The following is a 57,671-nucleotide window of genomic DNA, read 5'->3' as shown; positions in this document are numbered from 1 at the left end:
GGCAAGCTCATTTATGGTGCTTCGCGATCCTATTATTTATCGTGTACGCTTTGCTCATCATCATCAAACTGCAGATAAGTGGTGCATTTACCCAATGTACGACTTTACTCACTGTATTTCTGATGCGCTAGAAGGTATTACTCATTCATTGTGTACACTGGAGTTTCAAGATAACCGTCGTTTATATGACTGGGTACTTGATAACATCAGTTTAGAGTGTCATCCACAACAAATTGAGTTTTCACGCTTAAACCTAGAGTACACTATTATGTCTAAGCGCAAGCTCAGCGACTTAGTAGTGAATAATCATGTAGAAGGGTGGGATGATCCACGTATGCCTACGATTGCAGGCTTACGTCGTCGTGGTTATACCCCAGCCTCCATTCGTGAGTTCTGCTTACGTATTGGTGTAACCAAACAAGAAAACATGGTTGAAATGGGCATGCTTGAAGCCTGTATCCGTGAAGATCTTAACGAAAATGCACCACGTGCAATGGCGGTACTTGATCCCGTTAAAATCGTTATTGAAAACTATGATGCTGATAAAGTTGAAACCTTATCTGTGGCTAATCACCCAAATAAAGAAGAAATGGGTCGCCGTGATGTGCCATTCACACGTGAAATTTATATTGAACGTGAAGACTTTAAAGAAGAAGCTAATAACAAGTTCAAACGTTTAGTACTTGATAAAGAAGTACGCTTACGCGGCGCTTATGTAATTAAAGCACAGCGTGTTGAAAAAGACGAAAATGGTGAAATTACCACTATTTATTGTACTTTTGACCCAGAAACGCTAGGTAAAAACCCAAGTGATGGTCGTAAAGTTAAAGGGGTTATTCATTGGGTATCGGCAAGTGAAGCGATTACAGCAGAAGTACGTTTGTATGACCGTTTATTTAGCGTACCAAACCCAGCAGCAGCCGATGAGTTTGAAAGCACCTTAAACCCTGACTCATTAGTTATTTTAACGAATGCTAAGTTAGAGCCATCGTTGGCTAATTCAGCAGCCGAGCAAGGTTTTCAGTTTGAACGTACTGGCTATTTTTCGCGAGATTCAAAAGCGAAAAACATAGTATTTAATCAAACAGTGGGTCTGCGTGACTCATGGTCAAAAACTCAGTAAAGGTTAACGCCTCAGTACTCATTATTACCTAGGAAGTGTTAGTAATGAGTACTGGGAATTTTACTGACAAAAAAACCTGCATTAAGCAGGTTTTTTTTGTTTATAATACAAGCTTAACTTATATTATTAGCAAAATTTTTGCACGCTTCTTTGTCTTCGCATTCACCATACAAATATAAAGAATGATTGGTTAATTTAATACCATTTCTTTCAGCAACTTCAAGTTGGCGACGTTCAATAACATCATCTTCAAACTCAACCACTTTACCACATTTTAGACATACTAAGTGGTCATGGTGAGTGCTGGTTGCAAGTTCAAATACTGATTTACCACCTTCAAAGTGATGGCGAGTAACAATACCAGCGTCATCAAATTGATTAAGTACGCGATATACAGTTGCAAGACCGATTTCTTCACCCAAATCTAGAAGAATTTTATAAACATCCTCAGCACTAATATGCTGGTTATCAGGTGATTGTAAAATCTCTAAAATCTTAATTCGCGGTAAAGTAACCTTTAAACCGGCTTTTTTTAATTCCAAATTATGATCAGTCATTAAATCTGTCTCAATTTTGTTTGGTTATACTAGACACCTTGCAAGGATGTACACGAATAGATGTACACGACACATCAACCGGTAAGGGTAACGTGCCTAGCTACTAAGTGCAAAGGTCAAAGCTAATAAATACCGATAAAAGCGCATTTACTAATATATTGCTACTAATTTAAGCAAAAACCAAGAAAAAATAAAGTTAATCAGCAAGTTCGCTTAAACACATTTCTTCATAAACTTGCGCAGACCAGGCTTTAACACGCTGCTCAGTGAGTTCTGGTTGACGGTCTTCATCGATACCTAAACCAACAAAATGTTTGTCATCAGCAATACCTTTAGATGCTTCAAAGTTATAACTTTCACTTGGCCAATGACCAACCACAATAGCACCACGTTCAGTAACTATATCGTTAATCATGCCCATTGCATCTAAAAAGTACTCTGCGTAGTCTTCTTGGTCACCACAACCAAAAATAGCAACCAGCTTACCTTCAAAGTCTACTTCTTCAAGCTCAGGAAAAAAATCATCCCAATCACATTGCGCTTCGCCATAATACCAAGTAGGAATACCAAATAAGATTAAATCAAATTCCGCAATCTCTTCTTTAGAGCTTTTTGCAATATCATGTACAGCTACGAGCTTTTTACCCAATTCTTTTTGGATCATTTTTGCTACGTGTTCTGTATTACCTGTGTCACTTCCGAAAAAAATGCCTACACTTGCCATGGATTAAACCTTTTATCTATCAATAGCCAATCTTTCTTGTAAAATTGTTTCAATCAACACACTGCGGCTAATATTTTGTGCATCTGCCATATCACTAAGTGCCTGATATAACTGTGAAGAAACTTTAAATTCAACACGCTTTAAACCACGTGCTTTATCTCTTTTTATTTGATTACGTTTATTAACCTTTAACTGCATATCCCGTGGAAGGGGATTGGTTTTAGGTCTGCCTGGGCGTTTTTCGTATTCAAATAAATCGAGCGTTGTTCTATCTGTTTCTGACTTGGCCATGCTTAACCTACACCTGCGCCTTGCCAAAATACTTGAATAAGTCCTTTAGCAATAAAGCCAGAACACCCTAAAAAGAGTACAGCCCAAACAATGTAACGACCAAACTTGGGTACATTGCCGCTTTTTAGTACGTCTTTAATTGCCATACCGATAAATATAAAAATACCGGCTAAGCCAAAATACAACCCTAAGGTATCAAATTCGTTAATTAACTGACTGACCATCAACGTGTAACCTTTAAATTAAACGGCGCATACTATAGCATATAAATATACGACTTTTTAGTACGCAAAATCAAAAACAGGCGATTAAAATGAGTTTAAATCGCAGTTAAAAAGTCATTTATTGCTTTATTCACTGCTAATGGCTTTTGCGCATGCAACCAGTGGCCAGCACCGTGAATTATTTTGGCACTGGCATTACTAAAGCGCGCATTAATAGCCGCTCTATGCTCAGCTAATATATAGTCAGAATCATTACCTTTAATAAATAGAGTGTCGCACAAACAAGAATTGTTTTCATTAACATTGTCGGTAATTATCGAATAATTTTTATCAAGACTCAATAAATTAAACCGCCATGCAAAATTGCCTTCATCGTTTTTAGCTAAACTTTTTAATAAAAACTGACGCACACCCATCTCGTCTATAAAAGGCTGCATAATTGCATCGGCATGCTTTCTATCTGTAATAGATTCGTTTGCAACCGCTTTAAGTGCTTGAATAATTTTAGTGTGGCGAGCAGGGTAACTAACAGGTGCTATATCAAGCACAATTAATTTATTAACGTGCTCTGGATGGGTTAATGCCAATTCCATTGCTACTTTTCCGCCCATAGAGTGGCCTATAATGTGCGCTTTATCTATGTTCAAATGCGTTAATAATTCAATAATATCTTGGGCCATTGCCGCATAAGTCATTGTATCGCTATGGGGCGATTTGCCATGGTTACGTAAATCGACATTAGTTACGGTATAAAATTCACTAAGGGGTTTTGCGATCACGTTTAAGTTCTCTAATGATCCAAAAAGCCCATGAATTAAAATAACATGTGGGCCTTGCCCTTGTTGCTTATAATTTAACTGCATATTAGCCTCAGTGTAAAATTCGCCATAGTGTGACGAGCATTTGCTTAAAAAGCAAAAAATACAGTCACAAAATATAATATTGGGCTGTAGCCTGTTTTATCAACAATATTTAGCTATTTAATCGTGCTAAATAGTAATTTAAATAGCGCACATAAGTAATTTAAAATATATGTTTACAGCGGGGTTTGTTGTAACTCGCATTTCTAACTGGTTTGGGTATAATCACACGGAAAGAAAAATGTGGCCGTAATGACAGGAAGAACATGAAACAAATCGACATAGACGACGAGTTATATCAGTATATTGCCAGCAATACGCAAAGTATTGGTGAGAGCGCATCCACTATTTTACGTCGTTTATTAAATCTGAGCGGCGAAAAAATTCAGACCGCAAACGTAGAGCTTAATCAAAATAATCAAACAACAACTACCTTGCCTAAAATTCCCCCTGTAGCAGAGCAAACACCTGCGCTTGCTGCTAAGCCAAGTGCAGTAGCTGAGAAGTCTGTGCAGCAAAAAAATGCGAATGTATTTAATGTATTAAATAAAGAAGAGTTGGCAATGCAGAAAGGCGTTGTGGGTCGGTTTTTATTTATTTTAAGTGCATTTTACCGTACCCATAAAACTGACTTTCGCGCCGTATTAGATATCAAAGGCCGTGATCGCGTTTACTTTGCTACTAGCAAAGAAGACTTAGTTAATAGTGGTAGCAGTATGAACCCTAAAAACATCACCGACAGTGAGTACTGGGTAATGACAAACTCTAACACTACACGTAAAAAAATGATGCTTCATGAAGTTGCTTTGTGTTTAGGTTATAGCACAGAACAAGCTGAAAAAATTCGCGACTACCTGTAAGGAAATACTATGGCTATTCATCCAGGTGCGGGCAAACCAGCTCCACAATCGGTATTAATAAATGTACCTAAATTAGTATCTGCGTATTATTTAAATGAGCCAGACCTTGAGCAGAATCCAGAGCATTGTGTTGCATTTGGTACATCAGGGCATCGTGGTTGCTCCTACGATGTTAAATTTAACGAATCGCACATACTCTCTATTACTCAAGCTATTTGTGACTACAGAAAACAAAACGATATTTTTGGCCCGTTATTTTTAGGAAAAGACACCCACGCTTTAAGTGAAGCGGCCTTTAATTCGGCAATAGAAGTATTAGTAGCCAACGAAGTGCAAGTGATCACCCAAGACGATGGTGACTTTACTCCAACACCTGTAATTAGCCACGCTATTGTAAGTTACAACAAGCTGCACCCAAATGAATTAGCCGACGGTATTGTAGTTACGCCTTCGCATAACCCACCAGAGGATGGCGGGTTTAAATACAACCCACCCGATGGCGGGCCTGCCGATACCGACGTGACTAAATGGATAGAAGACAGAGCTAATCAGTTATTACTAGAGGACTTAGTTGAAGTGGAATTATTTCCGTTTGCTAAAGCCTCGCGCTCAGGGTTTATTAAATACCAAGACTTAATGACCCCGTATATTAATGATCTAGAAAATATTGTTAATTTAAAAGCGATTAGCGAAGCGGGTATCAAAATTGGCGTTGATCCGCTGGGCGGCTCAGGCATTAATTTTTGGCCGGTTATCGCTAAAAAATATAATTTAGACATTAGCGTTGTAAATGATGTTGTTGATCCTCGTTTTGCATTTATGCCACTTGATAAAGATGGCAAAATTCGTATGGATTGCTCATCACCTTATTCAATGGCCAACCTTATTGCGCTTAAAGATGATTTTGATATTGCCATTGGTAACGATCCAGATTACGACCGCCATGGCATAGTAACGCCAGATGGTTTAATGAACCCTAATCACTTTTTAGCGGTTGCGATTGATTATTTGCTTAAAAATCGAGACTGGAACGCAAATGTGCAAATTGGCAAAACGTTAGTTTCCAGCTCCATGATCGACAAAGTTACTGAGCGTAATGGCCGTAAAGTAAAAGAAGTACCGGTTGGCTTTAAATGGTTTGTTGAAGGGTTAAATAAAGGCAAGTTAGCCTTTGGCGGCGAAGAAAGTGCTGGCGCCGCATTTTTACGTTTTGATGGCAGTGTTTGGTGTACCGACAAAGATGGCTTTATTATGGGCTTATTAGCGGCCGAAATACTTGCTGTTACCGGTAAAACACCGTCTGCTCTTTATAAAGAGTTAGAGCAAGAATTTGGCTCGCCGCTTTATAAACGTATAGACGCACCGGCTACAAGCACGCAAAAATCGCGTTTAAAAGCCCTCAGTGCCGACGACGTTAAAGCCGATACACTCGCAGGTGAACCTATTTTACAAAAGCTAACCCATGCGCCAGGTAATAATGCGCCAATTGGTGGTTTAAAAGTAGTTACCGAAAGTGGTTGGTTTGCAGCGCGTCCATCGGGTACTGAAGATATATACAAAATTTACCTTGAGTCGTTTAAAGGTGAAGCGCATTTAGCACTACTTGAAAAAGAAGCTAAAAAGCTAGTAGACTCAGTTATTAGCTAATATCGCTTATATTACTTAAAAACGGCTGATTTAATCAGCCGTTTTTGTTTTTAATTGCATAATAATAATTTCAATTTTACAAAGGGCTTTTATCCATATGTCAGCCACTACTCCAGATTACATCGAAGAATTAAAACAAACTGGCGACTTTTTAACGCTAAGCCGCAATAACGAATGGCACTTAGCCGCAGGGGAGTTCACCCTCAATAATGGCACCGTAGTTACTATTCATGATACCGGTGTTATAGAGTTTCAACCGGCCACTGTTTCAAGCAAAGACGTAGTGTACTCAAGTGCAGTGCACGGAAACGAAACCGCACCAATCGAAATATGCGACGAATTAATTAAACAAATAATCGCCGGTGAGCTGCTCTTAAAGCAACGCGCTTTATTTATTTTTGGTAATCCGCAATCAATTAATATTGGTTTGCGTTTTGTAGAAGAAAACCTTAACAGGTTGTTTAATGGCCACCATAGTGTAGACGGCGTACCAATGAATAACGAACGTACCCGTGCAGCCAAATTAGAGCAGTACGTAAGTGACTTTTTTAGCCGAGGCGAGCAAGGTAGCAGCCGCTGCCATTACGATTTACATACTGCAATTCGTGGCTCTAAAAACGAAAAGTTTGCAGTGTATCCCTATTTACATGGTAAACCGTGGAAAAAGTCGCAATTACAGTTTTTATTAAGTTGTGGGGTAAATACCGTATTAATGATGAAATCCCCAGCAACCACCTTTAGTTATTATTCATCATTTGTGCATGGTGCCGATTCGTTTACGGTCGAGCTTGGCCAAGTTAAGCCCTTTGGTGAGAATGACATGAGCCGCTTTGCAAAAACCAAACAAACACTCACTGCATTAATTAGCCAAGATAAGGTTGAATATCCAGAATTTAATGCAGATGAATTCGAGTTGTTTACTGTGCACCGCACCATAAATAGAACGCAGAATGAATTTAGTTTTCCATTTTCAGATCAGGCCGAAAACTTCACAGGTTTTGCCAAGGGTGAGTTGTTAGCTACTGATGGCGATACACCTTACTACGCCGATGTGCAAGGAGAAGCGATTATTTTCCCCAATGCAAACGTAGCTATTGGGCAGCGAGCGCTGTTAACCGTTGTGCCAATGGCGATAGACAGTAATTTTATTTAAAATAGCTGATCAGACCACTTGTTGTAATAAGTTAACTATATGATTAATAAATAGTAAAATATCTGTATAGTTAACTTGCCATTTTTATACTCACTATTTAGTTTTGTTTCGTCACAGATTTGTTGAATATCACTTTACGTTAACGTAAAGTGTCGGCAGCTTTAATTAAAGACAGTGCAGATGTTGCAAAGTTTATTCGCAGCAATCAACCCACAATAATAATTTAATGGGCACTGTTTTATCGACAACAAAAGAAGGTAGGTTATGAGTAATCCAAATAACGTATCGCTGAATATTAACCATAAGCTTGAGTTTATCGATGGCAATGCGTTAACTATTCCAACCCTTAGTATTTTAACTGAGGACGGCGAGATTCATCCAGGTGCAACCGCACCCGACATTTCAAAACATACCGCAATTAAATTATACGAAACCATGCGCTTTATACGTTTGTTAGATGAGCGCATGCAAGGTGCACAGCGTCAAGGCCGCATTAGCTTTTATATGCAATGTTTAGGTGAAGAAGCTGCAGTAACAGCCTCTGCAGCTGCGCTTGATCAAAATGATATGATTATGGCTCAGTACCGTGAACAAGCGGCGCTTCACTATCGTGGTTTTACGCTTGATCAGTTTATGAACCAAATGTTTTCTAATGAACTGGATTTAGGCAAAGGCCGCCAAATGCCGATTCATTATGGTTCTAAAGCATTAAACTATATGACCATATCATCGCCATTAGGAACACAAATTCCACAAGCGACTGGCTACGCTTATGGTCAAAAAATTAAACATATAGATGCTAAAACAGGTGAGCTTGCCAGCACTATAGATAACATCACTATTTGTTATTTTGGTGAAGGCGCAGCGTCTGAAGGGGACTTTCATGCCGGTGTAAATATGGCTGCAGTGCATCAAGCGCCGGTAATATTTTTTGCCCGTAATAATGGTTATGCTATTTCGACCCCTGCAGATGAGCAGTTTAAAGGTGACGGCATTGCTTCTCGTGGCGTTGGTTACGGTATTAAAACAATTCGTGTTGATGGCACAGATGCCCTTGCAGTGTATGCGGCAACTAAAAAAGCCCGTGAAATTGCAGTGAGCACAGGCGAGCCAATTTTAATTGAATCAATTGCTTATCGCTTAGGTGCGCATTCGACCTCAGACGATCCAAGTGGTTATCGCTCTAAAGATGAAGAAGCTAATAATCAAGTATGCCCAATCGACAAGTTTAGAAAATGGCTAATTAAGCAAGACTGGCTGAACGAAGCCGACGATGTAAAAGCTAAAGAATCAATTCGTGAAGAAATTTTAGCTGCGCTAAAACGTGCCGAAGTAGTGGCAAAGCCAGCTTTAGAAGAATTAATATCAGATGTTTACGATACCCCAATTCCATCATTGCAACGCCAATATGAGCAACTAAAAGCGCATATAAAACTGCATCCAGATGCCTACCCAGTTACAGCAGGGAGAATTAAGTAATGGCTAAAATGAACATGCTACACGCAATTAACTCTGCACTTGACATTACTATGGCAGAGCATCCACAAGCCTGTATTTTTGGCGAAGATGTGGGTTACTTTGGTGGTGTATTTAGAGCAACCTCAGGCTTACAAGAAAAGTACGGTAAACACCGTGTATTTAATACTCCGCTTACAGAGCAAGGTATTTTAGGTTTTGCGAATGGTTTAGCGGCTTTTGGCGCTCCAGCGCTGGCAGAAATACAGTTTGCAGATTATATATTTCCAGCCTTTGACCAAATAGTCAATGAATCAGCTAAATTTCGCTACCGCAGTGGTAATGAGTTTAATGTGGGTAATTTAACTATTCGTACACCTTACGGCGGCGGAATTGCAGGGGGCTTGTATCATTCACAATCACCCGAGGCTTACTTTGCACATACACCAGGCTTAAAAGTTATTGTGCCACGTAACCCGTACCAAGCAAAAGGCTTATTACGCGCGGCAATCAAAGATGACAACCCGGTATTGTTTTTTGAACCAAAACGCTTATACCGCGCATCAATCGGCGAAGTGCCAGAAGAAGATTACACCATTGAGCTTGGAAAAGCCGAGGTAGTACAGCAAGGTACAGACGTGACCTTACTTGCGTGGGGCGCGCAAATGGAAATAATAGAAGACGCCGCCAAACAAGCAAGTGAACAAGGCATTAGCTGTGAAGTAATTGATTTACGCAGTATTTTACCATGGGATGTAGAGGCAATTGCACAGTCGGTGACTAAAACTGGACGCTTGATTGTTAGCCACGAAGCGCCAATTACTAATGGCTTTGGTGCAGAAATAGCGGCAACCATTGGTCAAGAATGTTTCCTACATTTAGAATCGCCAATTATGCGCGTGTGTGGCTTAGATACGCCGTATCCGTTAGCGCTTGAAAAAGAATATGTACCGGATGCATTAAAAGTATTGGCCGCAATTAAACAATCAATGGATTTTTAGGGGATACCATGGCTAAAGATTTTATATTACCCGATATTGGTGAAGGCATAGTTGAATGCGAAGTTGTTGAATGGCTTGTGGCAGAAGGTGACACTGTGGCTGAAGATCAGCCTATTTGTGATGTAATGACAGACAAGGCATTAGTGCAAATACCCGCTGTACATGATGGGGTAATTACCAAGCTTTATTATCAAAAAGGTGAAATTGCCAAGGTTCATGGGCCATTATTTGCTATGAATGTAAGTGGTGAAGCAGTTAGCGAAGAAGCTGATGCAGCACCTGAAAAAGCAGCTCAAACGGTTGTCAGTAATAATAGCAGCGAGCACTTAGAAGATTTTATTTTGCCAGATATAGGCGAAGGTATTGTTGAGTGTGAAATTGTTGACTGGTTAGTTGCCGAAGGTGAAGAAATAGTTGAGGATCAAGCGGTTTGTGATGTAATGACAGACAAAGCCTTGGTACAAATACCGGCAAAATATACTGGTGTTGTAAATAAGCTGTATTATCAAAAAGGTGAAATAGCCAAAGTGCACAGCCCGTTATTTCAAATGACGGTAGCAGGGCGCACAGCTAAAGCCGATGCAGATATAAATCAAGCAGTGGTAAAAGCACAAACTAATGCAGCAGATAAACCAGCCGCTATTAAAGCTGAGCAAACAACTAAAATTGTGAATAAAAAAGCAGTTGCATCGCCAGCGGTTCGTCGTAAAGCACGCGAGCTTGATGTTGATTTAACTTGTGTACCGGGCAGTGGTAAAAATGGCCGTATTTATAAACAAGACATAGAAGAGTTTGTAAAAGGCGAAGTTCCTAACACTATCGATACCTCACCATTGCACAGTGGCAATGAGCAAAGAACATCAGCTACACACTCAGGTGGTACACGTGTAGAGCCAATTAAAGGCATAAAAGCGGCAATGGCTAAACAAATGGTGGCGTCGGTTTCGACCATTCCACACTTTACCTTTAGTGATGAAGTAGACTTAACTAAGCTAATTGCGCTTCGCTCTAGTTTAAAAGAGCAGTATAAAGCGCAAGGTATTAAACTAACCATGATGCCGTTTTTTGTTAAAGCATTATCGCTTGCAATGAAAGAGTACCCAGTACTTAACTCTAAAGTAAATGATGAGTGCAGCGAGCTTACCTATTATAACGATCATAATATTGGAATTGCAGTTGACTCAAAAATAGGTTTATTAGTGCCTAATATTAAATCGTGTCAGAGCAAAAGTATTGTAGAAGTTGCAAACGATTTAACCCGTTTAACCGACTCAGCGCGAGAAGGTCGTGTTGCGCCAGATGATTTGAAAGGCGGTACTATTAGTATTTCAAATATTGGTGCAATTGGCGGCACTATTGCGACGCCTATTATTAATAAACCAGAGGTGGCTATTGTTGCTTTGGGTAAATTACAGCACTTACCGCGTTTTGATGAAAACGGCCAAGTGGTAAGCAAAGCTATAATGCAGGTGAGCTGGTCTGGCGATCATCGCGTGATTGATGGTGGCACTATTGCCCGTTTTAATAACCTTTGGAAATCGTACTTAGAAAATCCATCGGTAATGATGATGGCGATGAGCTAAACATACGCGCTTATTGTTATTAAAAAAACCAGCTTCGGCTGGTTTTTTGTTTACTGTATTTAAAAGTATTATTTACTCACCAAAAATATAAACCATAACCCACGGCTAAAGCCGGTATTGCAGTATAAAAAGTTGCTATGAGCGCGGCTTTTGGTGCCATTGCTATGGCAGGAAACAGCGCATCGCCATCGTTAGAAATAGCATTTGCAGTTAAAGCACTAAATGGAATAATACCTTGAATGTACAAAGTGGTAACAATTATTTGTGGCCCGCAACCGGGTAAAAAACCGATTAATACCGCTATAAGTGGTGCTAAATACGCATAGTGTAAAAACCATGCTTTTAAATCAAGTCCTGCCACATTTACTAATATTTCAAATAACATAAATGACGCAACGACCCACGCAGTTACAAAGTGAGTGTCTTGTAATGCCTTGGTAATATTAGAGGGAGGATTACGCTTACATGCATCGTCTTCTGCGGTGACTTCTTTATAGCTCTCTCCTTTAGACGAATACGCCCAAATACTGACAATAAACAGTGCCATTGCAGCGCCAAAAAAGCTAATAATGTTAGGTATATTAGTACCCCACTTGTTAAAATCAACATTAAACGCAATTAACAAAGCAATAATTAAGCTTAGAACAATAGCAACCATCCATACCGGCTTAGATATTTTAATAATAGCTGTTGGTAGCTGTATAACCTGTTGTTTATGCTGTTGTGGGAGTGGTCGCAAAAAGTCTTTTTTATGAATAGCATTTACTATCAACCCGCTTAAAGTTCCTACAACCAAGCCAATACCCATAATAATTACTCCTTCGGTAGGGCGAGTAGCAAGTAGTAAAAATGCCGCATCACCCATTGTTGCAGCTAAAACCGCGACAATAGCGCCAAAACTGGCTTGGCCTTTTGTAAATTGGGTAACAACAATAATTGCACCACCACAGCCTGGTAATGCACCTAGTATAGATGAAAAAGCAACTTCTAAAATAGGCGACTTAGCGCTTAAATAACTAAGCTCTAATTGTGGTAAACGTGCTATGGCATAGTAGTAAATTAGTAAGGTAGCTGCTACAAAAACACTGACCTGAAAAAATGCGTCACTGAGTGCAGTAATAGTAATAGCGCGTAAATTAGGTAGGGCTAAACACACTAATATAAAGAGTGGTAATAATAAGCGTTTGTTTTGACCCATAAAGCGTTTTGAATTGGCTGTTATAAATCCACTATGTGAGAGTAATTGCATAAAGTGTGGCCTAGTAAGTAACTAAGCTACACTTTACATTGCACTCAAATGATAATCAATATCATTTGAGTGCAATTATATCGATTACTCTATTTGAGTTTTTCGATTAGATAAGATTAAATTACTTACGTTGGAACTCAGAGTTAGTGTTCCACGTTGGCCATTGCTCTTGCTCAGAAATATTAAAACCTACTTTATAAAATAATTGTAGGTCTTGCACCGCGCCCGATAAATCCCATTCATCACGGTAGCGATCGCATGGTTGATGATAACAACCACGCAGTACTAAGCTCATACGCTTACGGTAGTTTGCAGTTTCTTCGTCAAAGGCTTGCGTGCCACCACCTGCGTACATGGCTGGAATGCCCATGTTTGCAAAAGCAAAGTGATCAGAGCGATAGTAACCACCCGAAGAAGGATTAGGATCGCCAGATATTGTTCTGCCTTGCTCAAGCGCAACCGTTGTTAATAAATCATCCATTTGTGATTTACCAATACCTACCACGCTAATATCTTTCACTTTGCCTAATAAATTTAAGCTGTCCATATTAATGTTAGCAACGGTTTTATTGGCAGCAATAACAGGGTTAGCTGCATAATATTTTGACCCTAATAAGCCTTGCTCTTCAGCGGTTACCGCTAAAAAGGTCATTGAACGGCTAGGGTGCTTAGGTAATTTAGTAAAGGCTTCAGCCACTTCAATTAAACCAGCCGTACCGGTAGCATTATCGTGCGCGCCATTAAAAATTTGATCCCCTTTGCGGTTTTTATCAGTGCCTAAGTGATCCCAATGTGCAGAATAAATAACATGTTCATCTGGTTTTTCACTGCCCGGTAAAGTGGCAATAAAGTTATACGAGATAGACTTTTTAATGGTGTTTTTTATCTTTATAGAGGCAGTCAAATCGCCCATATCAACGTGGTAAGCGCCTTTTGCAGCATTGGCTTTTAGTGTATCAAAATCAAGCCCTGCTTTATTAAACAGCTCTTTGGCTACGTCTGTTGTTACCCAGCCTTCAACGGCTACACGGTCCATATTGTTGTTTTCTTTTTGAAAACCAAACTGCTCACCACTCCACGAGTTTTCTACTACAGACCAAGGGTATGAAGCTGGTGCTGTTTCGTGAATAATAATTGCGCCCGCTGCACCTTGACGACTCGCTTCTTCGTATTTATAAGTCCAACGGCCATAATATGTCATGGCATCGCCAGTGAATAAATCAGGGTTTTTAGTTGCAAAGCCTGGATCGTTTACCAGCATTACTACCGTTTTGCCTTTAACATCTAAGCCTTCGTAATCGTTCCAGTTATACTCTGGTGCATTAACGCCGTAACCAACAAATACGAGCTCAGAGTTTTCAATTGCTTGGTTTTCGCTAATGCGACTACTGCCCATTACCATGTCTGTTTTGTATTGGTAGTTTTTACCACCAATTTTTAATACCATGTCTGAGTCTGCTTCAAGCGAAACCAGCGGAACTTCTTGTAAAAAGCTATTGCCATTACCGGGCTTTAAACCCAAGGCTTTAAATTGCGCTGTTAGGTAATCAAGCGTTAGCTTTTCGCCTGGCGATGAAGGAGCACGGCCACCAAATTCATCCGATGCTAACACTTTTACATGCTTAGCAATTTCATCAGCTTGAATACTATTGTAGCCCTTAGTTACATCATCGGAGGTAATACTTGTTGTAGCGCAGCCCGCTAATACGGCAGCAGTGATAAGGGTAAGAGAGAAATAACGTTTCATATTGGCTCTATTTTTGTTTTAAGATAACCCAGTATATGAAGTTCTATTAATTAGAACCAGTTTTTGCGGTAAACTGTTACAAAATTTAAGGTATAAACTAGTAAGTACAAATAATAATGAAGCGTTTTACTCCCCCAGAAGAATTTCAGCCAAGCTGCTTACAAAGCGGCGCTTTTGAGCATTTGCGCACGTTGTTTAATATACATGAGCAAAAAAATTGGCCTCTGCCTAGCTGGTTTAGCCCACACTTAAACGCAATTAATGCCAATAACTTGGCTATTAGCTTTGTCGATGATGCAAAAATAGATTTTGCTGAGCGTTATTACGAGCAAGTTATTTTTGAAACAGGGCAGGTGCCTACGCGTACTGAAAATTGGCACGACTTATTTGGTGGCTTTATTTGGTGTTTATTTCCTAAAACCAAAGCGCTTATTAATCAACGCCATGTAGCAGATATTGCAGTACATGGCACAAAGCAGCGTACCAAACATCGCAATGCCCTAACCTTATTTGACGAATGCGGTGTTGTACTGGCTATTAGCAATACCCAATGGCAACAGTGGTTGCGCGATCATCAATGGAAAACAGCGTTTGTTGAGCATAGAGCGCAGTGGGGAAAAACCATCAAACCATTTATGTTTGGCCATGCAAATTACGAAATGCTAACTAAACCCTATATTGGTTTAACGGGTAAAGCGTTGTTTGTAACTGTACCCGATGAAATATTTTGTAAAGATTTAGTTACCCAATACCAGTACCTAGATCAAAGACTTTATGAGATGATAAAAACCGATCAGTGTTTAGCCGACAATAAACTCCTTTCACCTTTACCACTACTAGGTGTTCCGGGGTGGCATGAGGACAACACCGACGACACATTTTATAATAATACGGATTACTTTAGAGAAAAACGAAGGATACGAACATGATAGAAGTTATTGGCCTTAAAAAGAAATTTAAGCTAACTAAAGATCATAAAAAAAACAAAGTAGATGAAATAGACCCGCGCGAAGATAAAGATTATTTTCATTCAGTTAGAGATGTTAGCTTCCGTTGTGCAAAAGGCGAAGTACTTGGACTGCTAGGACCAAATGGCGCAGGTAAAACCACCACGTTAAGAATGATTTCTACTGCCTTAAAACCCGATGCCGGCAGTATTACCATTGCCGGTAACGACATAATAAAAAAGCCATTGCTGGGGCGTAAATCGATTGGGTTTCTATCGGGTTCAACCGGCTTATACGGGCGTTTAACCGTAAAAGAAAACATCGAATATTTTGCAAAACTCCATGGCATGAGTAAAAAAGATATTGCAACACGCTGCGAAGAGCTATTTACCTTGCTCGATATGCATAAATTTATAGATAAGCGTGCAGAAAACCTCTCAACCGGAATGAAACAAAAAGCCAATATTGCCCGCGCAGTAGTGCATTATCCTGCTGTAGTGGTTTTAGATGAGCCAACGACCGGGTTAGATATTATGACCACACAAACGGTAATTAACTTTATAAAAGGTTTAAAAGCGCAAGGCACGCCGGTTGTTTTTTCAACGCACCACCTAGATGAAGTTGCTTTACTGTGCGACCGCGTAGCAGTGATTAACGAAGGCGTAAGTTGTTTTGATGGCACTGTAGAAGAGTTTAAACAAACAGGTAACAGTGAAGAACTTAACCAAGCGTTTATGAACATATTAACGGAGAAACGTGATGTTTGAAGTATTTAAAAAGGAATTAAGAGAGTTACTACGCGATAAAAAAACGCTCATATTTGTAGTAGCTGTGCCAGTTGCAGTGTTCCCACTTATTTTTGCCGTTGTTGCCTTTATTAGCGCACAAGCAGCTATGGATGCAGAGCAAAAAGTAAATACCTACGCTATTGTAAACGGCGACTATGCGCCAGAGTTTACCGACAAAGTGTTTTACCATAAAAGTTTTGAGCAGTATAAAGGCACTAAAACCTTTAATAGTGTTGCACAGCTTAAAGCCGCAGTGATTGCTGGCGATATTGATATGGGCATTTATTTACCAAGCAATGCACAGCAAACGTTAAATAATGCACAGCAAAGCAAATGGCAGGTAGTGTTTAACGACGCTAAGTCTATTAACTTTTTGTTTCAGCGGGTGAAAGAGCTAGCGCAAGAATACAGCGATGCGTTACAAGTACAAAAGCTGCTTAGTTTTGGCATTGACGAAGCAACGCAAAAAGCAATACTTGAACCAATTGAAGTTGTAAAAGTAGATACCGCCGACAAACGTGAAAACCTAGGTGAAAAAATAGGTGGGTTTTTACCGTACTTATTAGTACCTTTAGTATTAATGGGAGCAACTTATCCTGCCATTGACTTAGGAGCAGGCGAAAAAGAACGTGGCACCCTAGAGACATTATTGTTAACACCTATCACTCGTACACAACTTGTTTTAGGTAAATTTATTACCCTTTTAACTACTTCGATTGCCTCTACAACCATTACTGTGCTGAGTATGGGAGTGTGGATAGCCTTGGCGATTACTTTTGCGGATCTTGAATTTATTAAAGTTGCATTTAGTAGCTTAGCCGTTTCTGATTTATTAATGATTTTTGTATTACTGTTACCACTGGCGGCTATATTTTCTGCGCTAGCGTTAGCTATTTCAATTTACGCACGTACCTTTAAAGAAGCGCAAAACTACATGACACCGTTATCTCTGGGCGTTATTTTTCCGGTAATAATTGCCTTAATGCCAAATGTGGAACTCACTGTTAAAACAGCGTTTATTCCTGTCACTAATGTAGCGTTAGCAATAAAAGAAATAGTTAAAGGCACAGTAGATTACACGCTAATAGGGCTAATATTTTTAGCTACAGCTATTATTGCCGGTATTTTATTAGCTTTTTGCGTTAAATGGTTTAACCGCGAAGATGTGTTATTTAGATAGTTAATAGACAAAGCTTTAAGTTTTGAAGGCAGCACTCGCTGCCTTTTTCATTTATAAACAAATATAAATAGCGTTTAGTTTATTTCATTAAGAGCAATGGTAGTGGTAGAATACACTTCATAATTTGGCACTCTTTATTGCAAATAAAAGAGGTAAGTAATTAATTTTGAGGTTTATTGTTTCTCAATCTAGACTACTTATGTAAGTACTATAGTGTAGGTAATAGTAAATGTTAAAACGAAATTTTTTATCTAGAGTTGCAAAAAGTAATAAGCTAATACTTTTTGCCGTAATGATTTTTATGATCATTGCGTTGCCTTCAATGTATATATTTGAGCAAAAAGTAAGAAGTGAAATTTATCACACGGCGCAAATAGAGCTAAAACGCGAACTCGAAACTAAAACATTATCGTTAAAAAAACACTTTACCGACAGCGTTAACGCCATTCGATTTTTAGATGCAACCCCACCTATAAAAGCAATATCACGCGCTAGTGAAAATCAATTGTCAGATCCAGCATCTGCAACGCCTATGGCTATTTGGAAAAATCGCTTAGCGAGTATATTTTCTGGCTTTATGCGCACCGACGAAAGCATATTACAAGCGCGTTATATAATGCTAGCAGAAGGCGGGCAAGAAGTCGTAAGGGTTGATCGGACCGAGCAAGGCAAAATTACCATACTCGAAGGCGAGCAATTACAACAAAAAGGCCAACGAGATTACGTTATTAAAACCAGTATGCTTGATGAGCACACTGTTTATATTTCACCAATAAATTACAACCGTGAAAATGGTAAAATTCAGCAGCCTTATATCAGTACCTTTCGGGTAGCAAAACCTGTATTTGACAAAAACAAACAGGTTTCTGCGGTTTTAGTTACGAATTATTATGCAGAGCAACTATTTAAAAGCCTCACTTTTGAGTCTCCGCAAGGCACTGCAATTTATTTAATGAATAACCAAGGTGAGTTTTTATATCATCCAAACCCAGAGCTGCGCTTTGGGTTTGAGTTTAATAAAAGCAGAACCTGGGAGCAAGAGTCTGTTGGCGCGCAAAATATGGCTGCAGACAAAACGCTGCCGTTAAATAACTACCCACAACAATACACACTGCAAAAGCGTATTTATTTTGGTAATGATATTGCCATGCTGCCACTCGAGCTTGCTGTGAGTGTAGATACGCAAACATTATTGGCAAAAGTGAGCGAGAGACGCCAAAGCTTTATTACTACATTAGCTGTATTTTTTGGTGTGTTTTTAGTTATGACCATGCTGTATCAGCGCTTTATAAACCGAAAGTTACTTATTCACTCGTTAAAAGAGCAAAATAACACAGTAATAGAAAACTCCTTAGATGCTATTTTTAGCATTTCAGAGTCGGGTAAAGTGGTGCAATTTAATAACACAGCTAAACAAGTGTTTGGCGATATACTAGAGAGTGATAACGTAAATTTTATTTCTTTATTTACTTTAAATAAAGAAGATGAGCAATGCATAAGAGAAACCATTAAAAATGGCTCTAAAATGCCCTTTGAAGCCATGCACACCGACAGTTCGGGCAATATATACTACTACTCAATAACCCTCAGCAGTATTTATGATGTGTTTAATGAGCGTTATCAAGTTGCGGCTATTTTAAGAGACATAAGTTCGCTTAAAAATATTCAAGCTGAACTAGAGGGAGTTAATACCACTTTAGAGCTTAAAGTTTCGCAAAGAACCCGAGAGCTTGAACGCGCAATAGATGAAGCATTAGCAGCAAGCCAAGCTAAAAGTGACTTTGTAGCTAATATTTCTCACGAAATACGCACCCCTATGAACGGGGTATTAGGCATGCTAGAAATGCTTAAAGAAGATGGCTTATCAGAGCAACAGCATCATTATTTAAAACTTGCAAATAGCAGTGCTAATTCTTTAATGAATTTAATTAATGATATTTTAGATTTTTCAAAAATAGAAGCGGGTAAGCTCGATATTGATAATCACAGCTTTGATGTTGTTACTGTGTGCAGCGATATGATTAACTCATTAGCGCTACAAGGGCAACGCAAAGGACTTGAAGTATTTTTACACACCCACAATATTGTTGATCGTATGGTAGTAGGTGACAGCCATCGCCTTAAGCAAATTTTAATTAATTTGGTTAATAATGCTTTTAAGTTTACTCACAAAGGTGAAGTTAGCTTAACCATAGGCTCTAAATACATTACCGATACTAAATTACAGATGAGTTTTGCGGTTAAAGACACTGGAATTGGCATAGCAGCTGAAAATATAGATAAACTATTTGAAGTGTTTACCCAAGAAGATTCAAGCACCACACGCCATTTTGGCGGTACCGGCTTGGGTTTATCAATTTGTAAAAAGCTAGCGCAATTAATGGGTGGTAATATATCGCTAACAAGCGAAAAAGGGGTAGGGAGCACTTTTACTGCAACCGTTGAGCTGCATGTAGCACCCCAGAAAAAGCTAAATACCGGCATTGAGCTTGCTACCAGTATTGATGTTGCTGCATTAATTGCTCGCGATAATGTGTATAACAATGTGTGTGATTTATTACTGCAAACATGCAAAGTAGATAAAAGTAATATTGTTAGGTTAGATTACTTTAGTGAGCATGATGAGTTTGAAGCGGACTTATTAATTATTGACGACGACCATCCACAAGTTAATGCCCTGATTAGCTTTTGCAAACAGTACGATAAAAAATATGTACTAATTTTGCGTGATATGGTGATGAACAAACAATCGAAAAAAGTATTTCCTGATCATCTACATATTTTAAATAAACCGCTTACCCAAGATGAGTTTAGTTACAAATTAGCGAGTTTATTTGGTGCCAGTAGCGAGTTTGTTATTACCCCACCAAAGAGCTTAATTGAAGAGCCTGTAGATGCAGACTTATCAGCTTATCATGTACTTTTAGTTGACGATAATATGATCAACATAGAAGTGGCTAAAGCGATTTTAAAGCACACTAAAGTTAAAATCACCTGTGCATCTGACGGTCTTGAAGCTTTAGAGGCGTTAAAGAGTAATAAACAGCAACCTTTTAACGTTATTTTAATGGATTGCCAAATGCCTAATTTAAACGGCTACGATACCACCAGCGAAATTAGAAACGCCAAAGCCGGAATAGAATATATTCATGTACCTATCATTGCGATGACAGCAAGTGCAATGGAAGGCGACAGAGAGCGTTGTTTAACGGCCGGTATGAACGACTACATTACTAAACCAATTAAGCCGCAAACGTTAAAAGACAAGCTTATTACGTGGTTGAGTTAACACTAAAGCGAGATAGGCGGCTTTTAATAAGTCACCTTTTTTTAGCTGAAGTGATTATATTTTAGATATAAAAAAACCGCTTTAAAGCGGTTTTTTTATTTATAGTTAAGTGTATTTTATGCTTAACCTTTAACAGCTGCTTTAATTGCATCGATTGCTGTATCAATATCAATCATTAGCTTTTCACCAGTGCGGCGGTTTTTAAGTTCAACTTTGTTTTCATCAAGGTTGCGCTCGCCAATAACTAATGTAAATGGTACGCCAATTAATTCCATGTCGTTAAACATAACGCCAGGGCGCTCTTTACGGTCATCAAATAACACATCAAGGCCAGCATCTTTTAAGCCTTGGTAAAGGTTGTTAGCAATATCTGGAATACGATGCGACTTATGCATATTCATAGGCACAATAGCTAAATCAAACGGTGCAATTGGTTGTGGCCAAATAATACCGTATTGGTCGTTGTTTTGCTCGATTGCTGCAGCAACAATACGCGACACACCAATACCATAACAACCCATAGTCATTATTTGGTTTTTACCTGATTCGTTTAATACGCCAGCCTTCATTGCTTGTGAGTATTTAGTGCCAAGTTGGAAAATATGGCCAACTTCAATACCACGTTTAATTTGTAAAGTGCCTTGGCCACATGGGCTTGCATCGCCTTCTACAATATTACGTATATCAGCAACTTCATAATCAGTTACATCACGATCCCAGTTAATGCCGCTGTAATGCTCGTCGTCTTTATTAGCGCCGGCAACAAAGTCAGCTAGTATGTTAGCGCTTCTATCAACAATAATTGGCATAGACAGGCCAACCGGGCCTAATGAGCCAGGTTTTGCACCAATAGCAGCAACAATGTCTGCCTCTGTTGCCATTTCAAGCGGAGAATCTACTAACGGGTGTTTTTCAGCTTTTAGTTCGTTAAGGTCGTGATCGCCGCGTAAAACTAGCGCAACTAAACCACGTACCCCGTTTTCATCAGGCGCAGCGTAAACGATTAATGTTTTAACACCGCGATGTGGTTTAACACCGTAGTGCTTTTTAAGCTCGTTAATTGTTTTAGCGTCAGGCGTTGGAAACGCTTTAAGCTCTTTTGTTGCAGCTGGGCGTGGCTCGCTTGGTGCAAGTGCTTCTGCTTTTTCAATATTTGCTGCGTAGTCGCTGCCATCACTAAATGCAATAGCGTCTTCACCAGATTCTGCAAGTACATGAAACTCATGCGATACGCTACCACCAATAGAACCCGTGTCGGCAATAACAGGGCGGTAGTCTAAGTTTAAACGCTCAAAAATATTACAATACGCTTTGTGCATTACTTGATACGTTGCATCTAAACACTCATCACTTAAGTGAAATGAATAGGCATCTTTCATTGTAAATTCGCGGGCGCGCATTACACCAAAACGCGGGCGACGTTCGTCGCGCACTTTAGTTTGTATTTGGTATAAAGAAATTGGTAGCTGTTTATAGCTGCTAATTTCTTTACGCACAAAATCAGTGATCACTTCTTCGTGAGTTGGGCCAAGCGCAAAGGTACGATTATGACGATCGGTAAAACGCATAAGTTCAGGACCAAACTCATCCCAACGACCTGATTCTTCCCATAAATCTGCTGGTTGAATTACTGGCATCAGCATTTCAATCGCATTGGCTTTATTCATTTCTTCACGTACGATATTTTCTACTTTTCTAAGTACCCGTAACCCAGTGGGTAACCAAGTGTATAAACCCGAAGCGACACGACGGATCATACCGGCTCTAAGCATTAATTGATGCGATACAATTTCAGCATCCGAAGGCGTTTCTTTAAGTGTGGCGAGTATATATTGACTGGTACGCATGTTGTTTCCGAAATTAGAGTAATTATGTACATATTGTAAGGGCTTCAGTCTACCAGCGGTTGCATTTACACTAAAGCGCTAAGTGATAAATTATTTAGGTATTTTCTATACTAGTAACTAAATTATGTGACTCATTAACTTGCCAGCAAATATTATAGTTATACAAAGTCATGCCGTAGCTTTGCTGTCCGTCTTTTTGCTTTTTATAAGCAGGGCGAGGATCTTGCTTTAGCACATTACTTATAAACGCCTGTAAATCTGGATATTGCGTTTGCTGCGCAATAAAATCTAGTACTTCAGGGGTAAATTCAACGCTCATGTGGGTTTCTGGGCGGGTGTCGGCAAACCCCGCACTGGCCTCTGGCATAGAGTCAGAATAGGGTAAGTAAGGCTTTATATCGATTATTGGTGTGCCATCGAGTAAATCTATTCCGGCGAGTAATAAGCTCAGTTGGCCATTTTTATACTCTATACCTTCTAGTTTTACCGCGCTCATACCAATGGCGTTAGGCCTAAAAGTGGCTCGCGTGGCAAACACGCCTTTGCGGGCATTACCACCTAAACGAGGCGGGCGCACCATAGCCGAATAGCCTTTGTCGGCTGTTTCATGAAAACGAAATAGCAGCCAAATATGGCTAAACTCATCGAGCCCGCGTACAAATTCTTCACGATTAAAGTCAGGCGCAAAAATAAGCTTTGCTTTAGCTTCTGGCACTAAACGAGGTTGCCTAGGTATAGCAAACTTTTGTTTATAAGGAGATTGAATGTGGCCAATAGCCGAAATGGTATAATCGCTCATAGTACTCGGGTGCAAATGAAATAGAGCGCTATTCTACCCATATTTAGCGTTTATGGCATTACTTGTAAGTGAGTTTATTACTTATAGAAGCCTAGTCTAAAAGGTATTGATTAGACTAGGTGGTTTATATGCATGTGCGTTTAAACCACTCAAAACAAAAAAGGTAAGCCTAAGCTTACCTTTTATACACGTTTTAGGGCTTAATTAAAACATGTACTGCACTGATACAGACGCTACATCCATATCTGGGTCAATATCGTCATCAAGTTTATAGCGTTCATACTCTAAACGAAATTGAACGTTTGTTGTAAGTGCATATTCAATACCTGCACCGTAAAACGCATCACCACCATCTGTAGAAGCTGAAACAGAACCTACTGGTAAATCTTGTGTGTATTCTGCATCCCACTCAAGCCAACCGCCTTTTGCATACACAGAAAAACTCTCTGTTATAGGGTAGCCCAAGCGTGCGGCAAGCGATACGCCATCAATTTCAGCTTTGCTGTCCACATCACTTACTTCATCAAAGTTTTGATAAGCAAGCTCTAAGCTTAAATACTCGTTAAATTGTGCGCCAACGTAACCTTTTAGCATTTGTGCATCGTCGTCAAAGTCAGTGTCTTTGTCACTGTCTTCAAATTCAAAAGAATATTGACCGTAACCAACACCCGTGTAGATACGTGGAGAATCGAAATCAGCAATATCAGCCTTAGCTGCAGTATTAAAACCCAGTGTTACTAAAGCAAGTGTAGAAAGAGAAAGTGTTTTAATCATGAATTAGCTCCTTTAATAATAAAAATCAAATGCTTGAAAAAATAAGATGTAATTAAATCAAACGTCATCAAGGTAGGTGCAGTGAGCATGCCAATTATTAAAAACATAAAAAAACGGCCATAAAAACCTACTTTAGTATTGGTTTTTATGGCCGTTTGTATGATACGTGTACAGCAGTGAACTTTTATTAGTTGTTACTTTCTAAGCTCTATTGCATGTTTTACAAAAAGTGTGAGGTTTTTACAGGCACACTTTAGTTACTTATACCTTATGCAGTAAGTTTTCCGTCTCTATTGCAATTTCTTTCATTTTTATAGCGTAGTTTTCTAATTTTAAATCTTCTTCGGTAATCGCTTTAAAAGAAGGCACTGCTACTGGGTAACCGGTTTCATCCATAGCAATAAAGCTAATAACACAGTGGTTGGTTTCAACCATATTTTGTGTTTTGGGGTCGCCACAACGCACTTGAATAAATATTTGCATACTGGTTTTACCGGTATGCGCTATTTTAGCTTCCACTTCAACAATTTGGCCTACTAAAATAGGGCGTCTAAACTTCACCCCAGCCACAGATACAGTAACACAGTAATGGCCACTCCAGCCTGCAGCACATGCATAGCCAGCTTGGTCAATCCACTTCATGACGGCTCCACCATGCACTTTACCACCAAAATTTACATCAGTAGGCTCTGCTAAAAAACGAAAAACAACTTTTGACGACGGCATAACTAATTCTCTTTTATAAAAACTAGGGTAAGCATAGCGCAAAACAGGGGCACAAGCCCCTGCAAATTAGTGTAGGTTTATAATTTATATGTAAAAACCTACTTTTTATTAACAATAATAACTACATATTAGGATAATTTGGCCCGCCAGTTCCCTCCGGAGTTACCCAAGTAATATTTTGGCTCGGATCTTTAATATCACAGGTTTTGCAATGCACGCAGTTTTGCGAGTTAATCACAAACTCTTTAGTGCCAGCAATTTCTTGAATTTCATAAACCCCAGCAGGGCAATAGCGCTGCGCAGGTTCATCAAATTTAATTAAGTTTACTGCAATTGGAATACTCGGATCTTTTAATTGCAAATGACACGGCTGTGACTCTTCGTGGTTAGTATTTGATAAAAATACCGACGACAACTTATCAAAACTGAGTTTACCATCGGGTTTTGGATACACTATTTTATCGGCATCCGCCGCATCAACTAAAGTATCGTGATCTGGGGTGTTGTCTTTAAAGGTAAATGGCAAGCAACCATTAAAAATGTTTTGATCTAGGGTGTTATATGCGCCACCAACAAACTTACCTAACTTGTGCATAACAGGGCCAAAGTTACGTGATTGCTGCAATTCTTTATAAGCCCAAGATTGCTCAAACGCGTCTTTAAAATCGCTTAAGTCGGTATTAGCTTGCTCACTTTCTAATGCTTTAAAAATAACTTCAGCTGCCACCATACCCGACTTCATAGCAGTATGATTACCTTTAATTTTTGCAAAGTTAAGCGTACCTGCATCGCAGCCTACCAATAACCCACCAGGAAAATGCATTTTTGGTAATGAGTGCAAACCGCCTTTAGCAATAGCACGAGCACCATAAGCAACACGCTCGCCACCTGCTAATACATTTTTAAACACAGGATGGTGTTTCATGCGCTGAAACTCATCAAACGGGCTTAAATGCGGGTTTGAGTAGTTGAGATCAACAATCAGTCCTACCACAACTTGGTTGTTTTCACAGTGGTACATAAATGCGCCGCCGTTAGTATCGCCTTGTAATGGCCAGCCTGTACCGTGTACTACAGTGCCTAATTGATGCTTACTTTCATCAATTTGCCAAATTTCTTTTAAGCCTAAGCCATAGTGCTGCGGTGATGACTCATCATCGAGGGCAAATTCATTAATGAGTTGTTTGCCCAAATGACCACGACAACCTTCGGCAAATACGGTGTATTTAGCGCGTAGCTCCATGCCAGGCATGTAACCATCTTTTTCGTTGCCGTCTTTATCAAGGCCCATATCGCCAGTAATAATGCCTTTTACTGTATCGTCTTCAATAATAAGCGAATGCGCACTAAACCCAGGAAAAATCTCAACTCCCAGTGCTTCTGCTTGCTCAGCTAACCAGCGACAAACATTCCCCATAGAGACAATATAATTGCCATCATTATGAAAGGTTTTTGGTGTGGCAAAGTGCGGAATAGCGGTGGCTTTTTGTTCGTTGTTAAACCAGTAAATTTCATCCTTTGCTACTTTGGTGGTTACAGGGGCGTTGAGCTCTTGCCAATTTGGCAGTAATTCATCCAGCGCTTTGGTTTCAAACACGGCACCAGAGAGTATATGAGCACCCACTTCTGAACCTTTTTCAACGACACAGATCATGCATTCTTGTTGTTTATTTTGCGCTTGTTGTGCCAGTTTTATTGCACATGCAAGACCCGCTGGGCCTGCACCTACAACAACTACATCAAATTCCATGGTTTCCCGGGTGATCATAAATACCTCTTATTCGAATGGTTAACGTACCCTATATTTAACTACACGTTAATGAAATACATAACCCATTTGATAGATGCTAATAAAAAGTTATGGGTTGTGAATGTTTAAAGGTTATTTTAGGTTGATGTTTACGTCAATAGACAGTAGTCTGATTTCATAAAATAAATAGGTTGACGTGCACGTCAGCTTGTAGGTTTAAATAACGATGGAGTCCATATGAAAGTTCTCGTACCAATAAAAAGAGTTATAGATTACAACGTAAAAGCGCGAGTTAAGTCAGACAAAACAGACGTTGATTTAACCAACGTAAAAATGGCGATGAACCCATTTTGCGAAATTGCAATTGAAGAAGCGATTCGCTTAAAAGAAGCGGGTACAGCAAGCGAAGTTATTGCCGTAACAATTGGGCCAAAAGCCTCGCAAGAACAGTTACGTACGGCATTAGCCCTAGGCGCCGACAAAGCCATTCACATCGAAACCGATGAAAAGTTAGAGTCGCTGCACATTGCTAAATTACTTGCAAAAATTGTAGAACAAGAAGCACCAGAATTAGTTATTTTAGGTAAGCAATCAATTGATTCAGACAATAACCAAACCGGCCAAATGCTAGCTGCATTGACTAAACGTGGCCAAGGTACGTTTGCTTCAAAAGTTGAAGTGGTTGATGGAAAAGTTAATGTTACCCGTGAAGTTGATGGCGGCTTACAAACAGTAGCGCTTAATTTACCGGCTATTGTAACTACCGATTTACGTTTAAATGAGCCACGTTATGCGTCGCTGCCAAATATAATGAAAGCGAAACGTAAACCGCTTGAGGTTATTGCAGCCGATACTTTGGGTGTTGATTTAACGGCCCGTGTGCAATTAATTAGCGTTGAAGAGCCAGCTAAACGTACTGCCGGTATTATTGTTGAGGACGTGGCGCAACTTGTAGAAAAATTAAAAACAGAGGCGAAGGTAATCTAAATGAAAACACTTGTAATAGCAGAGCACGATAACGGTGTATTAAAACCAGAAACCTCAAAAACAATTAACGCAGCAGCAAAACTTGGTTTTCCTATTGATGTGCTTATTGCGGGCGAAAACCTAGGTGTACTAAGCGAAGAAGTTGCGCTTATTAATGGCGTAGCCAGTGTACTGGTAGCAGATAACGCAGTATATGCACACCAATTAGCTGAAAGTATGGCAGATTTAGTGCTATCGCTTGCTGATTCTTATAGCCACATAGTGGTAAGTGCTACCACTACAGGTAAAAACTTTATGCCGCGCGTTGCAGCCTTGCTTGATGTTGCACAAATTTCAGAAATTATTGACGTTGTTGACGCAGAAACATTTAAGCGTCCTATTTATGCGGGCAACGCAATTGCCACGGTTAAGTCACTCGATAGCAAAAAAGTTATCACTGTACGTGCTAGTAGCTTCGACTTACAAACAGAGCAAGCAAGCGCGCCAATAACGGCAGTTAATACAGTATCTGATTCTGCGCTAAGCAGCTTTGTAAGCGATGAGCAAACTAAATCAGAGCGCCCAGAATTAACCGCAGCTACTGTGGTTATCTCAGGTGGTCGTGGTATGCAAAATGGCGAAAACTTTAGTTTATTACACGGAATAGCCGACAAGTTAGGCGCTGCTATTGGTGCTTCGCGCGCAGCAGTTGATGCAGGCTTTGTACCAAATGACATGCAAGTAGGGCAAACAGGTAAAATTGTAGCGCCAAACTTGTACATTGCAGTGGGTATTAGTGGTGCAATTCAGCATCTAGCCGGTATGAAAGACTCAAAAGTAATTGTCGCAATTAATAAAGACCCAGACGCACCTATTTTTCAGGTTGCAGACTACGGTTTAGTTGCCGATCTGTTTGATGTTTTACCACAGCTAGAGCAAGCTCTATAAGTTAATAACTAAAAATTATATTTGTATTTATAGTTATAGTGATAAATTAAAAGCCGCAGTATCATTTTATGATGCTGCGGCTTTTGATTGTGCCTAATAAACCTAATAAACCTAATAAACCTAATAAACCTAAGATACTTATTCACTTAACCTGACTGGCCTATTGCAAGAAAATTCAACGCAGTTAGCGCTGAAAAATAGCTGCTTGAGATAAGTTTATTATCCGGAGCTCAGGTTACTTAGGCATAAAAAAACCAGCCATCGGCTGGTTTTTACTATGGTACACATAAGCGTTAACGTATTAGTACGTTGCGCTGCCTTTAGTACGAGGGAAGGCAATAACGTCACGTACGTTGCCCATACCGGTAACATAAGCAACTAAACGCTCAAAACCTAAGCCAAAGCCTGAGTGCGGCACAGTACCGTATTTACGTAAATCGCGGTACCAGCTGTAGTCGTCTTTGTTTAAGCCCATTTCGTCTAAACGAGCATCGAGAATGTCTAGGCGCTCTTCACGTTGTGAGCCACCAATGATCTCACCAATACCTGGCGCTACTATGTCCATTGCGGCAACGGTTTTACCGTCTTCGTTTTGGCGCATGTAAAACGCTTTAATATCGCGTGGGTAGTTTTTAATAACAACCGGTGCTTTAAAGTGTTCTTCTGCTAAGTAACGCTCGTGTTCAGACTGTAAATCTACGCCCCATTCAACAGCGTACTCAAACTTTTTACCACAGGCTTTTAATATTTCTACCGCTTCGGTGTAATCAACTTGTGCAAAGTCTTTTTCTACAAATTCTTCAAGGCGAGTAATGGCTGTTTTTTCTATACGTTGTGCAAAAAATTCCATGTCATCGCGGCGCTCTTCTAGTACGGCTTTAAACACATACTTCAACATCTGCTCTGCTAGTTTTGCAATATCTTCTAAATCAGCAAATGCTAATTCAGGTTCTACCATCCAAAACTCGGCAAGGTGGCGCGAAGTATTTGAGTTTTCTGCGCGGAAGGTTGGGCCAAACGTATAAATTTTTGACATTGCCGACGCGTAAGTTTCACCATTTAACTGGCCAGATACAGTAAGAAATGCTTCTTTACCAAAAAAATCTTCGCTGTAATCTACTTCGCCTTTATCGGTAAGCGGTAAGTTTTGCATATCAAGCGTTGATACGCGGAACATTTCACCTGCGCCTTCACAGTCACTTGCTGTGATAATAGGGGTGCTTATCCATAAAAAACCTTGCTCATGGTAAAAGCGATGAATAGCTTGAGCTAAACAGTTACGTACACGGGTTACGGCACCAATCATGTTAGTACGAGGGCGAAGGTGAGCGTGCTCACGTAAGTACTCAATACTATGACGCTTTGCAGCCATAGGGTACGAATCTGGGTTTTCTACCCAACCTAATACAGTAACCGAGTTAGCTTGAATCTCATAAGACTGACCTTGGCCAGCAGATTGCACTAAAACACCGGTAACCGACACAGAACAACCGGCTGTTAGGCTAGTGACTTCATCATAATTATTAAGTGAATTAGGAACTACCGCTTGAATAGGATCAAAACACGAACCGTCATGAACGGCTAAAAATGAAATTCCTGCTTTTGAATCGCGGCGAGTACGGATCCAGCCTTTTACTGTAACTTGGCTGTCTACCGATACCTTGCCTTTTAATAGCTCTGAAATCGCTAAATGGCTCATCTTCACTCCAATGATATAAGTTGCCTAACTATATAATTTAACTACGCACCACACGCTGGCAAAATTGCTCTTAAACGGCGCTGCACTTGAACCCTGTATCTTACCTAGTAAAGTAAGATAAAAAAACTATTGTGGGCAACTCTTTAAAAATTTTTATAAATGCGCTTTATTTTTATACAGTTTTAAGGCCTAAATGTGAGTATTGTTATTTGTTGCTCTTATGTTTACCCATTTTGTGGCATTATGAACATTCAGATATTTTTATATTAATCGTTTTACCATTACATACTAAAAAATGGATGCTATGAAACAAGTTTTTATTTTACGAGGACTACCAGGAAGCGGTAAGTCTTATTATGCGCAAAATCTTGCCGATGAACTCGCCGGTGCAGACGAAAGCCAATATGTTATTTGCTCAACCGATGATTATTTTATTAATGATCAAGGTGAATACCAATTTGATAAGTTTAAATTGCCGCAATACCATAATTTAAATTTAGCGCGCTTTATTAACGCTTTAGCACAAAATATCCCGTTGGTGATTGTAGATAACACCAATATTAAAAAATGGGAATTTATTGCCTATGCGCAAGCGGCAGTTGCTTTGGGTTATCAAGTAAAAGAAGTGATTGTGGGCGAAGTAAAAGACAAATCTATGCAGCATTTATATGCCAAGCGTAACAGCCATAACATTCCACTTAAAACTATTAGTAAAATGGCCTATATGTTTGAATGGTAATTTATACAGATTAAAAAAGCCCATGTGAATGGGCTTTATAGTGTTGTATACTTTATTATTGCGCGAGTTGTTTATAAACCGCTAACGGGTGTGAGGTACTTAAAGATACATGTACAGCATCACCGGGGTTTACCACTATTTCATGGCTAACGCGGCTGGTTACTACAGTTCCGCAGGCAAGCTTTATAGCACATAAGCGGCTGCCACCTTCAAAGCGCACCCAAATAATTTCGCCATTATTACCCACACTACTTTGCACTAGTAATACATCATCGGGGCGCAGCAGCACATCTACATCGCCACTATCGCAATCAACACCGTGGGCAGGGGCATTACCAATACTTGTGGTTGCTTGGCCTTGGCTAAACTGGCCGCTTATAAAGCTGGCTTCCCCTAAAAAGCGTGCCACAAATCGATTGTTAGGCATACTAAAACAGCGCTCTGGTGTATCTATTTGCTGAATTTTACCGCCTTGCAGTACACCCACACGATCGCCTACCGACAATGCTTCTTCTTGGTCGTGCGTTACCCAAATTGCAGGTACGCCCGCCGCTTTAAGCGCGTTGCGAATATCCCAGCGCAGCATGTCTTTAAGTGCGGCGTCTAAGTTAGAAAGCGGCTCATCTAATAATACAAAGTCGGGCTGGTGGGCAAGGGTGCGCGCAAGTGCTACGCGTTGTTTTTGCCCGCCTGAAAGCGTTGCTGGTTTTTTATTTCTAAACTCATCAAGGCCAAGTAACTTTATCCAATGTTCGCCTGGGCTGGTGTCTTTTAACCTAAAAAAAATATTTTGCTGCACGGTTAAATGCGGAAATAAAGCAAAATCTTGAAACACCATACCTACACTGCGTTTTTCCGCAGGCACAGTAATTTTAGGCGTTGCCCGCCATTTACCACTGTTTATTTCGCCTTCGCTTATAGGTATAAGGCCGGCTAATGCCTGCAAAATAGTACTTTTACCGCAGCCAGTAGGGCCTACAAGCATAAGAATTTCGTTATTACCTAATGATAGGTTTAAATCGCTTACTACACGGTTACTGCCATAATCTATAGACAACTGACTTACAGATAGCATTTGTTATTAAATCCTTAATGTTCGAGCTGGTTGCGTTTTTCGCCAGTGAGCATAATAGCTAACGCGCACGCAGAAATCACCACTAATAATAACCCCGGAATAGCAGCGCGGCCAAAATAGCCGGCTTCGTATACACGCCACAAATAAGTAGAGAGGGTTTCAAACCCCGTAGGGCCAAGTAATAAGGTGGCCTCTAGTTCACGCATCGACTCTAAAAACACTAATGCCGCACCGGCAATAATACCGCGCATAGTTAAGGGCAGTGTTATACGCATAAATGCTTCGCGTGGGCTGGCACCAAGTACCCGGGCCGATTTTACCAAGCTTGGATCTAAGTGTTCGGTGCTGGTACGTACTGAGCCTACAGCAAGGGGTAAAAAGCGCAGCGTATAAGCGATAATAAGCAACCCTAATGTTTGATACAAAAAGGGCAGTTGCAAGCCGCCATAAACAAGCGCTGTGCCCATTACTATGCCCGGAATACCAAAGCCAAAGTAAGTTACGCGCTCCATTACTTTACCTGCTTTACCGCTAAGAGCCGCATGAGCAACCGGAATGGCCACAATTACAGCTACTACAGCAGCAATTGCTGAGGCATATGTTGAGTTCCAAGCAATACTAAAATCAAAGCCGCTAAAACCATCCCGTGCCAGCCACAACGAAAATATAGCTAAAGGTAAGCCAATGGCTAATAACAAAATAGGCGCAAAAGTTATAAACATAGCGCTTAACTGCCACTTTTTAGGGAATAAAATAAGTGGTCTGCCTTGGCGTTCAGTGGCGGTTTTTATTTGTGATTCAATCATTAATAAAAAGCCAACAATAACCATTAATTGCAACGAGAGCATAGCCGCACGGCCCAAAGCAAAGGCGTTGTATTCCACATAAATAACTCGGGTAAAGGTATCTAAGCGCATCATTGCCGGTGTACCAAAGTCAGATAAAGTATAAAGTGCAACAAGCAAAGATCCCGCGGCAATACCATTAACTACGCGGGGTAATATTACTTTAAATACACTTTGTGTCATCGACATACCCAGTGTACGTGCAGCGTTTACCATACTGGCATCAAGGCTGAGTAAGGACGAGCGGGTGGTCATCATTACAAACGGAAATGTGTACAAGGTCATTACTATGGCTGCGCCGCTAAGGCCGTCCATTGAGGGCGTTGGAATACCAAGCAGGTTATTTATTTCCCCCCCAGGGCCAAAAGCTGCATAAAGTGTAAACGCCCCTATATAACTCGGTATAGCTAAGGGAGCTGCAAATATAACCAGCCATAATTTTTTAAATGGCAAATGCACATAAGCACTAATAAACGCCAGTGGCACGCCAATTAAAATAGAACCCAATACAGTTAACGCCATTAACGATAAGGTATTAGCTAAAATGTCGAGGTTATGGCTGTCAAATACTGAGCTTGTGTCGCTGGCAAGGGTAATTAACACATAAATAGGGGTAAGCGTAATGAGCGCTGCAAGCAGCGCCATTGGGTAGGATGCTGGTAGTCGCATTACAGTACGCCGCTACTGCGCATTAAATCGATAGTGGGGCGTAAATCGGCGAGCTGAGTTAAATCAATTTTAGGCGGCGAAATACTCGATAAAGACGGTATGCCCTGTGGCACACTAATGCCATTAACAAGTGGGATTTCGTAAGCTTCACTGGCTAAATAGCTTTGCACTTCGGTGCTTAGTAAATAACGCATAAAATTAGTTGCTAACGGATCGTCACTTAAAGCTAACACCCCTGAGGCATTGACCAAACAGCCCGCATCGTTTTGGGTAAAAGCTAAATCTAACTTAGCATCGGGCTTACCCGACTTTAACCTAAGTGTGTAATAGTGATTGGCAAAACCAATATCAACTTCACCGCGCTCAACGCCCATAACTACACCTAATTCACCGGCATAGGTTTTAGAGCGCTTTTTAATTTTTTTAAGCCACTTAGCGGTTTTGTCATCACCTTCTAAAATTCGCATTGCAGTTACAAACGACTGGAACGATGCATAAGCAGGGGCCCAACCAATACTTAAATCGCTGTCGGCAATTTCCATAATGCTGGTTGGAATTTGCTCTTTAGTTAAACGCGACGTGTTGTATGGCAAGGTACGAATACGGCCGGTTACCGGCGTCCATTCTTTATATCTAAATTGCGGTTGTAACTGAGCCGATAAATCACTTGGTATTGGCTGTGCAAGGCCAGCATCGGTAACTAAACCAATTGCGCCTGAGTCAACCGCCCAAAATAAGTCAGCACGGCGAACGCCTGCTTTTGCTTCAGCTACTATGGTATTTGCTAATGCAGCAGTTGGGCCTCGGCGTATACCGAGTTTAAGGTTTGGATTTTTCTTCTCGATAGCTTGTAATACGTTTTCGTATAAGCCACCTTCACCACGCCCTAAATAAAGCGTAAGCTCACCCTCTAGTTTAGGTAAGCTATCTACAGACACAGGGTTTGCTATATTGGCCGCTAGTGCGCGAGCAAGAGGCAGTGGTAATGCACCCACAGCCCCAAGCGCAACCAGGCCTTGTATAAAGGTCCTACGCTTCACTTAAAATACATCCTTACGTGTTTTTTCGGCTTTTTCGATCAGCGTTTTAGCGCGATCTAATTTTGTTTGCATGTCGCTTATTACATTACGTACTTCGTCTACGCTTTTGTTGCTAGAAATAGCAAGTGGCAGTGTTACGTTAAAGTCTTTCTCTAACACTTCAACTAAGTTAGCGTCTTGCGCTATTAGTGTGCCTTCTACGCCTTCAAATAAGTGTAGGTAAGTGTCGTGTACAATTTCGGTGGCTTCGTCGTTTAAACGCTCAGCAAATTTTGCAACAACACGATCGAGTCGGTGCTTAATTTCGTCGATAGTGGCACTTTGGGTCATTTCTTTGGTTGCCGTTGTTGTTACATTTGCTAATAAACCCTGTTGCTGAAATTTAGCCGCTAATTTAACAGCGCCAAGGCCTTGCCATAGGGCATTGTTCATGGCTTGTTGTTGTTTACGAACTTCAGCTGCAGGCTGTTTGTTTTCGATAGCCATTTTTACGCCGTAAATACCTTGCCAAATAGAAGCGTAAACAGGTACAAAATTGGTTTCTATGGCGCTGTGAAATTTAACCGATTCCCAATATTCAATAAGGTCATCTGTTTTTACCGCTTTAGCACCTTTGGTATCGTAGTCGCTTACCATAGTATCGACTTTGCCAACCATCCACTCTACTTCTTCGGCGTAACTTTTAAGATTAGCCTGAAGGTGATTAACATGCTCGCCAATAGGGCCATTAGCAAGTACCGGTTGCGTTATAAAAGCAGAGGCTAATAACAGGCTTACGCCTAACGCTTTAGCTGGTTTAAATAATAAGTTCATAAAAGAGTCCGAAAAGGTAACTGTAAATGATAGGTATTATCATATAGGTAAAGATCACTGAGATCAATACTCTAAAGGTGAGTTAAGGGGCTGTTTGTTTATTAGGGCAAAGTGTGTACAACTTTTAACCCTAAAACTTTAATTTAGCGGTAAGTTTAAGCGTAATGCTTGCCTTTAATGGCGTTATAAATGGCATCACACAAGGTTTTTATGCTGCTCTGGTCTGAAATATATGGCGGCATTAAATAAATAAGTTTACCAAAGGGGCGTATCCATACACCTTGTGCTACAAAATAAGCCTGAATTTTAGCCACATCAACATTGCCTGCTTCCGCTGTTAGCTCTACCACCCCAATAGCGCCTAAAGTGCGTACATCGGCTACGTCATCAAGCTCTTTGCATTTATTGAGTTGTTGCAGTTGGCTGTTTAGATTGGCAATGCGCTGCTGCCAGTTTTGCTCAAGCAGTAAATCTATACTGGCACAGGCCACAGCGCAGGCAAGCGGGTTGCCCATAAAAGTAGGACCGTGCATTAATACACCGGCTTCGCCTTCGCTTATACCTGTGGCTATTTTGTCACTGGTAAGAGTGGCCGATAGGGTCATAGCGCCGCCAGTAAGTGCTTTGCCTATACACATTATATCGGGCTGAATATTAGCATGCTCTACGGCAAATAATTTACCGGTACGGCCAAAGCCAGTGGCTATTTCGTCGCATATAAGTAACACCTTATATTGCGTGCATAACTTGCGTACGCAGGCTAAGTACTCAGGGTGATAAAAGTTCATGCCACCAGCATTTTGTACAATTGGCTCAATAATAAATGCCGCTACGCTCTGGTGGTGCGCTTTAAAATACGCTTCAAGCTCGGTTGCCTCAGCTTGGTTAAATTCACTATTAAATTGGCTTACCGGGGCTGGTACAAAAATATGCTCGGGTAAAAAGCCGCTGTACAAACTGTGCATTGAATTAACTGGATCGCATACACTCATAGCCGCAAAGGTATCGCCATGATAGCCCTTGTAGGGGGTCATTAATTTTTGTTTGTTAGTAATGCCTTGGCTAAGCCAATACTGCAGTGCCATTTTTATAGCTACTTCAACACTTACCGAGCCGCTATCGGCTAAAAATACCTTAGTTAAGCTAGCAGGGGTAATGCTTACTAGCTTTTTACACAGCTCTACAGCGGGTTTATGGGTAAATCCGCCAAACATAATGTGGCTCATAGAGTTAATTTGCTCAATCATGGCGTTATTTAAAACTGGGTGGTTATAGCCATGTATAGCGCTCCACCATGAGGCCATGCCATCAATGAGTTGCTCGCCTGTTTCAAGCTCAATAATATTATGATTTGCGTGGGTAACAGGGTAAACCATTATAGGCTTGGTCATAGAGGTATAAGGGTGCCAAATATGCTGGCGATCAAAATTCAGGTCAATCGTATTCTTTTTAATCATATGTAAACTTAAGTGGGCTTGGGTTCGTTGACAATGGTACTTCAAGAAGTAGACTAAGCCAATATCACCGTTATGAAAAAAATAAAGAGAGTAGAAAACTATGGAACTTGCACCTGTTCGTCACAACTGGACCCACAGTGAAGTTAAAGCAATATTTGAAATGCCATTTAACGATTTACTATTTAAAGCCGCATCGGTTCATCGTGCTAATTTCAACCCAAATGAAGTGCAAATTTCTACTTTATTATCGATTAAAACCGGTGCCTGCCCAGAAGATTGTAAATATTGCCCGCAGTCTGGGCATTACCGAACCGATTTAGAACGCGAACGCCTAATCGAGGTAGAAAAAGTAGTAGAACAAGCGCGTTTAGCCAAGCAAAAAGGCGCAACTCGTTTTTGTATGGGTGCCGCGTGGTCAGATCCAAAAGACAGAGACATGCCGTATATTTCGCAAATGGTTAAAGAAGTAAAAGAGCTTGGCCTAGAAACCTGTATGACCCTAGGCATGCTTAATAACGAAAAAGCCCACGAACTACGCAATGCTGGGCTTGACTACTACAACCATAACCTTGACACCTCGCCTGAGTATTACGAGCAAATTATATCTACCCGAACTTTTCAAGACCGCCTAGATACCATAGGCAATGTACGCGACGCGGGTATGAAAGTATGTTCGGGCGGTATTGTAGGTATGGGCGAGCAAGCAGCCGATCGCTATGGCTTATTAATGCAACTGGCCAACTTAGATCAACAACCAGAAAGCGTACCCATTAATATGCTGGTTAAAGTTAAAGGCACACCGCTTGAAAACGTAGATGACTTAGATCATTTTGAGTTTATACGCACAATTGCAACCGCGCGCATTATGATGCCGCAAAGCTATGTGCGTTTGTCGGCAGGGCGCAACGCCATGAACGAGCAAATGCAGTCAATGTGCTTTTTTGCAGGTGCTAACTCTATATTTTATGGCGACAAACTGCTTACCACCGAAAACCCAGATGCCGATGCCGATATGGCCTTAATTAAAAAGTTAGGGATGAACCCAGAAACTCGTCACGACTATTCAGATGAAGCCGTAGCCGCGTCGCTTTCATCGCAAGTGGCCGACAAAGCAACGTCTAAGTTATTTTACGAAGCATAACCATAATTATAACTAAGTAATAACTAAGCTATAACTAAGCCTAGGTAAACACAGCCAAATGTCATTTGAATTTATAAATACGCATCTGCAAGCTTGCTTGCACGATGCGCTACTGCGTAAACGCCACCAAGTACAGCATGCTACGGCGCGCAAAATTACTATTAATAACAAAACCTATCTTAATTTTGCCAGTAACGACTACTTAGGCTTTGGCGATAACGCAATTGCTTTAAATGAATTACCGGCATTAGGGAGTCACAGCTCAGCGTTAGTTACCGGTTATCAAGTTCAGCAACACGCACTAGAGCAGTATTTATGCGCACAGTTAGGTTACGAAGCCGCTATGCTGTTTAGCTCGGGCTTTAGTGCTAATAGCAGTGTAATAAAAGCGCTGTTTCAAGATAAAACCGTAGCGCAGCACAGTGCTGTTTTTCAAGATAAGCTTAATCATGCCAGCCTAATAGACGGCGCACTGCATGCTAACGCCGCTTTAATCCGTTTTAATCATAACGACATGAACCATTTACGCGCCCGCTTAGAAAAATCAACAGCGCAGAATAAGCTAATTATAAGCGAAGGTGTATTTTCGATGGATGGCGACAAAGCGCCACTTAGCGAGCTACTGGCGTTAGCCAAACAGCACAATGCTTGGCTAATGATAGACGACGCTCATGGTTTTGGCGTATTAGGTAAAACCGGATTAGGCAGCTGCGAGGCGCTTAATACCGAGCAACTACCTGAGTTACTGGTTATTACTTTTGGCAAAGCGGTAGCCAGTAGCGGCGCGTGTGTATTAGGCAGTAAACATTTTATTGATTACATGCTGCAATTTAATCGCGATTACACTTATTCCACGGCTATGTCGCCGCTTATTGCAGGGCTTACTCTTGCACGTATTAAAGCGATTAAAACCGCAGATGATAAACGCGCTAAATTAAACGCAAATATTAGCTACTTTAAGCAACTTGCTAAACAACATAATATTGGCGTAATGGAGTCAAGTACCGCTATTCAGCCCATTGTTTTAGGCTGCGCCGAGCACACCTTAAACGTGGCTAGTAAACTTAAAGAATACGGTGTTTGGCTTACTGCTATTCGCCCGCCAACCGTTGCTCATAACACCGCACGTTTGCGAATTACACTCAGCGCAGCGCATACAAAGCACGACATTAACCATTTAGTTAATAGCTTAGTAGGTGCATTAGTATGATTGCTCAAACACTTTTAAATGCTGCTTCTATAACTACACAGCCATTAAATACAGAGCCAAATAGGCAGCCGTTAAATATACAATCATTATCAGCAGGGCCTATATTATTACCAAGCTGTAGCCTTAAAAAAGGGGCGCAGAGTAAATTTTCAAAAGCAGCCAGCAGTTATAACCACCATGCTAATGTGCAAAAACAAGCCGCAGATGATTTATTTAAACTTATAAAAGCGAATGCAAATAGCAGTAATAAAGCCAAACTGTGTATCGACTTAGGCGCAGGGCCATTAGTTAATACACATACTTTGCAAACATTATTTGGCAGCGTTATTGCCATGGATCTTAGTTTAAACATGCTACAAAGCAGCGCACTAAATACGCCACGGCTATGCGCCGATATGGATAATCTTCCGCTGCAAGCCAATAGTATTGATATTATTTACAGTAACTTTGCAGTGCAATGGTCGGCCGATTTTGCTCAATTATTAAAATCGCTTTATACTGCGCTCAAACCAGGCGGGCAAGCCTATATTAGCTGCGTTATTGAAGGCTCGCTTAACGAGATAAAAACCGCATTTAGCGCACTTGATAACAACAGCCATATAAATACCTTTAATAGCGAACAGCATATAAACCAATCAGTCCAAAAGTCTGGGTTTACTATTAATACAATGCAAAAAGCCTTGTATTGCGATGAGTTTACATCGCCATTAAATGCCATTCGCTCTATTAAGGCCATAGGTGCTACAGCGCAAAATCACAGTAATACGCGCAGAGGCTTGTTAACTAAGCACGCTTTGCAGCAGGTATGCAGCGCATATCCGCTTAAAAATAATAAAGCGCACGTGTCGTATCACGTTATGCTATTAGCACTTGGTAAATAAAAACCAGTTAAATAAAAATCGCTAAATAAAAACCGTTAAATAAAACAGCAAAGGTGAATAACGCCATGAAAGAATTTTTTATTACCGGCACCGACACCGACGCCGGAAAAACCCACGTTACCAGTTTATTACTAAAGCTACTTGCCCAACATAAAAAGCAAGCAATTGGTTTTAAACCGCTCGCGTCTGGCTGCGAAATGGCGTTTGATCAGCTAGTAAATGCCGATGCACTAATATTAATGGAAAGCGCAACGGTAAGTGCCAAGTACGATGTAATTAATCCGTTTGCCTTTGCACCTGCTATTGCCCCGCACATAGCCGCCGAGCAAGCAGGGGTTACTATTACTGCAGATAAGCTAAGCAGCGCGTATAAAAACATAAAACAGCAAGGTGCCGATTACATACTTACCGAAGGGGCTGGTGGCTGGGCGCTGCCTATAAGCAACACAGATTATTTATACAATTGGGTTAAAGCAGAGCAACTGCCGGTAATATTAGTAGTAGGTATGAAGTTAGGCTGCTTAAATCATGCGCTACTTACGGCTGCACATATGCAAAGTATGGGTATAAATTGCATTGGCTGGATTGCAAATCAGGTTGAGCCAAACATGGACGAGTACCAAGCTAATCTTGATTCACTTAAATTACGTTTACCCTTTCCTATACTGGCAATAAGCCCATACAGTGAGCAAACCCCTAAATTACAAATATATAAAACATTGCTAGAAAATTTCGCACTAAACACATAAAAAACACTTGTTTTACGACATAGTTTGTCACAGAATAGCGCTGACGTTGTGACATACTGTGTCATAACGCAGTGATTGCTTTTAATCAATTTAGTGCCAAACGTACTAAACATATTAATAGTACCGCAATCGATATTATTTTTTGAGGACAAGTATGAAACGTGTTTTTTTATTTTTACTAACAAACCTCGCGGTTATGTTGGTATTAGGTGTAGTGCTTTCAATAGTGATGAGTGTATTTGGACTAAGCAACCGTAGCTTAGGCGGTATGCTAATGATTGCTACTGTGTTTGGTTTTGGTGGCTCGTTTATTTCGTTATTTATGTCGAAATGGATGGCTAAAAAATCAACCGGCGCACATGTTATTACCCAACCACGTAACGAAACCGAACATTGGCTAGTAACTACGGTTGCAGCACAAGCGCAAAAAGCCGGCATTAAAATGCCAGAAGTGGCCATTTACGACAGCCCAGAAATGAACGCATTTGCCACCGGCCCAAGTAAAAACAACTCACTAGTGGCAGTAAGCACAGGTTTATTACACAGCATGAGCCAAGATCAAGCCGAAGCCGTACTTGCCCACGAAGTATCGCATATTGCTAATGGCGACATGGTAACGCTTACACTTATACAAGGCGTGGTAAACACCTTTGTTATATTTGCCGCTAAAGTGCTAGCAGGCATAGTCGATAACTTTATAAACAGTAACAACGATGAACAAGAGGGCGGCAACAGCTGGACCTACTTCCTGTTCGATATGTTGTTTCAAGTAATTTTTGGCATTTTAGCCAGCGTTATAGTGGCTTATTACAGCCGCCAACGTGAGTTTGCTGCCGACAGCGGCGCTGCCAAACTAGTAGGCGCAGACAAAATGCGTTCAGCCCTTGAGCGATTAAAGCAAAATCATCCTTCGCAACTAGAAGGCTCAATGATGGCGTTTGGTATCGCCAGTGGTAAAGGTATGGCTGAGTTGTTTTCGTCGCACCCACCGCTTGACGCCCGCATAGACGCACTGCGTAAATAATGTTTTAGCGCAAAGTTATTGCATATATACCAAGCCAGCTTAACCGCTGGCTTTTTTGTGGCTAAATTACATGCTAAGTTGGTTGCTCATATGTTTAACCAAACCAGAGTTTATACATGAAACTATTAAGCACCACTTTTGTATTTGCGCTACTTTTTGTGTTTTTTCCGGCTAAAGCAACAAACGGCCTAATAACACTACAAAGCCAGCAAAGCGCCAAAGCCACTATGAATAAGTTTGAGCTACTGGCTAAAAATAAAGGACTGACAATTTTTGCACGTATTGATCACGCCGCAGGGGCTAAAAAAGTAGGGCAGCAGCTTGGCTATACCGAAGTTATTATATTTGGTAATCCACAAGGCGGTACTCCTTTAATGCAGTGCGCGCAAACAATGGGGATTGATTTACCGCTTAAAGCACTTGTTTGGCAAGACGCCAATGCAAAAGTATGGTTGAGCTACAACGATCCTAGCTATTTAACTAAGCGCCATGGTGCAGGGCAATGCGCTGTTGCTACAAAGCTTGCCAATGTACTTGCAGAGCTTGCTGCACAGGCACTGCAGCCCTGAGCTTAATTACCAATCCTAAAAAAGTAATTTAAACAACGAGGGAATATACATGAAGTTTTTAGTATTTTTAGGCACAGTACGCAATAGCACACCACCTAAACCAGCAAGGCTTGGCGAGCGCGTAGCCCAAGCATGTATAGCGTGTTTGCAAAGCCAATTTAGTACACACGAAATAGAGCTAATCGACGCGCTAGATTACCCGCTCGAACCGGTATTTAAGCCACACTTTGCTTATCCCAAAAGTAAAGCTCCCGAGCAGCTAAATACCCTAGCCGATAAAATTGCCGCAGCCGATGGCTACATTATGGTCAGCCCAGAGTACAACCATTCTATGAGCCCAGCACTGGCCAACTTATTAAATCATTTTGGCAGCTCACTGTTTTCGTACAAACCCAGCGCAATTGTTGCTTAACCTAAACTCTGGTTAAGAGATTTACTAACGTATTGAATCATTGTTATATTTAAATTTATTTTCTCTAGCCAGAGACTTTTAGTGAAAACAAGGCGAATTTACGCGTCAATAGCTGGCCTATTGCAAGTGAATTCAACGCAGTTAGCGCAGAAAGTAGCTGCTTGAGATAGATTTATTATCCAGAGTTTAGGTTATCCATTCCGCTGGGCAATGGGGTGGTATGCGCGCCGCAATGGGTATGCGTAACTTTTTAAGTGAATTAGGCTGCTTACCCGTATCAGCAATGATCCATGTACCAAAAGCGCAAGAGGTAATGGCTGAAAATGGCTCGTTCAATGATCAAAGTGAACAAGACACTTGGTTTAATTACTTCTCACGTACATTTACCCAATTAACCTGGTGGGCAGAGGCTGCTCAACAGCAAAAGTTAACTCAAAATCCAACTGAAGTATTAAGCAGCTTTACTAAAGATCCCTCACAGCGAAACGCTCCTAAATAAACTAAGTTTAATTAACAACGCCTGCAAACAATAAAGCCAGCTTAGCTGCTGGCTTTATAATTTAATACATACGCCCTAGTTATTACTGAGACATAATAATTTCGGTAATGCCCTCGGCCGAGAGTATTTCTATCCAATAACCGTCGGGGTCTTTAATAAACGCCAAACCTTTCATCGAGCCATCGTCTGGTTTTTTTACAAACTCTACATCGTATTTTGCAAAGCGTTCGCACGCGGCGTATACATCGGGTACGCTAATACCAATATGGCCAAAGCCTTTTGGCTCTTCGTTACCACTTACATAGCCTGCAAAGCTATCGTCGTTTTCTGTGCCCCAGTTATGGGTAAGCTCAATTAGTGCAGGGCGGCGAAACACCCATTCAGCTTTGGTTTTATCATCGCCCGCAGGCAGTTGTTGCTCGTAACCTAAAAAGTACAGGGTAAACTTCATACCAGGAAAGTCATATTTGCCCAACAACTTCATACCTAATACGTTTTCATAAAATGCTAATGACGGTTTTGGGTCTTTAATTCGCAGCATAGTTTGCTGCATTACATAATCTTCGGTCGCTTTAGTAACTTGCTCTGGAGATTCGTTATAGCTAGACATAAGATGATCCTTACTAAAAAATTTAAAGCACAACAGACTTATTAAGTATTTCTAGCGCCATCATAATCAACAGCACCGCAAATTAAAACCACCCTATGTAATTCATTCGTTATTCAATCACTATTCAATAATTAGTTAATTAAAATACCGCCAAGCAATGGCTATAAAGTAGTTTAATTTTAAAATTACTTAAAATAAGTTTACCGACCACTTTTAGAAACGTATAGTTTGCATAAGTAACACATAAAAAATAACTAATAAAAAGTATAAAAATCAGGAACACCAATGAACAAAGGATTGTTAACGTCGTGGAACGACAACCGAGGCTATGGTTTTATTAAATCTAGCAGTGTTGCACACGACACCTTTATACACATATCTTCGCTTAAACACATGAACCGCAAACCCAAAGTAGGCGACACTATCTATTTTGAGGTAGCTACTAATCCCAATGGTAAAAGCAAAGCCGTAAACTGCCGCATTGAAGGCGTAATTGAAAGCAAAGTAGAAACCAAACTAGCAAAAACAGCTGCTTTTAATAAACCCTTTAAAATGAGTAAAGCAAAAAAGAAGTCGAGCACTTTAGCTAACCTTGTTGCGCTGGTAATTATATTAAGCATAGGTTTTAGCGCATACAATAGGTACTTCGCAAACACTCATGCAGGCAATAAAAACAACACCCCCGTTATTACCAATGCCGACTTAACCACCTTTGATGAGAAATACCCAAAGGCAGTTATTCCTAAAAACACTCAAAATTTTAGCTGCGATGGCAGGCAACACTGCAGCCAAATGACCTCACGAGCCGAAGCTGTATTCTTTATAAAAAACTGCCCGAATACAAAAATGGATGGCGATAACGACGGGATACCTTGTGAAAATGATTCAAGGTTTTAAAGAGGTGATAATTGCAGATGCGTTTTTATAAAAAATAAATTTAATTTGATACTGTATATAAATACAGTTCTGTAGGTTTTGTCCCATAACATTATTAAAAGTCGTTTTGGGATTAAATTATAAAGGTTACAAAATAGAAATTGTAACTTCTTGTTTATAAATGAATTATATGTTTTTGTCGAACAACGTAACGTATAAATACTAAGACGTTATAACTTTACGAGTCCATATTGCTCATCGTTAATTATAGGAAAGGAAATGTCCAAAAATAATCAAATCTTACTTGATGCAATAATTAAACAAGAAATGGAAGATTTAGAAGAAAATATACCATTGAGTGATTTCTTCGAATTTTACTCCGCGCTTCAGGTATTAAAAGAGAATGAATTAAGTTATGACGAAATAAATACCGGTATCGCAGGTAAAAGTCATGACGGTGGTGCCGATTCGCTTTATTTATTTGTAAATGGTGAACTGGTTAAAGAAGATGATGACTTAGCGGATAAGTATAAAAAGAATGTAGATATTGAATTTGTATTAATTCAATCAAAATATGAAAATAAATTTTCAGAAGATCCACTATTGAAGTTATCAAGGTTATGCCGAAGTCTCTTTGATTTAGACTTTAATCCTGAAGACTATATTGGCCAATATAACGAGCACGTGTTATCTGCGTTTGAATTATTTAAAAAAACTTATGTGGGGCTAATTACAAAAAAACCAAGATTGAAAATTAGTGTTTATTATGTTTCAAAAGGTATTGATATTCACCCTAATGTATATAAGCAGGCAGCATCCTTAGAAAACGACATCATTGATAAATTACCTGCTTCAGAAGCAAAAGTTCATTTTCTCGGAGCCGAAAAACTAGTCAAAATGACACAAGAAAGACCAAATGATGTGTTTCGTTTGAAAATATCTGAAACTCCATTATCAACATCAGGACAAGTATTTATAGCACTTACAAATTTAGTTGATTATTACAACTTTATTACAGATGAAAATGGTAAATTAATTCGGCATATTTTTGAGTCTAATGTTCGTGACTATCAGGGCAAAACAAACGTAAATAATGAAATCCAAGATACACTAGAAAACCCTGGTGACGAAGAGTTTTGGTGGCTAAATAATGGTGTAACTATTTTAGCAAGTGAAGTTGCTGCACCAGGGGGGAAAGAACTAGTTGTACACAACCCAGAAATTGTAAATGGATTACAAACATCTTCTGAAATACACCGTTTTTATAATAATAACAAAGATAAGATAGAAGGTGAAAATCGAGATGTTCTTGTCAGAATAATTGTTGCAGAAAGTGAAGAAACACGTGATCGAATTATTCGTGCAACAAATAGTCAAACTCCAATTCCAAAATCTTCTTTGAGAGCAACAGATCAAGTACATCGTCAAATAGAAGATTTTCTTAAGCCGAGAGGTCTTTATTATGATCGAAGAAAGAACTTTTATAAAAATGAAGGGAAGAAGCCTAAAGAAATAATTAGTGTCCCTTTCATGTCTCAGTGTTTAATTTCAGTACTAATGCAAAAACCAAACTTTGCAAGAGCTAGACCATCAACTTTATTAGAAGATGATGAGTCTTATTCTAAATTGTTCCATAAAAATAATGATTTACAGACTTATTACTTAGTTGCACTTCTAGGACGAAAAATTGAGGAGCAGTTAAAAAAAGATAAAGCATATACTACTATTGAAATAGCGGATATTAAGTTCTACATCCTATATACAGTAAGTTGTTTAATGACCAACAGCCTTTATCCCGGTAGTAATCAAATCGCTCAATTAAAGCAAGAAGATTTAACGGATGATATGTTTAATTATGCTTTAGCTACAACTTATGATCTATATCGTGAGTATGGTGGCACAAATAAGGTTGCAAAAGGTGCAAAATTAATTGAAGAGCTGAAAGATAAAATCAGAGCAGATAAAAAGTTATAATAAATAGTTTAAACAAAATAAAAGAAAAGGACAGGCATAAAAAATCAACAGTGCTGTGAATTAAATCCTGGTATTTTCTAAGCCATTTTCCTAAGTGGATTAGACTATGGATGATTATATACCAGGCTAAGTGCTAATAAACTCATTTTAACTAGGAAGTTAGGGAAATAAAATGAGTTTAATTGAAACAAACACAAAGAAGAAAATTATAATGACACCCACGCTAATCACTTTGAAAAACTAGGGTGGGTGTCAATGTTATTCACTTGATTTCGCTATACGTATCATTATGCGTATAGAGGGCTTAAAATCTAATTTTTAAAGATTGAAATCTAAAGTGAGACCAATCACTTAACGCTGTGATAGTTTGTTTTGTAGGGGGAGCGACATAGATTAAACCTGCAATGGCAATAATTGACGACAATGTAATTAATTTATTATCGAAGTCAGCTATTTTTAGAGCGGTCCCGAAAGAGCGTTTAATTGTGACATTACTTAAATCTACACTGTAAATTTCATCCAGCAATAAATGAATTAATCCTCCGAGTAAAATAAACCCACCCGTTAACCAGGCAAAGGTGGCTGCTTGTGGGGTTGATTGATCATTCAGTTCCCATGTTACTTGAGTTGTTAATAGCGCGCATAGCAGTATAAATAGTAAAGAGTGGCAACTGCCTCTATGTACTGTGATCCATTCAAAAAGTGGTCTAATAATATATTTCATAAATCCGTAAACTAATAAGGGCACTACAATTAACTCGATAAAACTAATTTTAATAATTAGCTCAGTGGTTATGTAATGCAGTACCAGTAATACAGCGCTGAGTGCAAATAAGTTAAAAATAGTGTCGAGTGATGTGGAGTTATCTGAATCTATATCTGGTAATAAACCGCCGATTGAGCCTAAAAACCATAACCAGAGCGCGCCCTTTAAATCAATATGTTCTGCAGATAATAAGGTGGCTGAGGCTAAGCCTGTGATGATTAGCGCAGTATTAAGATGAGTATTGAAGTTTGCCATTGTGTCTCTTGATGGGGAAATAGGAGGGCATTCTAACAATTATGTTCTTTAAGACAAATAAAGGGACAGGCATAAAATAATTAACAGTGCCGTAAATTAATCCACTTGTATTTTCTAAGCCATTTTCCTAGATGGATTAGGAATATGGATGATTTTATACCAGGCTATTTGCTAATAAACTCAATTTAACTAGGACGTTAGGGAAGTAAAATGAGTTTAATTGAAGCAAGCACAAAGGAATTTGGCAATATTACGGTGTTTTTACATAGCCTAGGCTCATTTTGCTATCGTATTGAGTGGTATAGCAAAATGACAGGTGCCTCAATTAGTTTAGCGCGTATTAAAAAGGGTAAATATATAGTCATTCGAAAATGGGCAGCTATACGGGGTTTAACTGATGTGTCTACAGAGTTTGATAGAGCTAATCAAGCATTTATCCATTTATTAAATAATGTTGACGTGGTTAAAGGTAAAGACGATTTGATAGTTGCAGCTAAGCAGCACTGCGTAAACTTATTTGCAAAGTCGGAAGGGTTAAAACCAATTAGCAAGCCTAGTTTGCCAAAGCCACGATTACAAGGCGCTATAGGCAAGCAAGTGGTGGTAAAGTCAAGGCTTGGCAACAGCCAAATAGCACAAGGTATGCTACTGCAGCTAATAGGTAACCAAGCTGAAATACAAGTTAATCCCGAACATATAGAAGCAGGCCAATTAAGGCAAAAGTTTTATACTAAACAAGTTTTTATTTGCTAAGCAATTTACAAATTAAGCAATGTGCTAACTAATCAAAGTAAAAAGGAAGCTTTACCTTAATGGTAAAGCCATTTTTTACACACACTTCAAAAGTTCCGCCCAATGCCATTGCGCGCTCTTCAATAAAAGCTAAACCATAATTACACGAGTTGTTAGCAAGTGTTGCTAAACTGCCATTATCACTAATGGTTAGTGTAATAAAATTATTATCGGTTACGAGTTCTATATGCATTTTGCTGGCATTACTATGCTTAACACAGTTAGTTACAGCTTCTTGGCATATTCGATAAATAGCTATTTCATGATCTTTTGACAGGGCTTTATGAATTTTAAAGTCGGCCTGAAAATTAATTTTTGCCTTATGCAGTAAACTTTTTAGTCGCCCGGCTGTTATTGCCTTATTTAAGCCAAGTTCGTCTAATTCGCGTGGGCGAAGGTAATGCATTAATTGGTATACCGAATCGTACATGGTATTGGCATTCGTTTTTAAGCTTTTAACAAACGACTGAGTATCTTTATTACTCATGTGAGACAAAATAGATAAGTCAGTTTTTAAAGCAGTGAGATTTTGACCCAACTCGTCGTGTAACTCTTGAGAAAGATGTTTTCGCTCATTTTCTTGTACGCTAACCATTTTAGCCGCAAGGTGTGTGTTTTTAGTTAACTGCTTTCTGAGTTCTAGGTTCGTTTTATATAACTCATTATTTTTACGTTTTAGTTCAGTAATTGCAGCGCCTAAAACCATACTGGTAATTGCATTTGCTAAAATGAATAACTGGCTTATATAAGTGTTTTCAGGGGCATGAGTAAAGCTTGCCTCGAGTATAATTAAGCTATTAATTAACGTGGCACTGGTTACAGCGCCCAAAGAGCCAAACCTATACGAAAACCAAATAATGGGTAATAACGAGGCGAGCCTTAGTAGCGGGTAGGTGTCGGGGCGTAGTGCATATACAAAAATTACAATTAATAAAAGGCACAATAAAGCAGCCCCTAAATGCATCATTTTTAGTAATAGCGATTTATTTAATTTATGCCTCACGCTAAAAATTAGCATCATTAGCGGAGTGACTAATAGTGTGCCGGTAATATCCCCAAGGCACATATTTAACTGGTACTGTAATAATTCTGTAGCAACCAGTATATTGGTAAATTCAAACGCACTAGCAAATACAAACCATTTAATAGATGTACTAGCAACAGCCAGTAATATTAACGAAAGTATACCTTGGCTATCGTTAATACTGGGCGGCCAACGGCTGTTTTTTAAAATATAAATAAGCGCAACAAAGCAAAGCTCCTGCCAAAAACCATGAAATAAATTAAAATCCCATTGTGCAAGAGCTAAAACTTCATTATTAAAAGCACCCACAAAGGCAGCGAGAAGACGAGATGTTACCCATAAAGTTAGCCAATACTTTGTAGGTAAAAGTAAAAAGAAGGCAATTTTAATGCCCGCAGGAATAAAAATTGCGCTGCTTTCAGGGACTGTTTCTAGATTTTTGCTGAGCCAAAAAGTTGCAGCAAATATAACAAAATAAACAAGCCCAACAAGTAACTGCTTGGTTACTTGTTTAAAAGCTGTAGTAATAAAAAAACTAAACGAGGGGGATAGGCTAAGTAAGCTCATCTAGTTGTATTACTCCTACATCTATTGCAATTTTTAACAGCTCGAATGAAGTTGTAACGTTAAGCTTAGTGTATATATTTGCCTTATGGACATGAGCAGTTTTAGGCATTATTCCTAATGCTTGTGCTACTTGCTTGGCATTAAGCCCCTTAGAAAATAATGGTAAGGCCTCTATTTCTCGATTTGTTAGTAGCGTAAGTGCGCTACTTTCTGTGGTTAGGGCAAAGTTTACGTCTTCGCTTATATAGCGCTTACCCAAAGCTACAGACTTAACCGCATCTATTAATTCTTCAGAAGCCGAGCGTTTTGACACATAACCTAACGCGCCAAGTCGCAAAGCGTTACTCACATAGGGTTCGTGGTCATGCATGGAGGCAACAATGGTTTTAATGTTAGGAAAATGCTCAAAAAGGTAAGATAAAAAAGTAAGCCCGGTTTCTTTACCGTTAAGCGATATATCCACTATAAATATATCGGGTTGTTCTAGTTCAACCGCAAGCTTTGCTTCATTTACGCTGCAAGCTTCTATTATTACTTTCCAATCTGGCTGTAATTCGAGTAGCTTTTTAAAGCTATCTCTTACTAGTTGATGATCTTCTATGATACCAATGTGCATTTATATCTCCCTTTAAAATTATTATACATGGTAATAGGTAAGTATTGGCTAGGAAAAAATCTTAGAAAGGGTAATTAGGTAGAAAATAAAGGGACAGGCATAAAATAATTAACAGTGCCGTAAATTAAACCCTGATATTTTCTAAGCCATTTTCCTAGGTGGGTTAGGAATATGAATGATTCTATACCCCAGGCTATTTGCTAATAAACTCATTTTAACTAGGAAAATAAAAAGGGACAGGCATAAAGCAATTAACAGGTTTATGCCTGTCCTTTAATAATCATGTCCTTTACTAATCAAAACTTTATTTTTACTAAATTAAAACGGCTTATTTTTAGCCGCTATTTCTTTTAAAATCTTTTATAACTAAAGCGCTTCAAAAATAGCAGCTATACCTTGTCCGCCACCAATACACATAGTGACCAAGCCGTATTTACCGTTAATGCGTTTCAGTTCGTACAGGCATTTGGTCGATAAAATAGCACCGGTTGCGCCAACAGGGTGGCCAAGTGCTATAGCTCCGCCATTGGGGTTTACTTTATGCTCAGGAAAGTTTAACTCATTGCCTACGCATAATGCCTGTGCGGCAAAGGCTTCGTTTGATTCTACTACGTCCATGTCATCAATAGTTAATCCAGTTTTTTCAAACACCTGTTGCACAGCAGGAATAGGCCCTGTGCCCATTAATGAAGGCTCAACACCTGCTCTGGCATAACCGACTAGGCGACCGAGTGGTTTTAAGCTTTGTTCATTGGCCTTTTGCTCCGACATAAGCACTAACATGGCTGCGCCATCATTAATACCTGATGAGGTGGCTGCGGTGACTGTACCATTTTGTTTAAAGTAGGGTTTTAAGGTGGCGAGTTTTTCGACCGTTGTGTCAGCACGAACATGCTCGTCAGTATCAAAAACTTGATTACCGTTACGAGATTTAATTTCGATGGGCATTATTTGCTGTTTAAAATAGCCTGCGGTAATGGCTTTAGCCGCTTTATGATGGCTTTGTGCTGCGTAAGCGTCTTGTTGCTTGCGGCTAATGCTATATTTTTCTGCAATGCTTTCAGCGGTAACGCCCATAGGTGTGTTGTCCCATGGGTCTTGTAATGTGGTAGTTAGCTCATCAACTACTGTACTATCACCCATTTTTTGGCCCCAACGATTACTTGCTAGAGTATAGCCTGAGCTACTCATGCTTTCTGCTCCGCCTGCTAAAGCTGCGTTTACATCACCTAATTGAATTTGTTGTGCTGCTTGTATAATGGCTTCTAAACCCGAACCACACAAGCGGTTGAGTGTTACCGCGTGACTGCTAATTGGTAACCCTGCATTTAGCCCAATAACTCGCGACAAATACGCGTCTTTAGGACCGTTATGTATCACTTTACCTACCACACATGAACCAACTTGCTTTGGTGAAATATTGGCTCTGGCTAATGCTTCTTTGGCGCACATAGTGCCTAACTGAGCGGGAGTGAAGTTTTTAAGGCTGCCACCAAAGCCACCGATAGCAGTGCGTACTGCGCTTAATATTACTACGCTATTGTTATTAAATTGTGTCATTGTGTTCTCTTATTATTTTTTTGCTTGTATCCACTTTGTTCTAAATGATATTAAAAGAGCAAAAGGATAAAGGTTGACTTTAATTCATCAAAACATAATTTTAAAATAAACTAAAGCTGCAGGCGTTGAATTGATATATAACTTTGTTAATCATTTTATGTTTTTGCTTTAAAGAGATTTAAAAAGAGGATTTAAAAGATTTAAAAGGACAGGCACAAAGTATTTGCAAAACTCACATTAGCTACTACTGTTATTATATCCAGTGGTTATTGGTTTTGTATTTTATGACACGCGCAAGAAAAAATCTCATTGATTTGGCATCAACATCTTATTATCACTTAATAGCTAGATGCGTTAGGCGAGCTTTTTTGTGTGGTGATGATAAATACACAGGTAAAAACTTTGATCACCGCAGAGAGTGGCTAGTAGAGCGTATAAAGTTGTTAAGTAGTGTGTTTGCCATAGAGATTGCAGCTTACGCAATTATGAGTAATCACTATCACTTAGTTGTAAATGTTAATAGAAAGCAGGCACTAGATTGGGCAGATAGTGAAGTAATTGAACGCTGGTATAGGCTTTATAATGGCCACGCTTTGGTGGATAGTTACTTAAAAGGCGAGCCGTTAGATAATGCGAGTTTAGTTTGCTTTAATGAAATTATAGCTAAATGGCGAGAAAGACTTTACGACATAAGCTGGTATATGAAAAACCTAAATGAATACATTGCCCGTGAAGCAAATAAGGAAGATAGCTGCACAGGTAAGTACTGGGAAGGGCGCTATAAATCACAAGCATTATTAGATGAAACCGCATTGCTTAGTTGCATGGCCTATGTCGATTTAAATCCTATTAGAGCAAACATGGCCGGTACGTTAGAAGACAGTGATTTTACTTCTATTCAAGAACGTATAGCGCAATTGACAGCCTTTACTAAAAATACGGTTCAAACAAATAACCCCTCAAAGCAAAAAGATAGTGTTCAAGATCAAAGTCAACCAAGTCAGCTAAAGCCATTTTGCGCTAACAACATAAAACACACTATACCTTTTGCGTTACTAGATTACCTAGAATTAGTAGATTGGAGTGGTCGTCAAATTTCTCCAAACAAAAAAGGATATATAAATAAAGCAATTCCTAAAGTGCTAGTTACTCTGAATATAGAAGAAGCACAATGGCTTGAATCGATTCAACGATTTAGGCATAAATATTCAAACTTTGCAGGGAGTAAACAACGATTAAAGCAGCAAGCCGCGAATAACGATGTTAAATGGTACAAAGGTGCAGGGTGAGCGCCACACCTTCAGCGATAACTTAAACAACAACTTTAACAAACCACCTTTGAAACTAACTTTACCTGCCTGATATCCCTACTAAACATATATCTACTAATAACTTAAATTATATAAACTAATAGAGCGTAGAAGTGAGAGGGAATTAGTAAATAACGATGACGAACTTTGAGGTTAAATAAACCAGGTAATATGTGCCTGTCCCATTTTAATCCCTTTTTAATATGCCTGTCTCATTTTTAATAATAAATAACTTCATGCCAATATTGCAATAAACACCGTTTATGGTATAAGACTGCCAGCTTTAGTTTACTCAATATAGTATGGATAATAGCAAGGGTGAACAAGCCAATTTAATCTATTGAATTTTTTGAACTTTTATCGAAAAACGGCGCCCAGTATTATCTTTAATATAAAGCCGCTTTGCAGCAACAGCACTTAACCAAACACACCGAATTTATTTTAGCCTACGGCTACACCTTAAATCATACGTACCGCACGAATGCTTATATGAGCACGTACCTGGGTATTTAGTATTAATTACACGCTGCTGGTGATGATCACGCTAGGCATGTCATTTTGTAAGTTAATTAATTCTAATCACACGGCTATGGCCGTAAATTTGTGTAACCAGTTTATAAGCTACAGCACTTTATAAACGTCAACGCTTTAAACGTAATCCAACAAAAGCGGCATTACCTCACATGCCAAGCTTTGCAAACAGCCTATAAGTACTAAGCACTAGTTACTGCTTTAGGCTGCAATTCAATTTTAGTTATGTAATTAACAAGGTTAACAATGAACACCAATTTTAAAGAGCGTAAGCTTACTTATTTATCTGCTTGTTTAGTTTTCTTATTTACCAGCCAAACAAGCTCAGCCTTTGAGCAACCACCGCTATTTAATCAGGCTAATACAGCTATAGAGAGGGTTGCAGTGATAGGCTCGCGCCATGTATACAGCAGTAACTTTACGCCTTTAGAAACACCACAAGCTGAGCAAACAATCGATTTAGCAACGCTTGAAAATGCTGGCGCATGGGATTTAAACCAAGCATTGGATCTATCTGCTTCGGTTGCTAGGCAAAATAACTTTGGTGGCCTGTTAAATAATTTTGCTTTACGTGGTTTTACAGGAGATGAAAACCTCTCGAGTAACTACTTAGTTAATGGCTTTAATATAGGCTGGGGCTTGGGTGGTACGCGAGATCTGTCAAGTATTGCCTCGGTTGAGGTGCTAAAAGGGCCGCGTGCTGCGTTATTTGGCCGGGGAGAACCTGGCGGAGTGGTTAACTTAATAACTAAACGGCCAACATTTGATACCGCAGGCGAACTAAAACTTGCTGTTGCAAGTGAGGATACCTATAGGGCTGATATAGATTACACCACTGGGGTTTCTGATGATGTTGCAATTAGACTGATCGGTTTTTATGAAGATTCAAATAGCTTTAGAGACACCATTAAAAAAACCAAACAAGGCGTTAGCCCATCAGTAGCTTGGTATATTAACGACAATAGTGAACTGATTTACGAACTTGAATACAGTAAGCAAACAATACCTTTTGATAGAGGAGTGTTAGCAATAAATGGTGAGCTTGGGGTTATTCCTGCAAACCGATTTTTAGGTGAGCCGGGGGATGGCCCTATTACAGCACAAGTAATTGGCCATCAGCTTGAACTAAAGCATGATATTAATGACGACTGGAGTGTATTAATTGCTGCTAATTACCGTGATACTAAGTTAACCGGTTTTGCCACTGAAACTGGTTTTGCAGGTGTAGTGAATGATGAGGTTAATCGCTTTAGGCGTTATCGAGATTACAGTGCAAACTATAAGGTTTTACGCGGCGAAGTTACTGGCGATATTAATTTTTCAGGATTTGAGCATCGTTTAACTATAGGGGCTGATACCGATAAATTTGAAAACGATCAGTTTTTACTACAGGTAAAGGGCGATCAATATATTAATGTATATAACCCAGAGTATGGTGCTTATGCGCTACCTGCACCCACCACTCATACTGATCGTATTGAAATTCAGCAATCATTGGGCGTATTTATACAAGATCAAATAAGTTTAACCAATAAGCTAGATATACGTCTTGGCGCGCGTTTAGACGATTTTAAGCAAACACTTAATAATCGTTTAACTAATACAGGGTATAAACAAACAGAATCGCGTATTAGTCCGCAATTAGGGGCTGTGTATGCGGTGTCTGACTTTATATCGGCTTATGCGGCTTATGGTGAAAACTTTCGTCCGCTTTCTGGTACCGACGCCCAGGGAAACGGCTTTAAACCAAACCAAACAACTTCAAAGGAAGTAGGCGTTAAGGTTAGTTTAAATAACGGTGCGCTGGTGGGCACCTTAGCCTTATTTAAAGTTGAGCAACAAAATATGTTGGTAGTAGACGATCCAACAGCATTTACCAGTGCCGCTATTGGGGAGGCGCAAAGTAAAGGGTTTGAAATTGATATAAATGGTCAACTAACGAATAACTTAAACCTGTGGGCGTCTTATGCTTATGTTGATGCAACAACCAAAAATTCATTTTACGATAGCAACTTTGGCCTAAATATAGCTGCAGGCAGCTCGCTGTTAAATATTCCTCAGCATCAATTGAGTTTACAGTTGGTAAAGTCGACAGAAGTGAATGGAAAAGCATTAAAATTGGGTGGTGGTTTACTTTATGTGGGAGATCGAAATGGCTTTTTTGGTACCGACTTTACACTGCCAAGTTATATAACTGCTCGGGCATTTATGCGTTACGCCGTATCAGACTCAATAACGCTAACAGGGGAGCTAGATAACTTATTTAATGAAACTTATTATATCAGCTCATTTTCAGACGCTTGGGTGCAACCTGGCACGCCTCGTAGTGTTAGATTTTCTGCCTCGTTTAAGTTTTAATACCTTACACGTATTTTAAAAACGTATAACAGGCTGGTTAGTATAAGCAGCCTGTTAGTTAATCTAGTATTGAGTAAGGTATTTTATTGTGGGTACTTTAATGGCTTGCTTTATCGCCCCAAATTTCTTCTAGGCGGTTGTCGCGCCCACAACGCCAGCGATAGGTATTGTAGCGAATAGGATTGTTTTTATAATAATCTTGATGGTAACTTTCATCGCCATTAATTGGGTAAAAGGTACTGGTGTTTAGTATAGGGGTAACCACGGTTTTATTTGGGAACTGTTTGCTCACTGCTTGTTTAGATTGCTCTGCTAATTTGCGCTCTTGCTCGTTAGCTACAAAAATAGCGCTTAGGTAACTTGGCCCTTTATCGCAAAATTGGCCTTTAGCATCAAAGGGATCAATGTTTACCCAGTAATGGTCGAGTATAGCTTTATAGCTAACTATTGCAGGATCGTAAGTAATTTCTACAGCTTCATAATGACCACGATGATTGCCGTTATAAGTTGGGTTTTTAAGTTTACCTCCCGTAAAACCCGATATTACATCGGTTACACCTGCTAGCTTTTCAAAATCACTTTCCATACACCAAAAGCAACCTCCGGCTAAAACGGCTTTTTCGGTTTTGTTTGCATGGGCGAGCGATGCATAAAATATAACGGATGATGTTAACGCTAAGGCTAATATTCTTTTCATAAAATCTCGCATCTGTTTGATGAATGTATAAATAAATATATTGGTATAGTTACTAGACCCGCTATTAGTAAAACGTATTTCATTTTTATTTGTAAGCCGCAACGCGCTTTAGTGAATGAGGCCGCTTTAATAAAACCCACTTTAAAGCCTAAACCCTATTTTTGAGACTAACGCAAAGCTTGTTAGCTAATTTTAAGAACAGTAAAACTAATAAAATGCTTATTGCCGGTGGATCACAACTAGGCATTAGCAAAAAGATAGCGGGTAGGTGCTTAGTACACAAGCTTATAAAATGTTAACTGCCAATACCGCTGGTGGGGGTATGTATTTAAAAAGTAGGGAAGTTGCGTATTCTCATGACTTTGATCACCGATTCTCATCAGCTTTGATCGCTTGATTTATCATTTTGTAGAGCCATTTTTAAA

General features: G+C 39.7%; 50 protein-coding genes and 1 pseudogene (1 of these 51 running past the window's edge). 27 read left to right on the top strand and 24 right to left on the bottom strand.

Going from position 1 to position 57,671, the window contains the following annotated elements:
- Positions 1–1,123 carry the 3' portion of a glutamine--tRNA ligase gene (glnS, locus tag AAEZ22_RS11580; protein WP_086994249.1) on the top strand. It extends 536 nt beyond the left edge of the window, so the window shows 1,123 of its 1,659 coding nt (coding positions 537–1,659); its start codon lies off the left edge, out of view; its stop codon occupies positions 1,121–1,123.
- 113 nt (positions 1,124–1,236) lie between these two features.
- Here the strand turns inward: glnS and fur are convergent, their stop codons facing one another.
- The 5 genes from fur to AAEZ22_RS11555 form a co-directional block, all read right to left on the bottom strand.
- Positions 1,237–1,680: a ferric iron uptake transcriptional regulator gene (gene fur, locus AAEZ22_RS11575; RefSeq protein ID WP_011328319.1), complete on the bottom strand. Its 444-nt coding sequence runs from the start codon at positions 1,678–1,680 to the stop codon at positions 1,237–1,239.
- 196 nt (positions 1,681–1,876) lie between these two features.
- Positions 1,877–2,404: a flavodoxin FldA gene (fldA, locus tag AAEZ22_RS11570; RefSeq protein WP_011328317.1), complete on the bottom strand. Its 528-nt coding sequence runs from the start codon at positions 2,402–2,404 to the stop codon at positions 1,877–1,879.
- 12 nt (positions 2,405–2,416) lie between these two features.
- Positions 2,417–2,695, bottom strand: a complete 279-nt coding sequence (ybfE, locus tag AAEZ22_RS11565; protein WP_011328316.1) for a LexA regulated protein — start codon at positions 2,693–2,695, stop codon at positions 2,417–2,419.
- A gap of 2 nt (positions 2,696–2,697) precedes the next feature.
- Positions 2,698–2,919 carry a DUF2788 domain-containing protein gene (locus AAEZ22_RS11560; protein ID WP_011328315.1) on the bottom strand — a complete coding sequence of 74 codons (222 nt, stop codon included), beginning with the start codon at positions 2,917–2,919 and terminating at the stop codon, positions 2,698–2,700.
- 95 nt (positions 2,920–3,014) lie between these two features.
- Entirely contained in the window at positions 3,015–3,782 is a 768-nt protein-coding gene (locus AAEZ22_RS11555; protein ID WP_086994251.1) for an alpha/beta fold hydrolase, read from the bottom strand.
- A gap of 263 nt (positions 3,783–4,045) precedes the next feature.
- Between AAEZ22_RS11555 and seqA the strand changes: the two genes are divergently transcribed.
- The 6 genes from seqA to AAEZ22_RS11525 all read left to right on the top strand — a co-directional run bounded on the left by seqA (position 4,046) and on the right by AAEZ22_RS11525 (position 11,478).
- Positions 4,046–4,639 carry a replication initiation negative regulator SeqA gene (gene seqA, locus AAEZ22_RS11550; protein ID WP_341255254.1) on the top strand — a complete coding sequence of 198 codons (594 nt, stop codon included), beginning with the start codon at positions 4,046–4,048 and terminating at the stop codon, positions 4,637–4,639.
- Positions 4,640–4,648: 9 nt separating this feature from the next.
- Positions 4,649–6,286, top strand: coding sequence for a phosphoglucomutase (alpha-D-glucose-1,6-bisphosphate-dependent) (gene pgm / locus AAEZ22_RS11545; protein WP_011328312.1), 1,638 nt, complete (start codon positions 4,649–4,651; stop codon positions 6,284–6,286).
- A gap of 97 nt (positions 6,287–6,383) precedes the next feature.
- Complete coding sequence (gene astE / locus AAEZ22_RS11540) at positions 6,384–7,439, top strand: succinylglutamate desuccinylase (protein WP_011328311.1); 1,056 nt, start codon at positions 6,384–6,386, stop codon at positions 7,437–7,439.
- Between the two features lie 264 nt (positions 7,440–7,703).
- The gene (locus tag AAEZ22_RS11535) at positions 7,704–8,918 is read left to right on the top strand and encodes a thiamine pyrophosphate-dependent dehydrogenase E1 component subunit alpha (protein WP_352297296.1); all 1,215 of its coding nucleotides are present in this window, start codon (positions 7,704–7,706) and stop codon (positions 8,916–8,918) included.
- On the top strand, positions 8,918–9,895 hold the full coding sequence (locus AAEZ22_RS11530; RefSeq protein WP_011328309.1) for an alpha-ketoacid dehydrogenase subunit beta: 978 nt from the start codon (positions 8,918–8,920) through the stop codon (positions 9,893–9,895). The genes AAEZ22_RS11535 and AAEZ22_RS11530 overlap by 1 nt, the downstream gene beginning before the upstream one ends.
- 8 nt (positions 9,896–9,903) lie before the next feature.
- Complete coding sequence (locus AAEZ22_RS11525) at positions 9,904–11,478, top strand: dihydrolipoyllysine-residue acetyltransferase (protein ID WP_011328308.1); 1,575 nt, start codon at positions 9,904–9,906, stop codon at positions 11,476–11,478.
- A gap of 76 nt (positions 11,479–11,554) precedes the next feature.
- Here AAEZ22_RS11525 and AAEZ22_RS11520 read toward each other — a convergent pair whose 3' ends face one another.
- Positions 11,555–12,727 carry a putative manganese transporter gene (locus AAEZ22_RS11520; protein WP_352297293.1) on the bottom strand — a complete coding sequence of 391 codons (1,173 nt, stop codon included), beginning with the start codon at positions 12,725–12,727 and terminating at the stop codon, positions 11,555–11,557.
- Positions 12,728–12,848: 121 nt separating this feature from the next.
- Entirely contained in the window at positions 12,849–14,474 is a 1,626-nt protein-coding gene (locus AAEZ22_RS11515; protein WP_089368342.1) for a M28 family metallopeptidase, read from the bottom strand.
- A gap of 116 nt (positions 14,475–14,590) precedes the next feature.
- On the opposite strand from AAEZ22_RS11515, the gene AAEZ22_RS11510 reads away from it, so the two are divergent.
- From AAEZ22_RS11510 to AAEZ22_RS11495, 4 genes are all read left to right on the top strand, one after another.
- Positions 14,591–15,403: a DUF3025 domain-containing protein gene (locus tag AAEZ22_RS11510; RefSeq protein WP_011328305.1), complete on the top strand. Its 813-nt coding sequence runs from the start codon at positions 14,591–14,593 to the stop codon at positions 15,401–15,403.
- Positions 15,400–16,188 (top strand): ABC transporter ATP-binding protein, encoded by a 789-nt coding sequence (locus AAEZ22_RS11505; protein ID WP_011328304.1) that lies wholly within the window; start codon positions 15,400–15,402, stop codon positions 16,186–16,188. Before AAEZ22_RS11510 ends, AAEZ22_RS11505 begins: the two co-directional genes overlap by 4 nt.
- Positions 16,181–17,389, top strand: a complete 1,209-nt coding sequence (locus AAEZ22_RS11500) for an ABC transporter permease (protein WP_011328303.1) — start codon at positions 16,181–16,183, stop codon at positions 17,387–17,389. The genes AAEZ22_RS11505 and AAEZ22_RS11500 overlap by 8 nt, the downstream gene beginning before the upstream one ends.
- A 229-nt stretch (positions 17,390–17,618) precedes the next feature.
- Complete coding sequence (locus AAEZ22_RS11495; protein WP_352297290.1) at positions 17,619–20,678, top strand: ATP-binding protein; 3,060 nt, start codon at positions 17,619–17,621, stop codon at positions 20,676–20,678.
- 122 nt (positions 20,679–20,800) lie between these two features.
- Here the strand turns inward: AAEZ22_RS11495 and AAEZ22_RS11490 are convergent, their stop codons facing one another.
- From AAEZ22_RS11490 to AAEZ22_RS11470, 5 genes are all read right to left on the bottom strand, one after another.
- On the bottom strand, positions 20,801–22,525 hold the full coding sequence (locus tag AAEZ22_RS11490; RefSeq protein WP_086994275.1) for a proline--tRNA ligase: 1,725 nt from the start codon (positions 22,523–22,525) through the stop codon (positions 20,801–20,803).
- Positions 22,526–22,619: 94 nt separating this feature from the next.
- A complete protein-coding gene (gene tsaA, locus AAEZ22_RS11485; RefSeq protein WP_041454438.1) occupies positions 22,620–23,324 on the bottom strand; it encodes a tRNA (N6-threonylcarbamoyladenosine(37)-N6)-methyltransferase TrmO in 705 nt (234 codons plus the stop codon).
- Positions 23,325–23,528: 204 nt separating this feature from the next.
- Positions 23,529–24,098 carry an outer membrane beta-barrel protein gene (locus tag AAEZ22_RS11480; RefSeq protein ID WP_011328299.1) on the bottom strand — a complete coding sequence of 190 codons (570 nt, stop codon included), beginning with the start codon at positions 24,096–24,098 and terminating at the stop codon, positions 23,529–23,531.
- Positions 24,099–24,359: 261 nt separating this feature from the next.
- Entirely contained in the window at positions 24,360–24,824 is a 465-nt protein-coding gene (locus AAEZ22_RS11475) for an acyl-CoA thioesterase (RefSeq protein WP_011328298.1), read from the bottom strand.
- A 121-nt stretch (positions 24,825–24,945) separates the two neighbouring features.
- A complete protein-coding gene (locus tag AAEZ22_RS11470; protein WP_352297287.1) occupies positions 24,946–26,592 on the bottom strand; it encodes an electron transfer flavoprotein-ubiquinone oxidoreductase in 1,647 nt (548 codons plus the stop codon).
- Positions 26,593–26,811: 219 nt separating this feature from the next.
- Between AAEZ22_RS11470 and AAEZ22_RS11465 the strand changes: the two genes are divergently transcribed.
- Both AAEZ22_RS11465 and AAEZ22_RS11460 read left to right on the top strand, forming a co-directional pair.
- The gene (locus AAEZ22_RS11465) at positions 26,812–27,561 is read left to right on the top strand and encodes an electron transfer flavoprotein subunit beta/FixA family protein (RefSeq protein ID WP_011328296.1); all 750 of its coding nucleotides are present in this window, start codon (positions 26,812–26,814) and stop codon (positions 27,559–27,561) included.
- Positions 27,562–28,488 carry an electron transfer flavoprotein subunit alpha/FixB family protein gene (locus tag AAEZ22_RS11460; RefSeq protein ID WP_086993365.1) on the top strand — a complete coding sequence of 309 codons (927 nt, stop codon included), beginning with the start codon at positions 27,562–27,564 and terminating at the stop codon, positions 28,486–28,488.
- Between the two features lie 301 nt (positions 28,489–28,789).
- Here the strand turns inward: AAEZ22_RS11460 and asnS are convergent, their stop codons facing one another.
- Positions 28,790–30,187, bottom strand: a complete 1,398-nt coding sequence (gene asnS / locus AAEZ22_RS11455) for an asparagine--tRNA ligase (protein WP_197182694.1) — start codon at positions 30,185–30,187, stop codon at positions 28,790–28,792.
- A gap of 304 nt (positions 30,188–30,491) precedes the next feature.
- Here asnS and AAEZ22_RS11450 point away from each other — a divergent pair, with 304 nt between their 5' ends.
- Positions 30,492–30,926 carry an ATP-binding protein gene (locus AAEZ22_RS11450; protein WP_011328293.1) on the top strand — a complete coding sequence of 145 codons (435 nt, stop codon included), beginning with the start codon at positions 30,492–30,494 and terminating at the stop codon, positions 30,924–30,926.
- A gap of 55 nt (positions 30,927–30,981) precedes the next feature.
- On the opposite strand, the gene AAEZ22_RS11445 is transcribed toward AAEZ22_RS11450, so the two are convergent.
- The 5 genes from AAEZ22_RS11445 to bioA form a co-directional block, all read right to left on the bottom strand.
- The gene (locus AAEZ22_RS11445) at positions 30,982–32,001 is read right to left on the bottom strand and encodes an ABC transporter ATP-binding protein (RefSeq protein ID WP_179807023.1); all 1,020 of its coding nucleotides are present in this window, start codon (positions 31,999–32,001) and stop codon (positions 30,982–30,984) included.
- 14 nt (positions 32,002–32,015) lie between these two features.
- The gene (locus tag AAEZ22_RS11440; RefSeq protein ID WP_011328291.1) at positions 32,016–33,515 is read right to left on the bottom strand and encodes an ABC transporter permease; all 1,500 of its coding nucleotides are present in this window, start codon (positions 33,513–33,515) and stop codon (positions 32,016–32,018) included.
- Positions 33,515–34,555 carry an extracellular solute-binding protein gene (locus tag AAEZ22_RS11435; protein ID WP_011328290.1) on the bottom strand — a complete coding sequence of 347 codons (1,041 nt, stop codon included), beginning with the start codon at positions 34,553–34,555 and terminating at the stop codon, positions 33,515–33,517. Before AAEZ22_RS11435 ends, AAEZ22_RS11440 begins: the two co-directional genes overlap by 1 nt.
- Positions 34,556–35,368 carry a hypothetical protein gene (locus AAEZ22_RS11430; protein WP_011328289.1) on the bottom strand — a complete coding sequence of 271 codons (813 nt, stop codon included), beginning with the start codon at positions 35,366–35,368 and terminating at the stop codon, positions 34,556–34,558.
- A gap of 155 nt (positions 35,369–35,523) precedes the next feature.
- A complete protein-coding gene (gene bioA / locus AAEZ22_RS11425; protein ID WP_197182693.1) occupies positions 35,524–36,825 on the bottom strand; it encodes an adenosylmethionine--8-amino-7-oxononanoate transaminase in 1,302 nt (433 codons plus the stop codon).
- 100 nt (positions 36,826–36,925) lie between these two features.
- On the opposite strand from bioA, the gene bioB reads away from it, so the two are divergent.
- From bioB to AAEZ22_RS11385, 8 genes and pseudogenes are all read left to right on the top strand, one after another.
- Entirely contained in the window at positions 36,926–37,966 is a 1,041-nt protein-coding gene (bioB, locus tag AAEZ22_RS11420; RefSeq protein WP_182676656.1) for a biotin synthase BioB, read from the top strand.
- Positions 37,967–38,024: 58 nt separating this feature from the next.
- Positions 38,025–39,176, top strand: coding sequence for an aminotransferase class I/II-fold pyridoxal phosphate-dependent enzyme (locus tag AAEZ22_RS11415; protein WP_352297282.1), 1,152 nt, complete (start codon positions 38,025–38,027; stop codon positions 39,174–39,176).
- On the top strand, positions 39,173–40,057 hold the full coding sequence (locus AAEZ22_RS11410; protein ID WP_197182691.1) for a methyltransferase domain-containing protein: 885 nt from the start codon (positions 39,173–39,175) through the stop codon (positions 40,055–40,057). Before AAEZ22_RS11415 ends, AAEZ22_RS11410 begins: the two co-directional genes overlap by 4 nt.
- Before the next feature lie 65 nt (positions 40,058–40,122).
- Complete coding sequence (gene bioD, locus AAEZ22_RS11405; protein WP_197182690.1) at positions 40,123–40,806, top strand: dethiobiotin synthase; 684 nt, start codon at positions 40,123–40,125, stop codon at positions 40,804–40,806.
- 154 nt (positions 40,807–40,960) lie between these two features.
- Positions 40,961–41,830: a protease HtpX gene (gene htpX / locus AAEZ22_RS11400; protein ID WP_089368331.1), complete on the top strand. Its 870-nt coding sequence runs from the start codon at positions 40,961–40,963 to the stop codon at positions 41,828–41,830.
- Positions 41,831–41,946: 116 nt separating this feature from the next.
- A complete protein-coding gene (locus AAEZ22_RS11395; protein ID WP_208833814.1) occupies positions 41,947–42,399 on the top strand; it encodes a DUF302 domain-containing protein in 453 nt (150 codons plus the stop codon).
- A 49-nt stretch (positions 42,400–42,448) separates the two neighbouring features.
- A pseudogene (locus tag AAEZ22_RS11390) lies at positions 42,449–42,805 on the top strand (NADPH-dependent FMN reductase); the annotation flags it as partial.
- A 226-nt stretch (positions 42,806–43,031) separates the two neighbouring features.
- Positions 43,032–43,310 (top strand): flavoprotein, encoded by a 279-nt coding sequence (locus AAEZ22_RS11385; protein WP_502935263.1) that lies wholly within the window; start codon positions 43,032–43,034, stop codon positions 43,308–43,310.
- Between the two features lie 82 nt (positions 43,311–43,392).
- Here the strand turns inward: AAEZ22_RS11385 and gloA are convergent, their stop codons facing one another.
- Positions 43,393–43,920 carry a lactoylglutathione lyase gene (gloA, locus tag AAEZ22_RS11380; RefSeq protein ID WP_352297279.1) on the bottom strand — a complete coding sequence of 176 codons (528 nt, stop codon included), beginning with the start codon at positions 43,918–43,920 and terminating at the stop codon, positions 43,393–43,395.
- Between the two features lie 285 nt (positions 43,921–44,205).
- On the opposite strand from gloA, the gene AAEZ22_RS11375 reads away from it, so the two are divergent.
- Both AAEZ22_RS11375 and AAEZ22_RS11370 read left to right on the top strand, forming a co-directional pair.
- Positions 44,206–44,817 carry an excalibur calcium-binding domain-containing protein gene (locus AAEZ22_RS11375; protein ID WP_350550121.1) on the top strand — a complete coding sequence of 204 codons (612 nt, stop codon included), beginning with the start codon at positions 44,206–44,208 and terminating at the stop codon, positions 44,815–44,817.
- 258 nt (positions 44,818–45,075) lie between these two features.
- Positions 45,076–46,770, top strand: a complete 1,695-nt coding sequence (locus tag AAEZ22_RS11370) for an AIPR family protein (protein WP_339683186.1) — start codon at positions 45,076–45,078, stop codon at positions 46,768–46,770.
- 304 nt (positions 46,771–47,074) lie between these two features.
- On the opposite strand, the gene AAEZ22_RS11365 is transcribed toward AAEZ22_RS11370, so the two are convergent.
- Positions 47,075–47,791, bottom strand: a complete 717-nt coding sequence (locus AAEZ22_RS11365; protein ID WP_011328272.1) for a metal-dependent hydrolase — start codon at positions 47,789–47,791, stop codon at positions 47,075–47,077.
- 210 nt (positions 47,792–48,001) lie between these two features.
- Between AAEZ22_RS11365 and AAEZ22_RS11360 the strand changes: the two genes are divergently transcribed.
- Positions 48,002–48,544, top strand: coding sequence for a hypothetical protein (locus AAEZ22_RS11360; RefSeq protein WP_011328271.1), 543 nt, complete (start codon positions 48,002–48,004; stop codon positions 48,542–48,544).
- Between the two features lie 28 nt (positions 48,545–48,572).
- On the opposite strand, the gene AAEZ22_RS11355 is transcribed toward AAEZ22_RS11360, so the two are convergent.
- The 3 genes from AAEZ22_RS11355 to AAEZ22_RS11345 all read right to left on the bottom strand — a co-directional run bounded on the left by AAEZ22_RS11355 (position 48,573) and on the right by AAEZ22_RS11345 (position 52,350).
- The gene (locus tag AAEZ22_RS11355) at positions 48,573–50,174 is read right to left on the bottom strand and encodes an MASE1 domain-containing protein (protein ID WP_352297276.1); all 1,602 of its coding nucleotides are present in this window, start codon (positions 50,172–50,174) and stop codon (positions 48,573–48,575) included.
- The gene (locus AAEZ22_RS11350) at positions 50,161–50,790 is read right to left on the bottom strand and encodes a response regulator transcription factor (RefSeq protein WP_089368324.1); all 630 of its coding nucleotides are present in this window, start codon (positions 50,788–50,790) and stop codon (positions 50,161–50,163) included. The genes AAEZ22_RS11355 and AAEZ22_RS11350 overlap by 14 nt, the downstream gene beginning before the upstream one ends.
- 366 nt (positions 50,791–51,156) lie before the next feature.
- A complete protein-coding gene (locus AAEZ22_RS11345) occupies positions 51,157–52,350 on the bottom strand; it encodes an acetyl-CoA C-acyltransferase family protein (protein ID WP_182676674.1) in 1,194 nt (397 codons plus the stop codon).
- Positions 52,351–52,718: 368 nt separating this feature from the next.
- Here AAEZ22_RS11345 and AAEZ22_RS11340 point away from each other — a divergent pair, with 368 nt between their 5' ends.
- Both AAEZ22_RS11340 and AAEZ22_RS11335 read left to right on the top strand, forming a co-directional pair.
- On the top strand, positions 52,719–53,639 hold the full coding sequence (locus tag AAEZ22_RS11340) for a transposase (protein ID WP_089368322.1): 921 nt from the start codon (positions 52,719–52,721) through the stop codon (positions 53,637–53,639).
- A gap of 798 nt (positions 53,640–54,437) precedes the next feature.
- A complete protein-coding gene (locus AAEZ22_RS11335) occupies positions 54,438–56,549 on the top strand; it encodes a TonB-dependent siderophore receptor (protein WP_352297272.1) in 2,112 nt (703 codons plus the stop codon).
- A gap of 97 nt (positions 56,550–56,646) precedes the next feature.
- Here AAEZ22_RS11335 and msrA read toward each other — a convergent pair whose 3' ends face one another.
- The gene (msrA, locus tag AAEZ22_RS11330; RefSeq protein WP_352297269.1) at positions 56,647–57,246 is read right to left on the bottom strand and encodes a peptide-methionine (S)-S-oxide reductase MsrA; all 600 of its coding nucleotides are present in this window, start codon (positions 57,244–57,246) and stop codon (positions 56,647–56,649) included.
- Positions 57,247–57,671: the final 425 nt, after the last annotated feature.

Origin of the sequence: Pseudoalteromonas sp. 20-MNA-CIBAN-0454 (genome assembly GCF_040308685.1) — a bacterium.
GTDB lineage: Bacteria > Pseudomonadota > Gammaproteobacteria > Enterobacterales > Alteromonadaceae > Pseudoalteromonas > Pseudoalteromonas nigrifaciens.
This window is presented reverse-complemented; position numbering and strand designations above follow the sequence as displayed.

Bases quoted from the DNA above. Each gene is read 5' to 3' on its own strand.
- fur (WP_011328319.1), bottom strand. From the start codon at position 1,680: ATGACTGATCATAATTTGGAATTAAAAAAAGCCGGTTTAAAGGTTACT.
- fldA (WP_011328317.1), bottom strand. From the start codon at position 2,404: ATGGCAAGTGTAGGCATTTTTTTCGGAAGTGACACAGGTAATACAGAA.
- ybfE (WP_011328316.1), bottom strand. From the start codon at position 2,695: ATGGCCAAGTCAGAAACAGATAGAACAACGCTCGATTTATTTGAATAC.
- AAEZ22_RS11560 (WP_011328315.1), bottom strand. From the start codon at position 2,919: ATGGTCAGTCAGTTAATTAACGAATTTGATACCTTAGGGTTGTATTTT.
- AAEZ22_RS11555 (WP_086994251.1), bottom strand. From the start codon at position 3,782: ATGCAGTTAAATTATAAGCAACAAGGGCAAGGCCCACATGTTATTTTA.
- seqA (WP_341255254.1), top strand. From the start codon at position 4,046: ATGAAACAAATCGACATAGACGACGAGTTATATCAGTATATTGCCAGC.
- pgm (WP_011328312.1), top strand. From the start codon at position 4,649: ATGGCTATTCATCCAGGTGCGGGCAAACCAGCTCCACAATCGGTATTA.
- astE (WP_011328311.1), top strand. From the start codon at position 6,384: ATGTCAGCCACTACTCCAGATTACATCGAAGAATTAAAACAAACTGGC.
- AAEZ22_RS11535 (WP_352297296.1), top strand. From the start codon at position 7,704: ATGAGTAATCCAAATAACGTATCGCTGAATATTAACCATAAGCTTGAG.
- AAEZ22_RS11530 (WP_011328309.1), top strand. From the start codon at position 8,918: ATGGCTAAAATGAACATGCTACACGCAATTAACTCTGCACTTGACATT.
- AAEZ22_RS11525 (WP_011328308.1), top strand. From the start codon at position 9,904: ATGGCTAAAGATTTTATATTACCCGATATTGGTGAAGGCATAGTTGAA.
- AAEZ22_RS11520 (WP_352297293.1), bottom strand. From the start codon at position 12,727: ATGCAATTACTCTCACATAGTGGATTTATAACAGCCAATTCAAAACGC.
- AAEZ22_RS11515 (WP_089368342.1), bottom strand. From the start codon at position 14,474: ATGAAACGTTATTTCTCTCTTACCCTTATCACTGCTGCCGTATTAGCG.
- AAEZ22_RS11510 (WP_011328305.1), top strand. From the start codon at position 14,591: ATGAAGCGTTTTACTCCCCCAGAAGAATTTCAGCCAAGCTGCTTACAA.
- AAEZ22_RS11505 (WP_011328304.1), top strand. From the start codon at position 15,400: ATGATAGAAGTTATTGGCCTTAAAAAGAAATTTAAGCTAACTAAAGAT.
- AAEZ22_RS11500 (WP_011328303.1), top strand. From the start codon at position 16,181: ATGTTTGAAGTATTTAAAAAGGAATTAAGAGAGTTACTACGCGATAAA.
- AAEZ22_RS11495 (WP_352297290.1), top strand. From the start codon at position 17,619: ATGTTAAAACGAAATTTTTTATCTAGAGTTGCAAAAAGTAATAAGCTA.
- AAEZ22_RS11490 (WP_086994275.1), bottom strand. From the start codon at position 22,525: ATGCGTACCAGTCAATATATACTCGCCACACTTAAAGAAACGCCTTCG.
- tsaA (WP_041454438.1), bottom strand. From the start codon at position 23,324: ATGAGCGATTATACCATTTCGGCTATTGGCCACATTCAATCTCCTTAT.
- AAEZ22_RS11480 (WP_011328299.1), bottom strand. From the start codon at position 24,098: ATGATTAAAACACTTTCTCTTTCTACACTTGCTTTAGTAACACTGGGT.
- AAEZ22_RS11475 (WP_011328298.1), bottom strand. From the start codon at position 24,824: ATGCCGTCGTCAAAAGTTGTTTTTCGTTTTTTAGCAGAGCCTACTGAT.
- AAEZ22_RS11470 (WP_352297287.1), bottom strand. From the start codon at position 26,592: ATGATCACCCGGGAAACCATGGAATTTGATGTAGTTGTTGTAGGTGCA.
- AAEZ22_RS11465 (WP_011328296.1), top strand. From the start codon at position 26,812: ATGAAAGTTCTCGTACCAATAAAAAGAGTTATAGATTACAACGTAAAA.
- AAEZ22_RS11460 (WP_086993365.1), top strand. From the start codon at position 27,562: ATGAAAACACTTGTAATAGCAGAGCACGATAACGGTGTATTAAAACCA.
- asnS (WP_197182694.1), bottom strand. From the start codon at position 30,187: ATGAGCCATTTAGCGATTTCAGAGCTATTAAAAGGCAAGGTATCGGTA.
- AAEZ22_RS11450 (WP_011328293.1), top strand. From the start codon at position 30,492: ATGAAACAAGTTTTTATTTTACGAGGACTACCAGGAAGCGGTAAGTCT.
- AAEZ22_RS11445 (WP_179807023.1), bottom strand. From the start codon at position 32,001: ATGCTATCTGTAAGTCAGTTGTCTATAGATTATGGCAGTAACCGTGTA.
- AAEZ22_RS11440 (WP_011328291.1), bottom strand. From the start codon at position 33,515: ATGCGACTACCAGCATCCTACCCAATGGCGCTGCTTGCAGCGCTCATT.
- AAEZ22_RS11430 (WP_011328289.1), bottom strand. From the start codon at position 35,368: ATGAACTTATTATTTAAACCAGCTAAAGCGTTAGGCGTAAGCCTGTTA.
- bioA (WP_197182693.1), bottom strand. From the start codon at position 36,825: ATGATTAAAAAGAATACGATTGACCTGAATTTTGATCGCCAGCATATT.
- bioB (WP_182676656.1), top strand. From the start codon at position 36,926: ATGGAACTTGCACCTGTTCGTCACAACTGGACCCACAGTGAAGTTAAA.
- AAEZ22_RS11415 (WP_352297282.1), top strand. From the start codon at position 38,025: ATGTCATTTGAATTTATAAATACGCATCTGCAAGCTTGCTTGCACGAT.
- AAEZ22_RS11410 (WP_197182691.1), top strand. From the start codon at position 39,173: ATGATTGCTCAAACACTTTTAAATGCTGCTTCTATAACTACACAGCCA.
- bioD (WP_197182690.1), top strand. From the start codon at position 40,123: ATGAAAGAATTTTTTATTACCGGCACCGACACCGACGCCGGAAAAACC.
- htpX (WP_089368331.1), top strand. From the start codon at position 40,961: ATGAAACGTGTTTTTTTATTTTTACTAACAAACCTCGCGGTTATGTTG.
- AAEZ22_RS11395 (WP_208833814.1), top strand. From the start codon at position 41,947: ATGAAACTATTAAGCACCACTTTTGTATTTGCGCTACTTTTTGTGTTT.
- AAEZ22_RS11385 (WP_502935263.1), top strand. From the start codon at position 43,032: ATGCGCGCCGCAATGGGTATGCGTAACTTTTTAAGTGAATTAGGCTGC.
- gloA (WP_352297279.1), bottom strand. From the start codon at position 43,920: ATGTCTAGCTATAACGAATCTCCAGAGCAAGTTACTAAAGCGACCGAA.
- AAEZ22_RS11375 (WP_350550121.1), top strand. From the start codon at position 44,206: ATGAACAAAGGATTGTTAACGTCGTGGAACGACAACCGAGGCTATGGT.
- AAEZ22_RS11370 (WP_339683186.1), top strand. From the start codon at position 45,076: ATGTCCAAAAATAATCAAATCTTACTTGATGCAATAATTAAACAAGAA.
- AAEZ22_RS11365 (WP_011328272.1), bottom strand. From the start codon at position 47,791: ATGGCAAACTTCAATACTCATCTTAATACTGCGCTAATCATCACAGGC.
- AAEZ22_RS11360 (WP_011328271.1), top strand. From the start codon at position 48,002: ATGAGTTTAATTGAAGCAAGCACAAAGGAATTTGGCAATATTACGGTG.
- AAEZ22_RS11355 (WP_352297276.1), bottom strand. From the start codon at position 50,174: ATGAGCTTACTTAGCCTATCCCCCTCGTTTAGTTTTTTTATTACTACA.
- AAEZ22_RS11350 (WP_089368324.1), bottom strand. From the start codon at position 50,790: ATGCACATTGGTATCATAGAAGATCATCAACTAGTAAGAGATAGCTTT.
- AAEZ22_RS11345 (WP_182676674.1), bottom strand. From the start codon at position 52,350: ATGACACAATTTAATAACAATAGCGTAGTAATATTAAGCGCAGTACGC.
- AAEZ22_RS11335 (WP_352297272.1), top strand. From the start codon at position 54,438: ATGAACACCAATTTTAAAGAGCGTAAGCTTACTTATTTATCTGCTTGT.
- msrA (WP_352297269.1), bottom strand. From the start codon at position 57,246: ATGAAAAGAATATTAGCCTTAGCGTTAACATCATCCGTTATATTTTAT.